The 53,817-nt window shown below is 65.6% G+C and carries 62 protein-coding genes and 1 tRNA gene (1 of these 63 only partly in view); 30 read left to right on the forward strand and 33 right to left on the reverse strand.

The window, feature by feature from the left end; translation table 11 throughout:
• Positions 1-203 precede the first annotated feature (203 nt).
• Positions 204-410: a hypothetical protein gene (locus ALTAJ2_RS11835; protein WP_007107940.1), complete on the reverse strand. Its 207-nt coding sequence runs from the start codon at positions 408-410 to the stop codon at positions 204-206.
• Between the two features lie 156 nt (positions 411-566).
• Positions 567-1,916 (reverse strand): tRNA pseudouridine(54/55) synthase Pus10, encoded by a 1,350-nt coding sequence (locus ALTAJ2_RS11840; protein WP_007107939.1) that lies wholly within the window; start codon positions 1,914-1,916, stop codon positions 567-569.
• A gap of 146 nt (positions 1,917-2,062) precedes the next feature.
• Here ALTAJ2_RS11840 and ALTAJ2_RS11845 point away from each other — a divergent pair, with 146 nt between their 5' ends.
• From ALTAJ2_RS11845 to ALTAJ2_RS19455, 4 genes are all read left to right on the forward strand, one after another.
• Positions 2,063-3,178: a S1C family serine protease gene (locus tag ALTAJ2_RS11845; RefSeq protein ID WP_007107938.1), complete on the forward strand. Its 1,116-nt coding sequence runs from the start codon at positions 2,063-2,065 to the stop codon at positions 3,176-3,178.
• A gap of 292 nt (positions 3,179-3,470) precedes the next feature.
• On the forward strand, positions 3,471-3,662 hold the full coding sequence (locus tag ALTAJ2_RS11855; RefSeq protein WP_007107936.1) for a DUF7511 domain-containing protein: 192 nt from the start codon (positions 3,471-3,473) through the stop codon (positions 3,660-3,662).
• Positions 3,663-3,669: 7 nt separating this feature from the next.
• Positions 3,670-3,858 (forward strand): hypothetical protein, encoded by a 189-nt coding sequence (locus ALTAJ2_RS11860; RefSeq protein WP_007107935.1) that lies wholly within the window; start codon positions 3,670-3,672, stop codon positions 3,856-3,858.
• A gap of 134 nt (positions 3,859-3,992) precedes the next feature.
• The gene (locus tag ALTAJ2_RS19455; RefSeq protein ID WP_160163674.1) at positions 3,993-4,151 is read left to right on the forward strand and encodes a hypothetical protein; all 159 of its coding nucleotides are present in this window, start codon (positions 3,993-3,995) and stop codon (positions 4,149-4,151) included.
• Positions 4,152-4,262: 111 nt separating this feature from the next.
• Here the strand turns inward: ALTAJ2_RS19455 and ALTAJ2_RS11865 are convergent, their stop codons facing one another.
• On the reverse strand, positions 4,263-4,448 hold the full coding sequence (locus ALTAJ2_RS11865; RefSeq protein ID WP_007107934.1) for an HVO_A0556 family zinc finger protein: 186 nt from the start codon (positions 4,446-4,448) through the stop codon (positions 4,263-4,265).
• Positions 4,449-4,557: 109 nt separating this feature from the next.
• Here ALTAJ2_RS11865 and ALTAJ2_RS11870 point away from each other — a divergent pair, with 109 nt between their 5' ends.
• A complete protein-coding gene (locus tag ALTAJ2_RS11870) occupies positions 4,558-5,109 on the forward strand; it encodes a metal-dependent hydrolase (protein ID WP_007107933.1) in 552 nt (183 codons plus the stop codon).
• Between the two features lie 31 nt (positions 5,110-5,140).
• Here the strand turns inward: ALTAJ2_RS11870 and ALTAJ2_RS11875 are convergent, their stop codons facing one another.
• Positions 5,141-5,458: a HalOD1 output domain-containing protein gene (locus ALTAJ2_RS11875; RefSeq protein ID WP_007107932.1), complete on the reverse strand. Its 318-nt coding sequence runs from the start codon at positions 5,456-5,458 to the stop codon at positions 5,141-5,143.
• A 127-nt stretch (positions 5,459-5,585) separates the two neighbouring features.
• Between ALTAJ2_RS11875 and trmY the strand changes: the two genes are divergently transcribed.
• From trmY to ALTAJ2_RS11895, 4 genes are all read left to right on the forward strand, one after another.
• The gene (trmY, locus tag ALTAJ2_RS11880) at positions 5,586-6,188 is read left to right on the forward strand and encodes a tRNA (pseudouridine(54)-N(1))-methyltransferase TrmY (RefSeq protein ID WP_007107931.1); all 603 of its coding nucleotides are present in this window, start codon (positions 5,586-5,588) and stop codon (positions 6,186-6,188) included.
• Positions 6,189-6,290: 102 nt separating this feature from the next.
• Positions 6,291-6,363, forward strand: a tRNA-Pro gene (locus tag ALTAJ2_RS11885).
• A gap of 335 nt (positions 6,364-6,698) precedes the next feature.
• A complete protein-coding gene (locus tag ALTAJ2_RS11890) occupies positions 6,699-7,946 on the forward strand; it encodes a hypothetical protein (RefSeq protein WP_007107930.1) in 1,248 nt (415 codons plus the stop codon).
• 56 nt (positions 7,947-8,002) lie between these two features.
• The gene (locus ALTAJ2_RS11895) at positions 8,003-8,449 is read left to right on the forward strand and encodes a hypothetical protein (protein ID WP_007107929.1); all 447 of its coding nucleotides are present in this window, start codon (positions 8,003-8,005) and stop codon (positions 8,447-8,449) included.
• A 154-nt stretch (positions 8,450-8,603) separates the two neighbouring features.
• On the opposite strand, the gene ALTAJ2_RS11900 is transcribed toward ALTAJ2_RS11895, so the two are convergent.
• From ALTAJ2_RS11900 to ALTAJ2_RS11910, 3 genes are all read right to left on the reverse strand, one after another.
• On the reverse strand, positions 8,604-8,828 hold the full coding sequence (locus ALTAJ2_RS11900) for a hypothetical protein (protein ID WP_007107928.1): 225 nt from the start codon (positions 8,826-8,828) through the stop codon (positions 8,604-8,606).
• Between the two features lie 140 nt (positions 8,829-8,968).
• Positions 8,969-11,083 (reverse strand): hypothetical protein, encoded by a 2,115-nt coding sequence (locus ALTAJ2_RS11905; RefSeq protein ID WP_007107927.1) that lies wholly within the window; start codon positions 11,081-11,083, stop codon positions 8,969-8,971.
• A gap of 460 nt (positions 11,084-11,543) precedes the next feature.
• The gene (locus ALTAJ2_RS11910; RefSeq protein WP_007107926.1) at positions 11,544-11,933 is read right to left on the reverse strand and encodes a PPOX class F420-dependent oxidoreductase; all 390 of its coding nucleotides are present in this window, start codon (positions 11,931-11,933) and stop codon (positions 11,544-11,546) included.
• Positions 11,934-12,112: 179 nt separating this feature from the next.
• Between ALTAJ2_RS11910 and ALTAJ2_RS11915 the strand changes: the two genes are divergently transcribed.
• From ALTAJ2_RS11915 to ALTAJ2_RS11925, 3 genes are all read left to right on the forward strand, one after another.
• Positions 12,113-12,418, forward strand: a complete 306-nt coding sequence (locus ALTAJ2_RS11915; protein WP_081603322.1) for a twin-arginine translocation signal domain-containing protein — start codon at positions 12,113-12,115, stop codon at positions 12,416-12,418.
• Between the two features lie 70 nt (positions 12,419-12,488).
• Positions 12,489-13,217 (forward strand): hypothetical protein, encoded by a 729-nt coding sequence (locus tag ALTAJ2_RS11920; RefSeq protein ID WP_049899718.1) that lies wholly within the window; start codon positions 12,489-12,491, stop codon positions 13,215-13,217.
• Positions 13,218-13,378: 161 nt separating this feature from the next.
• Entirely contained in the window at positions 13,379-13,633 is a 255-nt protein-coding gene (locus ALTAJ2_RS11925; RefSeq protein ID WP_007107924.1) for a DUF7511 domain-containing protein, read from the forward strand.
• Positions 13,634-13,712: 79 nt separating this feature from the next.
• On the opposite strand, the gene ALTAJ2_RS11930 is transcribed toward ALTAJ2_RS11925, so the two are convergent.
• Positions 13,713-13,988 carry a PadR family transcriptional regulator gene (locus tag ALTAJ2_RS11930; protein WP_006187123.1) on the reverse strand — a complete coding sequence of 92 codons (276 nt, stop codon included), beginning with the start codon at positions 13,986-13,988 and terminating at the stop codon, positions 13,713-13,715.
• Positions 13,989-14,185: 197 nt separating this feature from the next.
• Here ALTAJ2_RS11930 and ALTAJ2_RS11935 point away from each other — a divergent pair, with 197 nt between their 5' ends.
• Positions 14,186-14,749: an NUDIX hydrolase gene (locus ALTAJ2_RS11935; protein WP_007107923.1), complete on the forward strand. Its 564-nt coding sequence runs from the start codon at positions 14,186-14,188 to the stop codon at positions 14,747-14,749.
• Between the two features lie 62 nt (positions 14,750-14,811).
• Here ALTAJ2_RS11935 and ALTAJ2_RS11940 read toward each other — a convergent pair whose 3' ends face one another.
• Positions 14,812-16,176 (reverse strand): autotransporter outer membrane beta-barrel domain-containing protein, encoded by a 1,365-nt coding sequence (locus ALTAJ2_RS11940; protein WP_007107922.1) that lies wholly within the window; start codon positions 16,174-16,176, stop codon positions 14,812-14,814.
• A 414-nt stretch (positions 16,177-16,590) separates the two neighbouring features.
• Positions 16,591-16,782 (reverse strand): HVO_0649 family zinc finger protein, encoded by a 192-nt coding sequence (locus ALTAJ2_RS11945; protein WP_006187120.1) that lies wholly within the window; start codon positions 16,780-16,782, stop codon positions 16,591-16,593.
• 104 nt (positions 16,783-16,886) lie between these two features.
• Between ALTAJ2_RS11945 and ALTAJ2_RS11950 the strand changes: the two genes are divergently transcribed.
• The 4 genes from ALTAJ2_RS11950 (at position 16,887) to ALTAJ2_RS11965 (ending at position 22,100) form a co-directional block, all read left to right on the forward strand.
• The gene (locus tag ALTAJ2_RS11950; protein ID WP_007107921.1) at positions 16,887-18,776 is read left to right on the forward strand and encodes a bacterio-opsin activator domain-containing protein; all 1,890 of its coding nucleotides are present in this window, start codon (positions 16,887-16,889) and stop codon (positions 18,774-18,776) included.
• Between the two features lie 108 nt (positions 18,777-18,884).
• Positions 18,885-19,073 (forward strand): DUF1328 family protein, encoded by a 189-nt coding sequence (locus tag ALTAJ2_RS11955; protein WP_006187118.1) that lies wholly within the window; start codon positions 18,885-18,887, stop codon positions 19,071-19,073.
• Between the two features lie 258 nt (positions 19,074-19,331).
• Entirely contained in the window at positions 19,332-21,257 is a 1,926-nt protein-coding gene (locus ALTAJ2_RS11960) for an aldehyde ferredoxin oxidoreductase family protein (RefSeq protein WP_007107920.1), read from the forward strand.
• 246 nt (positions 21,258-21,503) lie between these two features.
• A complete protein-coding gene (locus ALTAJ2_RS11965) occupies positions 21,504-22,100 on the forward strand; it encodes a YIP1 family protein (RefSeq protein ID WP_007107919.1) in 597 nt (198 codons plus the stop codon).
• A 147-nt stretch (positions 22,101-22,247) separates the two neighbouring features.
• On the opposite strand, the gene ALTAJ2_RS11970 is transcribed toward ALTAJ2_RS11965, so the two are convergent.
• A complete protein-coding gene (locus ALTAJ2_RS11970; protein WP_006187115.1) occupies positions 22,248-22,634 on the reverse strand; it encodes a winged helix-turn-helix domain-containing protein in 387 nt (128 codons plus the stop codon).
• A 245-nt stretch (positions 22,635-22,879) separates the two neighbouring features.
• Here ALTAJ2_RS11970 and ALTAJ2_RS11975 point away from each other — a divergent pair, with 245 nt between their 5' ends.
• Positions 22,880-23,539 (forward strand): helix-turn-helix domain-containing protein, encoded by a 660-nt coding sequence (locus ALTAJ2_RS11975; protein WP_007107918.1) that lies wholly within the window; start codon positions 22,880-22,882, stop codon positions 23,537-23,539.
• A gap of 155 nt (positions 23,540-23,694) precedes the next feature.
• Positions 23,695-23,844 (forward strand): DUF7560 family zinc ribbon protein, encoded by a 150-nt coding sequence (locus ALTAJ2_RS11980; protein WP_007107917.1) that lies wholly within the window; start codon positions 23,695-23,697, stop codon positions 23,842-23,844.
• Positions 23,845-23,892: 48 nt separating this feature from the next.
• Here ALTAJ2_RS11980 and ALTAJ2_RS11985 read toward each other — a convergent pair whose 3' ends face one another.
• The 10 genes from ALTAJ2_RS11985 to ALTAJ2_RS12030 all read right to left on the reverse strand — a co-directional run bounded on the left by ALTAJ2_RS11985 (position 23,893) and on the right by ALTAJ2_RS12030 (position 28,878).
• Positions 23,893-24,345 carry a pyridoxamine 5'-phosphate oxidase family protein gene (locus ALTAJ2_RS11985; protein ID WP_007107916.1) on the reverse strand — a complete coding sequence of 151 codons (453 nt, stop codon included), beginning with the start codon at positions 24,343-24,345 and terminating at the stop codon, positions 23,893-23,895.
• Between the two features lie 109 nt (positions 24,346-24,454).
• Positions 24,455-24,856 (reverse strand): hypothetical protein, encoded by a 402-nt coding sequence (locus ALTAJ2_RS11990; RefSeq protein WP_007107915.1) that lies wholly within the window; start codon positions 24,854-24,856, stop codon positions 24,455-24,457.
• Entirely contained in the window at positions 24,857-25,117 is a 261-nt protein-coding gene (locus tag ALTAJ2_RS11995; RefSeq protein ID WP_007107914.1) for a hypothetical protein, read from the reverse strand.
• A 61-nt stretch (positions 25,118-25,178) separates the two neighbouring features.
• Complete coding sequence (locus ALTAJ2_RS12000) at positions 25,179-25,499, reverse strand: AzlD family protein (protein ID WP_081603321.1); 321 nt, start codon at positions 25,497-25,499, stop codon at positions 25,179-25,181.
• Positions 25,489-26,277: an AzlC family ABC transporter permease gene (locus ALTAJ2_RS12005; protein ID WP_193365034.1), complete on the reverse strand. Its 789-nt coding sequence runs from the start codon at positions 26,275-26,277 to the stop codon at positions 25,489-25,491. The genes ALTAJ2_RS12000 and ALTAJ2_RS12005 overlap by 11 nt, the downstream gene beginning before the upstream one ends.
• A 91-nt stretch (positions 26,278-26,368) precedes the next feature.
• On the reverse strand, positions 26,369-26,578 hold the full coding sequence (locus ALTAJ2_RS12010) for a hypothetical protein (protein ID WP_007107911.1): 210 nt from the start codon (positions 26,576-26,578) through the stop codon (positions 26,369-26,371).
• A gap of 68 nt (positions 26,579-26,646) precedes the next feature.
• The gene (locus ALTAJ2_RS12015) at positions 26,647-26,925 is read right to left on the reverse strand and encodes a ubiquitin-like small modifier protein 1 (RefSeq protein ID WP_007107910.1); all 279 of its coding nucleotides are present in this window, start codon (positions 26,923-26,925) and stop codon (positions 26,647-26,649) included.
• An 87-nt stretch (positions 26,926-27,012) separates the two neighbouring features.
• Positions 27,013-27,363, reverse strand: a complete 351-nt coding sequence (locus ALTAJ2_RS12020; protein WP_007107909.1) for a hypothetical protein — start codon at positions 27,361-27,363, stop codon at positions 27,013-27,015.
• 62 nt (positions 27,364-27,425) lie between these two features.
• Complete coding sequence (locus ALTAJ2_RS12025) at positions 27,426-27,812, reverse strand: hypothetical protein (RefSeq protein WP_007107908.1); 387 nt, start codon at positions 27,810-27,812, stop codon at positions 27,426-27,428.
• Positions 27,813-28,023: 211 nt separating this feature from the next.
• Positions 28,024-28,878: a GNAT family N-acetyltransferase gene (locus tag ALTAJ2_RS12030; protein ID WP_049899713.1), complete on the reverse strand. Its 855-nt coding sequence runs from the start codon at positions 28,876-28,878 to the stop codon at positions 28,024-28,026.
• Between the two features lie 1,304 nt (positions 28,879-30,182).
• On the opposite strand from ALTAJ2_RS12030, the gene ALTAJ2_RS12035 reads away from it, so the two are divergent.
• From ALTAJ2_RS12035 to ALTAJ2_RS12050, 3 genes are all read left to right on the forward strand, one after another.
• On the forward strand, positions 30,183-31,046 hold the full coding sequence (locus tag ALTAJ2_RS12035; protein ID WP_007107906.1) for a VOC family protein: 864 nt from the start codon (positions 30,183-30,185) through the stop codon (positions 31,044-31,046).
• Positions 31,047-31,572: 526 nt separating this feature from the next.
• Positions 31,573-32,037 carry a response regulator gene (locus tag ALTAJ2_RS12045; RefSeq protein ID WP_007107904.1) on the forward strand — a complete coding sequence of 155 codons (465 nt, stop codon included), beginning with the start codon at positions 31,573-31,575 and terminating at the stop codon, positions 32,035-32,037.
• Entirely contained in the window at positions 32,034-33,725 is a 1,692-nt protein-coding gene (locus tag ALTAJ2_RS12050; protein ID WP_007107903.1) for a bacterio-opsin activator domain-containing protein, read from the forward strand. The genes ALTAJ2_RS12045 and ALTAJ2_RS12050 overlap by 4 nt, the downstream gene beginning before the upstream one ends.
• A 12-nt stretch (positions 33,726-33,737) precedes the next feature.
• Here the strand turns inward: ALTAJ2_RS12050 and ALTAJ2_RS12055 are convergent, their stop codons facing one another.
• Positions 33,738-34,757: an LLM class flavin-dependent oxidoreductase gene (locus ALTAJ2_RS12055; protein WP_007107902.1), complete on the reverse strand. Its 1,020-nt coding sequence runs from the start codon at positions 34,755-34,757 to the stop codon at positions 33,738-33,740.
• Positions 34,758-34,902: 145 nt separating this feature from the next.
• Here ALTAJ2_RS12055 and dpsA point away from each other — a divergent pair, with 145 nt between their 5' ends.
• Positions 34,903-35,448, forward strand: a complete 546-nt coding sequence (dpsA, locus tag ALTAJ2_RS12060; RefSeq protein WP_007107901.1) for a DNA starvation/stationary phase protection protein DpsA — start codon at positions 34,903-34,905, stop codon at positions 35,446-35,448.
• Positions 35,449-35,487: 39 nt separating this feature from the next.
• On the opposite strand, the gene ALTAJ2_RS12065 is transcribed toward dpsA, so the two are convergent.
• From ALTAJ2_RS12065 to ALTAJ2_RS12070, 3 genes are all read right to left on the reverse strand, one after another.
• Positions 35,488-35,865 (reverse strand): metal-dependent transcriptional regulator, encoded by a 378-nt coding sequence (locus ALTAJ2_RS12065; protein WP_007107900.1) that lies wholly within the window; start codon positions 35,863-35,865, stop codon positions 35,488-35,490.
• On the reverse strand, positions 35,862-35,993 hold the full coding sequence (locus ALTAJ2_RS20290; protein WP_275039497.1) for a hypothetical protein: 132 nt from the start codon (positions 35,991-35,993) through the stop codon (positions 35,862-35,864). Before ALTAJ2_RS20290 ends, ALTAJ2_RS12065 begins: the two co-directional genes overlap by 4 nt.
• Before the next feature lie 258 nt (positions 35,994-36,251).
• Positions 36,252-37,202, reverse strand: coding sequence for a formyltetrahydrofolate deformylase (locus ALTAJ2_RS12070; protein ID WP_049899710.1), 951 nt, complete (start codon positions 37,200-37,202; stop codon positions 36,252-36,254).
• Between the two features lie 304 nt (positions 37,203-37,506).
• Between ALTAJ2_RS12070 and purS the strand changes: the two genes are divergently transcribed.
• The 3 genes from purS (at position 37,507) to ALTAJ2_RS12085 (ending at position 41,924) form a co-directional block, all read left to right on the forward strand.
• Complete coding sequence (purS, locus tag ALTAJ2_RS12075) at positions 37,507-37,758, forward strand: phosphoribosylformylglycinamidine synthase subunit PurS (protein ID WP_007107897.1); 252 nt, start codon at positions 37,507-37,509, stop codon at positions 37,756-37,758.
• 177 nt (positions 37,759-37,935) lie between these two features.
• Positions 37,936-38,613 carry a phosphoribosylformylglycinamidine synthase I gene (gene purQ / locus ALTAJ2_RS12080; RefSeq protein WP_007107896.1) on the forward strand — a complete coding sequence of 226 codons (678 nt, stop codon included), beginning with the start codon at positions 37,936-37,938 and terminating at the stop codon, positions 38,611-38,613.
• Between the two features lie 131 nt (positions 38,614-38,744).
• Positions 38,745-41,924, forward strand: a complete 3,180-nt coding sequence (locus ALTAJ2_RS12085) for a PAS domain S-box protein (protein ID WP_007107895.1) — start codon at positions 38,745-38,747, stop codon at positions 41,922-41,924.
• Positions 41,925-42,165: 241 nt separating this feature from the next.
• Here ALTAJ2_RS12085 and ALTAJ2_RS12090 read toward each other — a convergent pair whose 3' ends face one another.
• On the reverse strand, positions 42,166-43,266 hold the full coding sequence (locus tag ALTAJ2_RS12090; protein ID WP_007107894.1) for an archaeosine biosynthesis radical SAM protein RaSEA: 1,101 nt from the start codon (positions 43,264-43,266) through the stop codon (positions 42,166-42,168).
• Positions 43,267-43,485: 219 nt separating this feature from the next.
• On the opposite strand from ALTAJ2_RS12090, the gene tgtA reads away from it, so the two are divergent.
• Positions 43,486-44,961, forward strand: coding sequence for a tRNA guanosine(15) transglycosylase TgtA (tgtA, locus tag ALTAJ2_RS12095; protein ID WP_007107893.1), 1,476 nt, complete (start codon positions 43,486-43,488; stop codon positions 44,959-44,961).
• Between the two features lie 73 nt (positions 44,962-45,034).
• Here tgtA and ALTAJ2_RS12100 read toward each other — a convergent pair whose 3' ends face one another.
• Entirely contained in the window at positions 45,035-45,364 is a 330-nt protein-coding gene (locus ALTAJ2_RS12100) for a HalOD1 output domain-containing protein (protein ID WP_007107892.1), read from the reverse strand.
• A 152-nt stretch (positions 45,365-45,516) separates the two neighbouring features.
• Between ALTAJ2_RS12100 and ALTAJ2_RS12105 the strand changes: the two genes are divergently transcribed.
• Positions 45,517-45,873, forward strand: a complete 357-nt coding sequence (locus ALTAJ2_RS12105) for a TRAM domain-containing protein (RefSeq protein ID WP_007107891.1) — start codon at positions 45,517-45,519, stop codon at positions 45,871-45,873.
• Between the two features lie 197 nt (positions 45,874-46,070).
• On the opposite strand, the gene ALTAJ2_RS12110 is transcribed toward ALTAJ2_RS12105, so the two are convergent.
• The gene (locus ALTAJ2_RS12110) at positions 46,071-48,041 is read right to left on the reverse strand and encodes a hypothetical protein (protein WP_007107890.1); all 1,971 of its coding nucleotides are present in this window, start codon (positions 48,039-48,041) and stop codon (positions 46,071-46,073) included.
• A gap of 214 nt (positions 48,042-48,255) precedes the next feature.
• Here ALTAJ2_RS12110 and arcS point away from each other — a divergent pair, with 214 nt between their 5' ends.
• Together arcS and ALTAJ2_RS12120 are read left to right on the forward strand one after the other, a co-directional pair.
• Entirely contained in the window at positions 48,256-50,007 is a 1,752-nt protein-coding gene (gene arcS / locus ALTAJ2_RS12115) for an archaeosine synthase subunit alpha (protein ID WP_007107889.1), read from the forward strand.
• A gap of 319 nt (positions 50,008-50,326) precedes the next feature.
• Positions 50,327-50,923, forward strand: coding sequence for an HdeD family acid-resistance protein (locus ALTAJ2_RS12120; protein WP_049899709.1), 597 nt, complete (start codon positions 50,327-50,329; stop codon positions 50,921-50,923).
• Positions 50,924-51,223: 300 nt separating this feature from the next.
• Here ALTAJ2_RS12120 and ALTAJ2_RS19745 read toward each other — a convergent pair whose 3' ends face one another.
• From ALTAJ2_RS19745 to ALTAJ2_RS12135, 5 genes are all read right to left on the reverse strand, one after another.
• Entirely contained in the window at positions 51,224-51,394 is a 171-nt protein-coding gene (locus ALTAJ2_RS19745) for a DUF7576 family protein (protein WP_007107887.1), read from the reverse strand.
• Between the two features lie 235 nt (positions 51,395-51,629).
• A complete protein-coding gene (locus tag ALTAJ2_RS19460; protein ID WP_160163673.1) occupies positions 51,630-51,770 on the reverse strand; it encodes a hypothetical protein in 141 nt (46 codons plus the stop codon).
• 26 nt (positions 51,771-51,796) lie between these two features.
• A complete protein-coding gene (locus ALTAJ2_RS12125; protein ID WP_007107886.1) occupies positions 51,797-52,597 on the reverse strand; it encodes a hypothetical protein in 801 nt (266 codons plus the stop codon).
• Positions 52,598-52,951: 354 nt separating this feature from the next.
• Entirely contained in the window at positions 52,952-53,158 is a 207-nt protein-coding gene (locus ALTAJ2_RS12130; protein ID WP_007107885.1) for a hypothetical protein, read from the reverse strand.
• A gap of 135 nt (positions 53,159-53,293) precedes the next feature.
• Positions 53,294-53,817: the end of a phosphoribosylaminoimidazolesuccinocarboxamide synthase gene (locus ALTAJ2_RS12135; RefSeq protein ID WP_007107884.1), read on the reverse strand. The gene runs 541 nt beyond the window's last position; 524 of the gene's 1,065 nt are visible here — the last part of the coding sequence; its start codon lies off the right edge, out of view — the gene reads right to left on this strand; its stop codon occupies positions 53,294-53,296.

Consider the following 53,817-nt stretch of genomic DNA (forward strand, 5'->3'; position numbering starts at 1 on the left):
GCCCGATTGCTCGTGGAACGTCGTTCCACGCTGTTGACGCCCGCTGTATGCGGGGAGGAAGGCCCCATTGACAGGGCTACACGCGCTGAACAGCACGTCCTTGGTCACAACTGGACGGCGACCGTTGACGTTCCACGCGAAAGCGTACTTGAGAACCGAGGAAACGCGCAACCCGAATATCCACTTCGTGGATTCCCGCGTCGTTAGGCGCGGGAGGATGTCAACAACAACAGATCCTCGTCTTCCCCGTGCCAGACCGCCGGCGTGTCGATATTGTCCCCCTTCTCGGATGTGAAGAACTCCTCTTCGATGGTCTCGCTCCCTCGGTCGGCCCGAGATAGCGTCGAATAGAGGAACGGACTGCTCGCTGCACCGATACCGGTTACCGTCAGGAATCGTCTTCGGTTCATGTTGAATCCAATCCAATCATCTTACTACAAAAATAAAAAATAATATAATATCAGTTTGTACGGCTATATGACCGCCGTTATCGATCGGTATCGCTCCGTTTCAACGGCGTCCGGTCCGACTCCCGGCCGACGACCCCTGGTGCCGTCCGACCCTCGTCAGCGTTCGCTCGACTGGTCTCTGAAGTACGCGTCCTGTTCGAACGGCTCGTCCTCTCCCTCGACGCCGGTCACGTCCAGTGCGGTCACTTCGGCCTCGGTCTCGAGGAGCCCCGCGAGACTGGGCTCGGTCCGGCCGTTGTCGCTGCTGATGAGTTCCTTCACGTAGAGTCCCCCCTCGCCGTGGAGTCGCACCTCGGCCTCGGTCGGCGATCGCAGGTCGCCGTCGATCCCGTAGACGGTGCGTTCGCGTGTCAGCCCCGCGCGCCGGTGGTCGACCCGCTCGGGCGTGTACTGGTCGACGGTGGTGCCCTCGAGTTCGTCGAGCGCGGTTTCGAAAGCGGCCTCGTCGACGGCGTCCCCGAACTCGACGTCGGCCCGGTAGCGCTTGCTCGCGTCGTGTTCCTTGACCCGTTCGACCATCTCGTAGGTCGCCAGTCGGAGCCCTTCGACCTCGACTGCGCCCTCGGCGGCGTCGTTGATCTCGCGCTCGAGCGCTTCGGGGTCGGGATCGCGAAACCGGGGGCGTTTCACTTCGAGGACGAACGGCCGCCCGCCCTCGAGCATACGGGCGTCGACGTCCTCCCGGCCCGCGCCGTGGAACGTGCCCTCGTCGCCGTCCATGGCGTCGACGACGTGGGGACGGACGACCTGTTCGACGCTGGTATCGTACATGTAGCCCGAGCCGCCACAGTAGTCACAGGGTTCTTCGCCGTCGTCGCCGAGTTGGCTTCCGCTGCCGCCACACTCCCGGCAGGGCCACTCGGTCTGGGGAATGTCCCGCTCGAGTTTGCGGTAGCGGCCGTAGACGAACGCGGGGTTGATCTGGATGTCGACCGCGTGACCCGTGACGGTTTCCGACTCGAGGGCCTCGAGCGGATCGAACCCCTCGAGATCGACGACGGCGAGGACGTCGGGCCGGTCGAAGTCGACCTCGGTATCGGTCGTCGCGCCGACGCGCCGGCCGACTTCGCGGTTCATCTCGCGTTTCATCGACTCGCCGACGTCGGGCTCGAGGCCGGCGTCCTCCCGAAGCAGGCGGTCGTTCTCCTCGACCAGCGGCGGGACGCGGGTGCCGACCTGGTAGGTGGCGAACGCGGTCCCCTCGAGTGCCTCGACGATCGTCTCGGCGACGGCGTCGAACGTGCCGCAGTACCCCTCACAGACCCAGCAGTCCGCGGGGTCGGTGGACTCGAAGTCATCGTCGTCGGCGAGTGCGACCGTCGTCCGTAGCGCCCGGCCGCGCTCGGCGTTGGTCAGCCCGAAACTCCGCTCGGCGAAGGGCCGCCCCAGACAGGAGTCACAGACGGCTCCGGTCGCCAGCAACGCGCGGGCGTCTTCCGTGATCATGTCTCGAGCATCGGGGGGCCGCGGGTAACACGTTTTCCCTTCACCGGGAGCGCGAGGGACCGCCGCGTCGGCCGCGATTCACCGTCCGCGTGGACGCGCCGGCCGTGAGTCCGGACGTTCAAATGGGTCGGGTTCTATCCCCCGTCATGCAGGATTCCCGACTGGATCGGCGCTCCTTTCTCGCCGCCGCGAGCGCCGGGCTTGCCGGTGCCGTGGCCGGCTGTGCCGAACCACAGGCCGATAGTTCGATCGAAGGCGACTCCTCGTACAATCCCGACCACGATAACCTCGCGACTGGCTCGGCGTTCACCGACCTCTACGACGCTATCATCGAATCGGTCACGCAGGTCCGCGTCTTCGGAATCGAGAACCCGAATACCGGTGCTGAGGGGCGCGGGCAGGGTTCGGGCTTCCTCTACGACGAGACCCACGTCGTCACCAACGATCACGTCATCGGCAACGGCGAAGCGGCCGACATCCAGTACACCAACGGCGACTGGGCCGGCACCAGACTCGTCGGCCGCGACTACCACAGCGATCTGGCCGTCCTCGAGGTCGATCACGTTCCGAACGGAGTACCGCCGCTTTCCCTGAGCGAGCAACGTCCCGTCGTCGGCCAACAGGTCGCTGCTGTCGGCAACCCCTACGGGCTCGAGGGATCGCTGTCCGCGGGCGTCGTCAGTGGCGTCGACCGAACGCTCCGGTTCCCCGACCGGTCGTTCTCGTTCTCGAACGTCGTTCAGACCGACGCCGCGGTCAATCCCGGCAACAGCGGCGGGCCGCTGGTCGATCTCGAGGGGGAGGTTATCGGCGTGATTAACGCCGGCGGCGGCGACAATATCGGCTTCGCCGTCTCGGCACGGCTCGCGGAGCGCGTCGTCCCCGCGCTCATCGAGTCCGGATCGTACGACCATTCGTATCTGGGGACTGGACTCAGGACCGTCGATCGACTCGTCGCCGAGGCGAACGACCTCCCCGAGGCGACCGGCGCTCTCGTCACCGCTATCGTCGACGGCTCGGCCGCCGAGGGTATCCTCGAGCCGTCACGGCGAACCGTCGAGCGACGCGGCGAATCGATCCCCGTCGGGGGCGACGTCATCCTGGCCATGGACGGCGAGCCGATCCCCGACCGCCACGCGCTCTCGACGCACCTCGCACTCGAGACCAGCCCCGGCGATACGCTCTCGGTTCGGCTCCGGCGGGACGACGAGACGATCACCAGGACTCTCACGCTCGGCGCTCGGCCGTCGGTCTCGCGGTAGCGGGTACGCGGCTTTCGAACGGCGCTCGAGCCGGATGCGATCGTTCGAAACGTGTCGTTACGTCGTCTGGAGTGGCGTGGTACGTCGGCTGGGTTCCGTCGAGCGACCCGATTCGCGCCGTAGCGAACTCGTACACGTCAGCGCCCGTCGAGTTCTTCTCCGAGCGACCGAACCGGTCGAATCGAATCGGTTTCGAACGCTCCCGTCCGAATTCGCGCCGTTAGCATCTCGATAACAATAGTAGCGGCTCCGGTAGCACTCGTCGGCGCGAGTATCCGTTGCCCGAGATACCATGACCGATGCCGACTTCCACACGCTAGACGGCGAAGAACCGACTGCCGAGTTCGATCACGTCATCGTCGAGAACGACGACGCTCCCGACGAGTGTGCACTCTTCCCCCACGAGGCCAGCGAGGACGAACTGTCGACCGCCTGGATCGCGGCGTACGACGACTCGTTCGTCGCCCTCGAGTCGATGCGGTAGGCGGCCGATGCACCTGAGCCATACCGTCACGGCCGCGGCCTTCTGGCTCGGTACCTTCCTGCCCCTCGTCTACCTCCCCGTCATCGTCGCCGGGATCGACTCGCTGATCCGCCTCTCCCTGTTCGTCGGTCTCGTGTCGATCCACGCGCTCGCCCTCGTCGTCGGTCACGACTATTCGGGGTCGCGATCCCGGTAACCCCCCGGGCGCGGTTCCCTCGCTTCTCGACCCATCCCACGCCGAGACCACTCGAGTCGGCAGTCCGTCCCGATTCGGGACGGGTCACTGACGCGTAACAAAGGGCTAAATAGTGTGTACTGGTACCATCACACATGAAAACCCGGTGTCCCCTCTGCCACCGATCGGTTCCCGGCGACACACAGCACTGGTGTCGCTGCGGGAAAGCGATGGACCCGCGGTGTTACGACGCACACCGCGACTGGTGTGCGGTTCGTGGCGACGATCGCTGGATCGGCGCGCTCGAGCGGTAGCGTCGGTTCCGTGGCGACGATCGCTGGATCGGCGCGCTCGAGCGGTAGCGTCGGTTCCGTCCCGACGAGCGCCACGACGGGTCTCGCCGTCGGTCGACTGACCGCGGGACCTCAGTCGAGCGAGGGCGACCAGACCTGTACCCGCGGTGCTCCGCAGCTATCACAGACGATCGCCCTGTTGTCCTTGTACCGGCCCCGCTCGAGTTCGCCGTCGGAACAGTGGTGACAGGCGCGTCCCTCGAGTAGCGCGAGCAACTGTTGACGGCCGCCGGCGTCCGCGGACTCTGATTTCGCCATACAGTGACTGCACACCGGATATCGGGGAAACGGTTGGCCATGCCTATGCAGCGTCGGGATACGAGACGAGTCGAAGCGCCTATGTCGATCACCGGTGTACGGCCGCGGGATGTGGCCCTGGGGACACCTCGCCGTCGCCTACCTGTTGTACACCGTCGGTAGCCACCGTCGATTCGGGCGGCCACCGCGTGCCGTCCCAGCGATCGCTCTCGCCGTCGGCTCACAGACGCCGGACCTGATCGACAAACCGCTCGCGTGGAACTTCGGCATCCTGCCCGGCGGCCGGACCCTCGCACACTCGCTGTTCGTCGCCGCTCTCCTCGTTCCGGCCGTCCTCCTCGTTACGGATCGACTCGAGGGCCGCGCGGTCGGCGTCGCGTTCCTCGTCGGCTACTGCTCGCACCTCCTGGCGGACATTCCACCGGCGGTCCTCTCGGGGGAGTTCGCCCACGCCGCCTACTTCCTGTGGCCGGTCCTCGAACAGCCCCCCGAAGCGCCGGTCGCCGGCATCCTCGACGCCATCCTCCACTACTACGCGCTGGGACCCTACGAGTGGGTCCAGTTCGGCCTCTTCGCCGTCGCCGTCCTCGTCTGGTATCGCGACGGGTTGCCCGGTCTCCGACTGCTCGGCGGGCGACCCGGGCGACGATCGAGCGCGTAATGCTTCTCGTCCCGCGGTCGGTCGGCACGTCCTACTCGAGCGATCGCTCGAGACCTGGCGAGCCCCGATAGACCGAGATGGTCCCCTCGCTCGTGATAACGACCGTATGCTCGTCGATCGCGAACTCGAGAACGACGTCGCGCTCGGTCGCCGCGGCGTGTTCGAACAGGGCGACCATCGCCTCGGGCTCGACCTGATCGAAGAGCGTCGGCCGGTCGTCCATCGCCCGGTCGTCGACGGCGGCGATCGCGTCCACCACCGTCGGAATGATCGCCGCCGGCTCGTCGTACGTCACGCTGACTCGGGGGCCGCCATCCGCGAGCACCGTCTCGCCGTTCGAGCAGGTCATAAAATGTAACTTATTCTCACTCAAAGATATATATTATCGATTGTTTCACCGATCGCGACGCGGAACCGACCGGGTCCCAATCGAGGCGAACCGTGGCAGCTATTCCCCCCGTCGGCCTTGGATCCCTATGCGCCAGTTCGTACTCATCGGTCACGACGTCCCCACGGAGCCCGACTTCTCGCTGGACGACCTCGCGGGCGGAGCCGGTCGCCTCGACGCGCTCTGCCGGTCGATCACTGCCGCGTTCGTCACCTCCCACGGCATCCGCGAGGCCGTCCGCGTTCACCTGGTCGCACAGGACGAACTCACTATCACCTTCGACGGGAGCGACCTCCGGCGACTCAACCCCGACGAGCGCAGCACCGCCGCGCTGGTCCGGACGGCCCTCGAGCACCGCGACGAGGCCATCGGTGCGCTCCCCGCGGAGCCCAGTCCGGGGATCGAGGTCTACCGCCGCGGCTTCGAGGGCACGCTCGAGGAGATCGCCGCCGACGGCCCGGTCGTCCACCTACACGAGGACGGCGAGGCGGTCGTCGACGTGGGCGCGGCCGCGCTCGAGGACGGAGTGTTCGTGCTGTCGGACCATCACGACTTTACGGCCGAGGAGGCTGGGCTGCTCGAGGCGGTTGCCGATCGCCGGCTTCGACTGGGCCCCGAACTCCTGCACGCCGATCAGGCGATCACCGTCGCACACCACTTCCTGGATACGGACGGGTACGAGCGGTTTTGAGGTCGATTTCGGCGGGGCCGGATCGAGGGACCGGAGCCCCGTCGGGCGGTTCGAGGACCGATCCGGAAGCGTTAAACGATCGGACGCGTACACTCAGAATGCGGGCCGGTGGGGTAGCTTGGTATCCTTCGGCCTTCGGGTGGCCGTAACCGCGATTCGAATTCGCGCCGGCCCACTTTTCCCCACTTTCGTTCCACCAGCCCATGGTTTCCGGATATCGGACCCGCGTCCCCGTGGGCGACGCGAACGAGAACACACGAGACGAGCGACGCGACTCCCGCGTGCCCCGAGTTCACGCCGGCACGCGTTCGCTCCGCTGGCGACGACGATGTCGATCGGGACCCGGTCCGACCGTTCAGCCGCGGTCCGTGCGAGTCGTCCGGCTGCCCGCGAGACCGACGGCGGGTACTGCTCGCCGTCGCCGTCAGCGTGACGGTATCCTCTCGAAACCGAAAATTGTTATTTTAGTGAAAAGACTTAAATTCCAATTCGTGGGGCGTTGTTGATGCAATGTCGAAACACGAAACGACGCGTTCGAGCAGAGACCGACGGTCAGTTCTGAAGGGACTCGGCGCGGTCGGTGCGACTTCGATAGCGGCAGTCACGCTGTCGGGCACTTCCACGGCGTCGTCGTCCCAACGGGGTGAGTCCGCGGCGATCCCCGAAGGCCTCGCGCGAGCGGTTGCAACGGCGAGAGTCGAATACAAGAGCCGACACGAGCACTTCGAGGCGTTCGATCCGAACAGCCTCGCGCAACCGGAACTGTTCTACGCCGCCGTCGATCGCAACGGCGCACAGGAGTATCTCCCGGCCGCGTGGGTGTACCCGATCGAGACCGACGGGACGGAGGTCGGCCACATCGCAATCGGCGCACAGCCGTGGCTTCCGCCGGTGATCCGCTGTGGGACCGGAACGGCCCCACAGCACCGCGCGGCCGAGATGACCATCACCGGGGATAGTGCCGCGCGCTCGGACGCCGACGCGTCCCGATTCGTCTACAGGCATCCGATGACGTTCGGCCTCGAACTGCGGTCGGACAGTCACCGCCAACCGGTATTCGTCGATCTGTACAGTGGCGTCGCCACGACTGTCGATGACCTCTCACCCTACGAGCCCTCGAAAATGGAGACGACGCAGGCCGAGGCACAGTGGCAGGGTATTCGACGGTCCCGGCGACGGAACGAGACGCTCTCGTACAGCGCCTCCTCGAGCGGGAATATCAGCGGCGTCCCGAACTGGGACGGAGACGTGTGCAGCACCGACTGGATCGGTTGCTCGCCCGTCGCCGGGTCGATGGTCGTCGGATATCACGAAAACACCACGGGAATCGAGTGTGATCTCATGGATGAGTTGGCGGATGAGATGGGCACGGATGACGAAGGACGGACCAAACCGTGGAACATTCCTGCCGGCATCGAGAACTACGATTCGTCGTACAATGCGCACAACACGTACCACGGTCGACGGTCGGAGATAATGAGCGAGATCGACTCGGAGCGGCCGTGTATCGTGAGTTACTGGGGTGATAAATCGTCGACGGTTTCGGCGGAATCCGGGGACATCGACGTGCCGGACTGGGTTCCGGAGCTAGTCGGTCACTCGGAGACCGCCGTCGGGTACGAGCAAGACGACAATTCGTGGTGGGACCCGACCGAACCGCCGTTGCATGTGACGACATACGACACGTACGGTGAGGTCAACGAACTCACGTTCACGTCGTCGTCGCTGTCGTTTTTCATCACATCCATCGGGGCGTAACTGCTAGTCCACCGTCCCAAACAATAACCCCGGTTCGTGAACATCTCACGATCGACATGGACTCGTCAATCGTAACCACCACCACCGTTCGCCGTGCGGAAGTAGCGCTGGCGGTGCTCGTACTCGGGTCCGGGGTCGTCATTTTGGCTTCCGGCGGAGCTCCCAGCGTTCTGTCCCGGAGCGAAACGATACGGGACGCGCTGATCTGGTCCCTGTTCTTCCTCGTGCCGCTCGCCCTCGCGGGGACGACGCTGCTGGCGGTCGTGGCCGACACGATAGGCATCGGCTCCGTGGTGGCCGGCGCAGTCGCAGTTATAACTCTCGGTACCGTTCTGTTGGCCGTCTACACACTCCTCGCCCCATCCGAAGGCGGGGTCTATTTCGGCCATTTCTTCTCGTACGGCGCGGCCCTGGCGCTCTCCGTCGTGGTGTTGGTTCGGCCGATCATAGATCGACTGTCCGCGGGTGTGTGGCTCCGACCGGGACTGATTGACTTCTCATAAGCCTCGCCGATCACGGCCGCCGCGGACGCTCGGCTTCACTGGTCGTCCCGTGCGTCTTCCGCAATTGACGTCCCCGTTGTCACTGGCCGCGAACACATCACGTCTCGGTCGGTTCTCCCGTTGCCCCCGACGAGCGATCCGTTCGTCGATCCGATTACGCGTCCGGGTACTTTTCTTCGTTCGCTCCGGCGGCCTCGTCCTCGTCGTCGAAGACCTCGTTCTCCTCGACGACCCGATACGACGGGTCGTCGCACGAACAGGCGTTGTGGGGACTAACCGGCCGCACCGTCCCGTCCTGACACGCCCACACGGTAAAGAGTTCGCTGCAGGAATCACAGATACCGGCCGCCTTCGTCTTGTCTCCGTCCGATCGTGTCACGTCGATGGCCCCACTCGCACTACACTGTCAACGGTTCCCAGACTGAAAGCCTCTCGGGTCGGACGGACCGATGGCCGGCAGCGCTCCCGAGGCGATCCGTTCCTCGTCTCGAGCGCGGTCGTATCCGAGGGCGACTCCCGTCACTGACCGCCGGCGAGTTTCTCGGCCCGCCGCGCCTGCTCGGTGCGCCGACTGGCCTGCTCGAGTCGCTTCCCCGTCGCGTTCGAGAGCGAAGCTGGTACGTCCGTCCGTGCCTCGGCGAGTCGCTCCTCCGCCCGTTGGAGGCGTTCGAGGACGGTGTCGAGTTGCCTATCGGTGGTCCCACGTTCGTTGGCGCGCGCCCGCTCGGCGGCTCGTCGGGCGGCGTCGACGACGGCCGCGAGGGAGCGCTCGAGTCCGGTGACGGCGTTCGACGAGCCGTTGTCCTCGTACTCCGCCCCGTCATCGCCATCACCGTCGTCATCGTCGCCGATCGCCGCGATCTCGGCTCTCGTTTCTTCGGTGACTTCGGCGACGAACGCCGCGAGGGACGCTTTGCCGGTCTCCGGACGCTCGATGCGGACCGCCGATTCGGCGTCGGGGTCCGGATTGACCCGGTAGGCACCGATCGCGTCGTCCGCGTCCCGTACCTCAGTCGTGTAGGCCCCGCCACGGTCGACGTAGACGGCGTCGCGCCCGTCGACCGCCGACTCGTAGAGCCGTCCGGCGAAGTCGTCCTCGACGGCTACCCGCGAGAGATCGCTCGTCCCGCGTTCGTCGCCGACTTCCAACTTCGTCGCCCGATCGCGGGCCACCAGTGGAATCTCGCCGTCGACGCCCGCCGCCGTCGGAGCCCCGTCGTCCGAGACGGTGACGCGCTCGCTGTGCGGTGCCCGTCCCGCACCGTTGACGGTCAACCGGTGGTCGCCGGCGGGGATATCCCGTGCGATGACGATCCCATCGAACGTCGGGACCGCTTCGGGTTCGCTCTCGAGCAGGACGACCGCCTCGAGATCGGGCTCGGTCGTGGTCAGCCCCTCGTTCGCCGGCGCGTCGTCGCTCGCGATCACGTCGGTGACGCGGCTGACGACGGTGTTGATCGGTGCTGCCTCGCCGATCGCATCGTAGCGCTCGGCCAGCGCCGTTCGGTGGTTCGGGACGGAGATATCCGCCGCCGGGTTGTCGTACCGGGGCTGGCTCCACGGCGTCCCCGTCGCCGTGAGGTGGCCGGCGACGGCGTCCTCGACCGCTGCCGGGATGCGAAACTCGAAGCTCAGTTGCGGGCCGGTAAAGTCCGCGATGTGCTCGAGATCGCTACTCGGGACGAGGTCGTACTCGACGTCGGCATCGGCCGCGCCCGTCCGCTCGCGGTGGCGGAAGACGAGCCCCGTTTCCCGCGACGGGAGGTCCGTCGGCGGTGACGTCAACGAATCGAACGACCGCACTGTCAGTTCGTCGTCGATCAGCGACTCGCGCGTGACCGAGGGCAGTCGTTCGTGTTCGTATATCGGCTCGCCCTCGTACTCCGGGACGAGGTAGGGGAGCCGCGAGCCCTCGTCGCGGGGCAGACCGTACGCCAGCGGCACGTCGGCGAGGTCCTCGATTCCCTCGATGGCCGTGTTCGTGATGTCCGCGAGCAGGTCGCCGACGGCGACCCGCTGGAAGCGATCGGCCGCCTCGTTGACCGAGAGCGCGCTCGAGTGCGAGCCGAGTTCCGAGAGGATGCGCGGGACCATGTCGGGGTCCGGGTCCAGGTACTCGTTGTTCGGCACCGTCCGCGAATGGGAGCTGGCGACGTACAGTTGAGGCTCGTCGGTCTCCGTGTCGACGAAGACGTACAACACTTCCCAGTCGTGCCAGTGGAAGTTGGTCGTGAACTGGTCGAACGCCGAGTAACACCAGAACTGGACGACGGCCAGCGGCGACGACTCGTACTCGACGGCGTGATAGAAGACGGTCGGGTTCGGCGGACTCCCGTCGCCGTCGCGTTCGTGGTAGCCGTCGACGGCGTCGAAGCCGGTGACGACCGTCTCGCCGTCCCGTTCGCTGGTGTACGGCCGCGGATCGGTCGGAAACCACGATTCGCGGCTGTCGAAGTACAGCGTCGGCGCGAACCGCGTCGCAAGCGCCCGCGCCGTCTCGTCGTCGACCGGACTCGTTCGACCGTCGGCCTCCCGTTCGAACGCCGAACAGCCGGCGAGTGCAGTCCCACCGGCGGCGGCGAGCGCGCCCAGCACCGTTCGCCGATCGACGTCGGCCCCCGTTCCGTCGGTCACGCTCCATCACGATCCGTCGTCGAATCGACGCCTGCGACCCGCGCGATTGCACCTGCCTCGGACATACCACCCCATGAGTAACTCCGCTCAAGAATCCTTCCGTCCGCCTCCGAACCGAGCCGTGGACTGGTTCACTCGAGGGGACTCTCGATCAGCGCTCCCCCGTCGGACGGCACTGCTTCCGCGAACGTCGACTCGATCTCGAGTCCGGCCGCATCCAGCATGCCCCTGCCGTCGCCGGTCCCTGCGACGACGTTCGAACCGCCGCCGGATCGTGCTCGGCGATGTCGTAGCCGACCGAATTTCGTATCGCGCGTTTCGATTTATGAACGCGGAACTGACTGATAACGCGGTGTCGGAATGACGACCACAGATCGGACCGCTCGCTCGTCGCCCGCTCCCGGTCGGGGACTCTCGGGGGAGGCCGCTGTCGACTCACACTGCTCCCCCTCGAGACGCGTTATAGAACTCGATCCGGACGGATGCGTAGAATCACGCGCTCGGTTTGGATCGTCGGCTGATACTCGTCGACGCCCTGATAGCGACGGGCGAGTTCGTCGATGTGGTCGCGAGCGCCGTCGGTGGTGACGGTTTCTACTTCGCCGATCACCGAGAGGAAGCGATAGGGATCGTCCGGATCGGTCATGCTGACGCCGACGCCGGGGTTGTTCCGGACGTTGCGCTCCTTCTGCCGGCCCCGCTCGGTGTTGATCAGCAGTCGGTCGTCGGCCTCGTCGTAGTCGATCCATACCGGCGTGACGTGCGGGAGTCCCGCCGCCGTCAACGTCGCGACGTGGGCGAACGTCTGCTTCTCGAACAAATCGTGGCAATCGTCGGGTATCGAGGCCATATCCACCGTGTTCCTTTGCCGCCCCGTGGCTTGTGTTTGCTGCCGACGCCCACCGATCCTGACTGGTCTCGAGGTCACCGGGTCGATCGCCCGCAGACGGGAGTGGGGCGGCCGCGGCCGGCAGAGACCACGCAAGTGTCGGCTGACGGCTTATGGATCTCGACGCTGACTCCCTCCGTATGACTGACCGTCAGCCGTCGACTCGTCGAGGAGTGCTGAAACTAACGGGCGCAGCGGCCTCGACCGCGCTCATCGCCGGCTGTGGCGGACCGGGAGACGGCGAAGACGAAAACGAGACCGAGGAAGGCAACGAGACCAACGAGACTGGGATGAACGAAACCAATGAAACCGAGATGAACGAGTCTAACGAGACCGAGATGAACGAAACCAATGAGACTGGGATGAACGAGTCTAACGAGACCGAGATGAACGAAACCAACGAGACGGCGATGAACGAGACCAACGAAACCAACGAAAGCGAATAGCGTCCGCGCTCGGGTTCGTTCACCGAGGCGGGACGTAACCGTTACCGGTCCTCGCTGCCTTCCTCGAGTAATGACCGAGGGACTCGAGGCGGATGTCGAGAAGACGGATGCGATCGCCGAGCGGCGGGACGAACTGGCGGCCCGCGTTCGGACACACGCCGGCGAGATCGCGCGGGAACTCGCCGTCTTACAGGGCGGAGACTACGGCCAGGAGACGTTCACCACCGACGCCGGCAGTTGGACGCTCAAGTACGAGGCCGGCGACGTCCAGTACCTCCGCTTCGACCCGCAATCCGGCGCGGATATCTACGTCGTCTCGAGTAAACACCCGCCCGAACCCGAACCCCTCGAGCGGGCGATGGCCGACTACGGCGCGTTCGTCGAAGCCTACAACGAGTACGTGCGCTCGTTTGACGGGCTCCTGACGGACGTCGCCGACGAGTTCCCCGCCGTCGAATCGACGGCGGAGTTGGTCGCCGAACGGGATCGGATCGTCGACCGGGTTCGCGATGTCTGTGACGCGATGGCGAGCCAACTCCACCGGTACGACGGCACGTACGGGACCTATGCGACGACGATCTCGGGCACCCGCTGGGAACTGAAGTGGGAAGAAGACCGCGCGTCCTATCTGCGGGTCGGCGGCTCCGACGGCATCTACCTGCTCTCGCAGTACGGCCCGCCCGCGGCTCCGGACGTGCGCCGACTGGCCGATGACGTTCCCGCTTTCGTCGCCGCCTTCAACGATCACGTCGCCGCTCTCGAGGCGGATCTCGAGGGCGTCAGCTTCGCCGACGTCTAACCGCCACGGCGTGGTGGACTGCCATAGACGCCTGTGTCGCCATCACGTCGGTCGGCATCGGCTCCGACGATCGCGGCCGCGTTTCGAAGGGATACCGAGCGGACCCGATCGCTCTATACCGCAACTAGTAGCCGTTTTGTACCGTCTGGACCTATTGGACGGTGGCGACGACGGTCGCCTGGATTATCATGGATGGCCCGACCCACGCCGATGAGGGAACTGCCCACGAGTACGCGGCCGAAACCGACGAAACCGATCCCGCGGGGCCGATGCTGTTCGACGCGATCGTCGTCCGTTACCAGTCCGGAAACGATCGCTGTACGCTCGTCCCCCGAAACGGCTCCACCGACGAGAAGCTGAACGCCTGGCTCACTGCGGATCTGGAGACGGTCGTCGACCTCGACGACGCTCGCTGATGGCGATTGGGTCCGCCGGAGACCCTGACGCGAAGCGAGGCGCTGTGAGGTCTCGCCATCGAAAGAACACGGTCAGGAGCTACACGTCGACGTACTGATCGACCCACTCCTGACGGCGTTGCAACGCGCGTCTGCCTTTCGGCGTCAGCGCGTAGTAGTTCGTCCGCCGATCGAGTTCGCCTTTCTCGACGAGATCCGTCTCGACGAGCGTGTCGAGGTTCGGATACAGCCGGCCGTGCGTGACCGGCTGCTCGATGTAGCTATTGATGTCGTCGAGAATCTCCTGCCCCGACGGTCGGTCTTTCCCTGCGATCACGTACAACAAATCACGCTGGAAGCCAGTTAGCTGGTCCATGGATCACCCTCTGAATGACGACGGTCACGGCTCCGTGGCTTTGTTATAGAGCTGGTACGTCCCGCTCGCGACTCGGAACGCACCGCGTAGGATCCCGCTGGGCCCGCGGCTCGAGGGGAGCGTCGGATCGTCGTCGCTCCCGTCGAGTCCGCCCGCGTGACGCGGCGTTTTTGACGGGCACCGCCGTACTGGCGGGTATGCCAACCGATCCACTCGCCTGGGAGACGCGCGAGCGACGGGTAGCCTACTCCTGTCCGGGGTTCGATGTCGTTAACGAGTCCGTTCGGTATCCCGACGGCTCCGACGGCGAGTTCGACTACCTCTCGAAGCCGGCCAGCGTCTGCATCTTGCCGTTTACCCCCGACGGCGATGTCGTCTGCATCGACGAGTGGCGACAGGCCGTCTCACGGATCAGCCACGGCCTCCCCGTCGGCGGCACCGAACCGGATGACGAGGATCTCGAGGCGGCAGCGCGCCGGGAACTCGCCGAGGAGACCGGCCACGAGGCCGAGACGCTGGAGCCGCTCGTCACCGTCGAACCGGCCAACGGGATTGCGGACGCCGTCTTGCACGTCTTCGTCGCTCACGGCTGCCGGCCGACCGCCGAACAGCGACTCGACCACAACGAGAACATTCGCGTGCGGACGCGGTCGCTCGCCGACCTGACCGATGCGATGGCCGACGGCGAGATCCGTGACGGTCGGACGGTGCTTGCCCTCTCGTACTATCGACTCTTCGACGACGGAGACGGGACGACGTAGCGAACGGTGGCCGGCATTCGATATCGCCGGCGTCACTGGGCTGTGCGATCGATCCGGTTCGATCAGCCGAGTATGGTGATGTCGCTTTCGTTGCCCGTTTCGTTGCCCCCGTCGACGGTGTCGTTCGTGCTTTCGTTGCCCGTTTCGGTTACCGACGCGTTGTCGTCGCCTTGCTGCTCGAGTGCCGCTTGGAGCCCCTCAGTTTCACCGACCGAGACCGTACTCACGCTGCTGTTTTCGACCGTCATCGAACTCGCGGAGAGCGACGAAATCGTCTCGCCCTCGGTCATCTCGGTATCGTCTACAGCAGTTTCGGTCGTCTCGTTGTCAGTCGTCTCGTTGGCATCTTCGGACTCGTTATCGGCCGTCTCGTTGGCTATTTCGTCCGTCTGATTACCGTCCTCTGACTCGTTGTCGGCCGTCTCGTTGAATATCCCGTCCGTCTGGTTACCGTCCTCTGACTCGTTATCGGCCGTCCCGTCGAATATTCCGTCCGTCTGGTTACCGTCCTCTGACTCGTTGTCGTCCGTCTGGTTGAATATTCCGTCCAGTTGGTTACTCGCGTTTGATTCGTTGTCAGCCGTTTCGTTCACTTCTTGGGCCGTCTCCCCGTCGTCGACCTGTTCGAGCGTGCCGATGGTCATCGATTCGAACGTGACCTCATCGACATCGAACTCCTCGACGGTCAGCGACTCGATCATCTCGGTGCTTTCGTTCACCTCGTCGGTACTTTCGTTCTCGTCGGCGGTGCTTTCGTTCGTCTCGCTAGCGCCATCGCCGTCACCGCCGAACAGGCCGCTGATGAAATCGGAGATGCCCGAGAGGAACCCTCCGTTGCCGTCCTCGACGGTGAGGTCCTCGATCGTCAACTGATCGACGTTCATCGACTCGATCGTCATGTTCTGGACCGCCACGGTATCGGTGTCCTCGCCGAGCATCTGTTCGATGCCGGTCGCCGATTCGTTGTCGGTCGCGGCAGCGCTCTCGTTGTCGCCCTCGCTCTCGTTGGCACCGCCGATGTCACCGTCCGTCTCGAGGTCGCTGATCGAGACGTTCTCGAGTGCGAGCGACTCGAGGGAGACGTTCGAGATCGTGACGCCGGTGGTCGCAGACTGGTTACCGGCTGCGGAGTCGTTGGCCGCGGACTGGTTGCCCGCCGACTCGTTCAGTTCCTCGAGCTGCTCGCTGTCCTGGATGTCCAGTTGTTGGACACTGAGCTCTTCGATCGTGGCGTTTTCGACGGTTATGTTTTCGAGTTCGAGCGTACTGACCTGTACGTTCTCGAGCGTTGCGCTCGTGTCGCCCATGTCTCCGGCGTCGTTCGCGGCTGTGTCCGTGGTCGCTCCACCGACGAGGGCGGGACCCCCCGAGAGCAGAACCAGCAGCGCGACGAACGCGACGCCGATGTGCTGCGATCGTGAAACCATGCGCGCCGGGGTAGGATCGTCGCGGGGCTAAAACGGGCTGACTGTTACGGAATTACCGACGGGAAAATAGATGTTTCGGGCACGGGACCGAGCGGTTACGGCCGCTCCCGTCCATCCCCCGTCAGACTGGAACGTCCGCCGGAGCCGAGCGGACCCGACAGCCGGTATCGCGAGTCTCACGTCGCACGGCCGGCCGGGTCCGAGACGGGCGTCGATCGGTTCCGCAGCGATCCGTTACCGTCCCCTCGGAACGCAAAGTATCGATTTTCGTGACGAAACGGCACCGGCTGCCGAGTCCCGAACCCGTCCGGGCGGGACCGGACGCTCGTCGTTGCCGACCGGACCCCGGGACGGTCGGGGCTGTGGCCACGCGGGCGGTACCCATCGCGATCCGTGTCGGATTCGGCGGATCCGTTACCCGAGTCGGAGTTCTCGCGTCTCGACGGCGTCGCAGGTGGGACAGACGAACTGATAGCGGACCCGCCCACCCGAGGTGGTGACGCGCCACCCACCCTCCGTGTCGACGTATCCGCAGGCCGGACAGCGGAGTTCCGACTCGTCGAACTTCTCGCGGAGTCGCTCGAACGGTGACCGGTGCACTGACATATGTTATTGTACACCGTGGCACTATATAACATTGTTCCGTCGGGTTCCCGGCTCGACCGTCGACCGATCACAACGGTTCTTAGGCAGCCATCCGTAGGGAGCATATGGACGATGTCGACACGGAGCGCGGTGGCCCCGTCGACGACGCCGCAGCGGCGGCCCGCGCCCTCGAGCACGTGGTCGATCCGGTCGTCGCAGTTACCGAGGGAACGATCACGTACGCGAACGAGGCCGCTCGCGACGCGTTCGAACTCGGCGACGCCGACCGCGAAGCGGCGACCGCGCTCGGGACGCGCTGGACCCACCTCGCAACGGCGATCAACGAGACGACCGTCGGTACCGCCCGGCACGTCGACCTGGCGGACCACCGGGAGAGCGTCCGTATTCACCGCGGCACGAGCGGCGCGACGCTTACGTTCGAGCGCGAGGGGACGGGTACCGACGCCACTGCCGAGAGCACGGCTGACTCCCGCTCGGGCGCGAGCGATCGCCTGGTGAAAGACCGCGCGCTCGAGGAGGCCCCCGTCGGGATCACCATCTCCGATCCGGACCGCGAGGACAACCCGCTGGTGTACGTCAACGAGGCCTACGAGGAGATGACCGGTTACGAATTCGACGAGGTCGTCGGCCGGAACTGTCGGTTCCTCCAGGGCGAGGACTCCGACGAGGCGGCGATCGCCGAAATGGCGGCGGCCATCGACGAGGACCGGCCCGTCACCGTCGAACTCAAGAACTACCGCAAGGACGGCACCGAGTTCTGGAACGAGGTCACGATCGCCCCCGTTCGGGACGAGGACGGCCGCGTGACCAACTACGTCGGCTTCCAGAACGACATCACCGCGCGCAAGGAGGCCGAACTCGCGCTCGAGCGACAGACCGAGGAACTCCAGTACATTCTCGATCGCGTCCAGGGGCTCATTCAGGACGTCACCGCCGTCGTCGCGGGCTCGACCGACCGGTCGGAACTCGAGCGCGAGGTCTGTGCGCGGATCGCCGCGGAGGACGCCTACGACGGGGTCTGGATCGGCGAGCGCAACCCCGCGACCGGGACGGTCGAAGTCCGCTCGAGCGTCGGCGACGGACCCGACGGCGGGACCGTCGCGACCGATACCGGCCACCCCGCCGCCGAGGCGCTCGCGACGACCGAGCCGGCCGTCGATACCGTCGACGGACTGACGCGTGCCGCGTTTCCGCTGTCGTACAACGGGATCGAGTACGGCGTGGTGACGATACGGACGGAACGACCGATCGACGACCGCGAAACAGTGATCCTCTCCGCGCTCGCCCGCGCGGTCGCCAGCGGCGTCAACGCCCGCGAGACGAGCCGCGTGCTCGCGACCGACGCCGTCGTCGCCGTCGAACTCGAGGTGACCGATCGCGCCCTCGCGCCGGTCGCCCTCTCGGCGGCGGACTGTCGTCTCGAGTACAGCCGGTCGGTTCACCGAACGGACGACGAGACGGCATCGTTGTTTACCGTTACCGGCGCGAGCGCCGACGAGATCACCGCCGCCGCCGACGACCTGGCCGACGCCGACTGTCGCATCGTCGTCGAGCGCGACGAGGAGTGTCTCGTGGAGTTGACCGGCGGGGAGGACCTCGTCGGCTGGCTCTCCGAGCGCGGCGTCCGCACGAAGGCCATCGAAGCCGAGGCCGGCCGCGCACGCGTCACGCTCGAGATTCCGCGCTCGGCGAACGTCCGTTCGGTCGTCGAGGCCGTCGAGGACCGCTACGACGGCACCGACGTCCGCTCGTTCCAGCAGCGCGAGCCCGACGGCGAGACCCGCCAGGAGTTCGCCGCCCGTCTCGAGGAGGCGCTGACCGATCGTCAGTTCGGCGCGCTGCAGCGGGCGTATCTCGGCGGCTACTTCGAGTGGCCGCGGCCGACGACCGGCGAGGAACTGGCCCAGTCGATGGGCGTCTCCCGCCCGACCTTCCACGAACACCTGCGGACGGCCGAGGCGAAACTGTGTCGAGCCTTCTTCGGGGATGCGTAGCTGCCCGCAGTGACCGTCACGGCTCGAGACCTGTAGCCGCGCCGTCGCACCGAGAACGCCCACGGACGGTCGCCGAGGTTTATATAGCTCGTCGTGGGAGACGGTGCTATGTTCGCGTTCGCAACTCCGCTGCAGATGGGCGGCGGTGGGTTCCTGTACTGGGCGATCATCTTCTTCGTCCTCGCGATCGTCGCCGCCGCCGTCGGTGCCCGCGGCGTTGCCGGGATCTCGATGGAGATCGCACGGATCTTCGTGCTGATCTTTATCATCCTCGCGGTGGTCGCGCTGTTGTTGTAATCGCCCTGGCGCCGAGCGCAACCGGAACCTCGCCGGCGGACCACTCGCCCGCCCGTCGGTCGGCTCGTACGGGCGGCCATCGCCGGTTACGGTTCCGCAGTCCTTGCCGGCGCGGCCGATCGTCCGTCTCGAGCCGTCGTCGATTCCGTCGCGCGATAAGAACCGCGACACCGCTGCCGACTACGTAACCGGTTTCGATTACAGAGTGCTGAGAACGACTAACACGATGGCGGCCGTATACAAGAACGAACGGTTACTATGACAGAACTCGGCGGATTTCAGGACAGGGTCGCCCGCATCGATCTCTCGGACGGGGAGATCGCGTACGAGTCGATCGACGACGAGGACGCAGCGAAGTACATCGGTGCGCGGGGGCTCGGGGTAAAGTACGTCTTCGACCAGGGACCGGCGGTCGATCCGCTCGGCCCCGACAACCTGTTGGCCTTTATGAACGGACCGCTGTCGGGCACGCAGGTCACGATGAGCGGTCGGATCGCCGTCTGCACGAAGTCGCCGCTGACCGGGACCGTCACCGACAGTCACCACGGCGGCTGGTCGGGGGCGCGGCTCAAGTGGGCCGGCTTCGACGGGCTATGCTTCGAGGGCGAGGCCGACGAGCCGGTCTACGCCTACGTCGAGGACGGGACCGTCGAACTGCGGGACGCCTCCCACCTCTGGGGTGTGGGGGTCCACGAGACGCGGGACCGACTCGAGGAGGAACTCGAGGGGTCGTACGGCAAGAACCTCTCGCTGATGGCGATCGGACCCGCCGGCGAGAACGGCGTCAAGTACGCCTGCATCATGAACGAGGACGACCGGGCCTCGGGACGGGGCGGCACCGGCTGCGTGATGGGGTCGAAGAACCTCAAAGCGGTCGTCGTCAAATCGACCACGAAGATGCCCAAGCCGGCCGATCCGGAGACGTTCAAGGAGGGCCACCAGCAGGCGATGCAGGCCATCCAGGAGTCGGAGGTCACCGCGCCCAACGAGGGCGGCCTCTCGATGTACGGGACGAACGTCCTGATGAACATCGGCGAGGAGATGGACGGCCTCCCGACGAAGAACGGCCAGTATACCTCGACCGAAAGCATGCGCGACGCGGAGGGCGTCGACATCGACGCCGAACGCGTCTCCGGCGAGAACGTCCGCGAAAACATCCTCGTCGACGAGCCGACCTGTCACTCCTGTCCGGTCGCCTGCAAGAAGGAAGTCGAGGTGACCGCGATGCACAAAGGCGAGGAGATGAACGTCCGGACCGAGTCCTACGAGTACGAGTCGGCGTACGCGCTCGGCCCGAACTCCGGTCACACCGACCGCGACAAGATCGCGCTCATGCTCGAGCGCTGTAACGACATGGGCGTCGACACCATCGATGCGGGGAACATGATGGCGATGGCCATGGAAATGACCGACGAGGGGAAACTCGAGGGCGTCGGCGAGTTGGAGTGGGGCGACACCGAGACCATGATCGACATGATCGAGCGGATCGCCCGCCGCGAGGACGAGTTCGCGGACCTGTTGGCCGAGGGTCCCCGCCGGGTCGCCGACCGCAAGGACGCCCACGAGAACTCGCTGGCGGTCAAGGGCCAGACCATCGCCGCCTACGACCCGCGCTGTATGAAGGGGATGGGCATCGGTTACGCCACCTCGAACCGCGGGGCCTGCCACCTGCGGGGCTACACGCCCGCCGCCGAAATCCTCGGCGTCCCCGAGAAGGTCGATCCCTACGAGTACGAGGGGAAAGGCGAACTCACCGCCCAGTTCCAGGACCTCCACGCCATCAGCGACTCGTTCGACATCTGCAAGTTCAACGCCTTCGCCGAAGGCATCGAGGAGTACGTCCTGCAGTACAACGGTATGACCGGCCGCGACGTCACCGAGGACGAACTGCTCGAGGCCGGCGAGCGGATCTACAACTTAGAACGGTACTACAACAACCTGAACGGCTTCGACGGGAGCGACGACTCGCTGCCAGCGCGCTTCCTCGAGGACGGTATCCGCGGCCAGGGTGCCAGCGAGGGCGAGTACTGCGAACTCGACGAGATGAAAGACGAGTACTACGACCACCGCGGCTGGGTCGACGGCGTCGTTCCTGACGAGAAACTCGACGAACTCGGGATCGACCTCGGGCCGGGAACGGGCGTCAGCAGCGAGGGTGGTGCGGCCGCACCGAGCGACGACTGACTCGGGCCGGCGGCGTTCGGATTTCGGCGTCCGTCTCGATTGACGGATCACGGACTGATGACTGTCGATCGTACCGTTCGAAGCGACCGTTCGGGACGGGACTATCGGTCTAATATCCAATACATATCTGGGATCAGTTATTTCTATTAACCACACATACCTCATTGCATATGGTGGTTAGCGGATTGATAGTTGGTGAATGGGTGGTTCCGATACATTATTATAATCCGATTCATATCTGCTTGTATGAGTCTGCTGAAAGAATGGAAGGGAGTGAACGGCTACATGATCAAGGACCCGGGAACGTTCTTCTCGGCGTACAACGAAACCCACGGAATCGCCTACCCGATCGCGTTCATGCTGCTCTCGTATCTCGCCGTCATGCTTCCGTTTGGGGTGCTCGTTGCGGTATTGAACATCGCGTCACCGACCGAGGCGGCGATCGGCCTGGTGCTCTTTCTCGGACTCGGCATCGTGTACTGGATTCAGGGGCTCATCGAGGCGTTGCTCGCCCACGGGTGTGCGTACCTCTTCGGTGCACGTGGCGTCTCGAAAACGCTCGAAGCGTACGCGTTCCCGACCGTCGTTCGGTACTGTTTGTGGTGGGTTCCCCTGGTGAACCTCGCGCTCGGACTATACGGCCTCTACCTACAGATCAAAGCCCTGTCGGCGTTTCATGACATTTCGACCGGGAAGGCTGCGATCGCCGCGCTCTTCCTTCCGGTAATATTCATGGTTCTTGTTACCGTCGTTATCGCAGCTATCATCGCCGCGTTCGTCCTCGATTTGGGCACACAGCCCGGCCCACGGCCGGCTATGTCCCTGCTCGGGATCGTCGTGTAGACCCGTCGGTTGTCGCTCGAGTCTCGCCGAACGCGGCTGCTGACACGGAAACGGCGCTCGAATAGCGTCGATCGGTCTTCCCCGCTCTATCAGCGACGCTCGGACCGGACCAGTGCTGGCGACGGGAGTTCGCGGCGAGACGAAGAATCAGTCGTCGGCAACGGCGTAGGTCGATCCGATGTCGGCCTCGGCGTCGGGCTTGGTCAGTTCGATCGCGACGCTGCCGTCGTCGATCGAGACGAGCACGTCGTCGAAACTCTTGGAATACTCGGTCGCGTGCTTGCCGGAGGTGTTGATCCGCACCTTCTCGTCGACCAGATCGGCCTCGGTCAACATCTCGACTTTTCGGTATGCGGTCGACATCGGAATGTCACACTCCTCGGAAACCTCCGTCGCCGTCAGGGGCTTCTCGGTCGTCGCCTCAAGGATGGCTCGACAGGCGTCGTCGTCCAGTGCGGCGAGGACCGCCTTCGGATCGGTCGATTCGTCGGTTTGCCATCCGTGTTTCCGAGCGTCGGGGTTCGTAGCGGACATCTGTTGTACCTCCTAGTATCGACCCAACCCCCTCGTAATGACTCCCAATAAATACAGGGCACTTTATATAGGGTCGCGTGTTTTGGATCGCCGGCCCCGCGTGTTTCTTCGACGGAAGAGCGACCCCGACGGCTGGTCACGGCACCCGCGGCATGGCTCTCCGCTCGCGTACCGGTCGTCGTGATCGACCCGCTCGCAGGTCTCGGGCACAGGGTTTAGGGGGCCGGCCTTCCCAGCAGTGAGTAATGGGTTCGGGGATTCGTGCGGAAGTGAAGATCGACGACCCGTCCGACTGCGTCGTCGCACAGGCCTCGGCCGAGACGAGCGGACGGGTCAACTCCGTCTCGCGGAGCATCAACCCGTCCGCGCCCGACCGCGTGACCGAGGAGTTCATGCTCGAGGCCGACAGCTATCCCGACGAGTTCGACGTCGACGCGGCGCTGTCACCGATCTTCTCCTACGGCTCGAGCGCGGTCTACCGATACGAGCGCGACCTCGACCGCGGCTGCCCCTGCGAGTGTATCGAGACACACGACTGCCCGGTAGTCGACATCCGTACGCAGGGAGCGGCGCTGTACCTGACCTTCCACGCGCCGGATATGCACGCGCTCCAGGCCATCATCGGCGACCTGCGCGAGCGCTACGCGACCCTCGACGTCCAGCGACTGCTCCAGTCCCAGCAGGACCACGACGACCGAAACCTCGTCTTCGTCGACCGGAGCACGCTGACCGATCGCCAGACCGAAGTCCTCGAGACGGCCCACCGAATGGGCTACTTCGAGCACCCCAAGCGAGCCAACGCCGGCGAAGTCGCCGCCGAACTCGGAATCACCGGGACGACGTTCACCGAACACCTCGCGGCGGCCCAGACGAAGCTACTCGACGCGATTCTCGATCACGAATAGCGGCGAGCCACCGGGCTCGGACTCGGGACGGGGTGACTCGAGCCCTATGAACGTAACGGGACCTATCGGGAACCGGAATCGAACCGCAACCCTATATATACTGGACACACAGCTATACGGTATACAGTCGAAGTTTCACGCGGCTCACCCCTGACATGAGTAGATACGAGTTCACGTGCCCGGAGTGCGGGCAGGAAATCGAGGTCAACGAATCGATGCGTGAGGCCACGCTATCACACGGCTGCCCGGTCTGTGGAGCGTCGGTCACGCCGTCGGCGTTCGTCGCGGAGCAGCAGACGAACTGATCCCGCTCCCATCGCGATCGATTCCGTTCGCGTCTCGGTCTCCGCGTCTCACTCCTCGCGGTCGATTTCCGTCCGCCGTCCGTTGAGCGTTGCCGGGGTGAGTCGGTAGAGTTCGATGTCCAGCGCGTCCTTTCCGTCGGCCCAGATCTCGAACAGCGGCCGCTTTGCATCACCGTACTGGGCGATCTCGTCGGGCGTCAGCGCCGACGGCTCGATGCTCTGGAGGGCTCCGGTCGCGATGACGCTCCGGTAGGCCGAGCCGGCTTCGTCGTACACGACGAGGCGCGCGTCGGGTTCGGACTCGAGGAACTGGCGCTTCTCGCTCTCCGGCGTCGATACCATCCGCATGTAGAACGCTCGATCGTCGTCGTCATAACCGTACGAGATCGGAATCGCATAGGGTTCGTCCGTGCGTGCGAGCGACAACACCCCCGTCTCGTGACGACTGAGGAAGTCGTCGATCTCCGCGTCGGTCATCTCGGTTTCCTGGTCGATAGCCATCGTCTGGGTGGTTCCCCAAAGGTGAAACACGATCTTTATAGTTGTCATCGACCGCGAGGACCGCCGTTGCGGTGCCATCGCGCACCGCGTCGGGCCGTCGCCGTCTCGATCACTCGCGTTCGGGTCCGTGTCGGTCGCCGCGTGCCTCGGTCCCGCTCGTCCCGATTACGACCGGGTCCCGGATCTCGAGGGCCGTCTCGAACTCGCCTTCCCGGCCCGTTCGTCGGCCGATCCGCAGCACCTGTTCCTCGTGTGCACGGCGAATCGCCGACAGGTCGCGGTCGCTTCCCCCGACTTCCGCGCCGATCTCCGTCCAGTGACCTCGGTCGACGAGGAACACTTCCCGGTCGGCGGTCGCGTGGAGGCGTTCGTGCTCCCGACGGTACCGGCCGCGTTTCGGCGCGAGCACCGCCTGTGTGCGCTCGATTAGATCGGGCAACCGGGTCGGCGGGACGCTCGCCTTGGCGGCCGTGAGCACGAGTATCTGTCCCTCGATCGGCTGGCCCGCCATCTACCCACCCGCACGCATCGCCTTCTGCGCGAACCGCTCGACGAGCGACTCGAGGGTGTCCTCGTCGCCCTCGAAGACGATCGTCACCTCGGTCAGCGTCAGCGAGGGGCCGATGGCGACCGATTCGGAAGAGAACGTCGCCGTCCAGCCGTCGCCCGCGACGGTCTCCTCAGCGACACGTTCACCGCCCAGATTCGTGAGATAGCGAACGACGAGCCGTTCGGAGATGCCGCGAAAGGAGCGCTCGATACGGGTTCCCATACCGGTCGTTGGGCACCCGAACGGATAAATTCGCGTTCATCGGTACCGCCACGCAGTGGCGCTACGCGATCGCCCGGAACAGGACCACTGTCCCGACGCCGCTACACAACGACAGCAGGATACTCTCCGTCCGCCACATGACCAGCAAGACGACGCCCGCAGCGCCCCACTCCGCGGGGCCGCCGGCCGCCAGCTCCGGCCCGAGGATCGCGATCACGATCGCACCCGGCAACACGGACAGTCCCGCCTCGAGACGCTCGCTCACCTCGATTCGGCGCAGGAGCCAGAGCCCGCCGACTTTCGTCAGTGCCGTCACGAGCGCCATCGCGAGGACGACGCCGACGACCAGCGGATCGAGCGCGAGGGCACCCTCACCCATCATGGCGGATCACCTCGACGGCGGCGGCCGCGAAGCCGCCGAGCAGGATGTACCACTGGCCGGGGACCAGTGCTGCGGCGACGATGGCGGTTGCGAGCGCGACGAGCCACGGGACGAGCGTCGACCGCCCCTCCCAGAGTTCGGTGGCGAGCGCGACGAAGACCGCAGCGAGGACGAAGTCGATGCCGTAGCTGGCCGGATCGCCGATCACGCCGCCGGCGGCCGCCCCGATGATCGTCGACGTGACCCAGAAGACCCACATCGCGATGCCGGTACCCAACAGGAACGCGCCGCGGCCGCTGCCGGACTGGAGTTCGCGCATCGTCAACGCCCAGTTCTCGTCGGCCATCACCAGGAGGCTGCCGTAGCTCCGCAGCGGCGAGAGGCGGCCGAGCCAGGGACCCAGCGCCGCGCCCATCAGCGAGTAGCGCAGGTTGATCGCGAGCGTCGCGATGACGATCGCCGCGACCGGAATCGGCTCCGCCCAGAGTTCCACGGCGATAATCTGGGCGGCACCGGCGAGTACCGTGGCGCTCATCAGCGCCGACTCGGCGACACTCAGCCCGGCCCGACGAGCGAGCATTCCGAAGGCGATCCCGTATCCGCCGACGCCGAGCGCGACCGGGAGACAGGTCAGAAAGCCGGCCCGAATCCCCGATCGGTCGAACGTGATCGTCCCGGCGCCGTCGCTCGTCGAGGCCTCACCGACCGGCGCGTCGTCCGGGTGAGCGGCAGCGCCGCCGGAATCGTACTCCGCATCGTCCCCGTCGGTTTCCGTCACGTTCGTGTCGAGTTGAACGAGGCCTAAAGCGTTCTCGAAATCGACGCCGGACACCGCAGTGAGACCGACTCCTAGCCCGATCGGCCGCCAGTCACAGGCCGATGTAGAACAGTCCCAGCGCGACGAGTCCCAACGCGATGCCGTACGCCGGCCCGTTGACGACGGCGACGGCGACCGCCATCAACCCGAAGACGAGTCCCAGGAACAGACAGAACTGCTGGGTCAGCGTCCGGCGGTCGTTGCGCTCGAGGAGCCAGTCGAACCCCAACTCGGCTACCAGTTCGACGACCGTATCGAGCATGCCTGATACTAGTCCTGTGCTGATAAAAATAACCGGGGCCGTAAGCGGCGCGAGCCGTGCCCCCGGCGTTACCCCCCGGCAACCGGTGGAAACACCGACACGACGTCGCCCGCCTCGAGCGACGTGTCGACGCCCGTCATGTGGACCACGTTGCGACCGTTTTTCAACACGCTCAACTGCGGTCGGACCGCCCCGTCCTCGAGCAACTGCCCTTCGAGGCCGTCGTACTCGTTCTCGAGGGCAGCGAGGACGTCGCCGACGGTCGCGTCGTCGGCGACCGTGCGCGTTCGCTCCTTCTCCCCGACGGCGTCCCGAAACGTGGCGAAGAACCGGAGATCGATTTCCATACTCGATACTCGTGTCCGGACGACATAAGTTCGAGCGATGGAGCGGTCGAGTTCCGTGAGTCGAGCCGACGACCCGGCCGACTCGGTTCAGACCGCCGACGCCGTCGCCGACGACGTGTACGAGACGACGTCAACGTCGGCGTCGGTGAGCGCTGCGTCGATCGCGCTCGCGCCGCGCTCGACCGCGTCGTCGGCGTCGTCGGCCGCCACGGTTACCGTCACCGAAAACTCGAGTGCGATCGTGTACGGATCGAACGGACCCGTCGGGTGCTCGTAGACGTCCGTGTCCCCGATTTCCCAGTCGGCGATCGCTCCCTCGGCGGCGAGGGTCTCGAACGCGTCCGCGAGCGTCGCCGCCGCCTCGTCACTGGCAGTCGTCTCCGAGCCGCCGTGGAGCGTGACCAGCGTCGTTCCCGTCCGGGACACAGCGAATTCCATACCCCCGCTAGTCCGGCCCAGTAGTTCAACGCTTGGCTCGAGGACCGCTCGGCTGCGGACGCTTACAGGTCCTGCAATCGAATCCCGTCCTCGACCAGCCGCGCGTTCCGCTCCCGGTCGAGGTGCTCGCCCAGGTCGTCGTGGTCGTGGAGTTGTGCGATCACGTCGGCGTACAGCGTCCGCCACGCGATGGCGTAGATCGGCGACTGTCCCCACGCTCGCAGTTCCGGGACGAACGCGTCGTAGGTCTCGTACCGCTCCTCGAACCGATCGATCGCCTCGAGCAGTTTCCCGGCGGCCTCGCGTTCGTCGTCGGCTTCCTCGAGGATTCGATTGCACTGCGTCTCCCAGCCCGCGACCGCCTTTTGCATGTCCGCCGCCACGGTCTCGTCGTCGGCCGGCAGTCGGTCGAGTATCGGTTCCGGAACGCCGAGGGAAATATCCTCCATACGCTTCGGTATGGGCTGGTCTGGCAAGAAAATGTCCCGGTTCGCTCGGTCCGCTGGCGAGACAACACTCGGCAGTCGTATCAGCCACTGGACAGCTGTCGACCAGCAACCCGGACACCCTCGTGTCCCGCTCGCGCTGAAGACGATATGCGGTGGCCCACCTGTGGCGGGGCGGACGGTCGGGACACCCGATTCCCGTCGGCGTCTCTGGTCAGGGCCACGTCGCGAGCATGATCTCGTCGACGAACTCGCCGTCGAGACAGTACTGCCCCTCGTGTTCGCCCTCGCGGTCCCAGCCGTTCTCCTCGAGGAACTCGATCGCCGCCTCGTTGGTCGCAGGGACGTTCTGGTAGAGCTTCTGGTAGCCGGCATCCGCGGCCCACTCGAGGCCGTACGCGAGCAGTTCGGAGCCGATCCCCTGTCGCCGGACGGCGGGATCGACGCCGACGGTCACCTCCGCGGTGTGGCGAAGCGACGGGTGTTCCGGCGCGTCGACGTGCAACCACCCGACTACGTCGCCGTCGTCCGAGGCCGCCGAATCGTCCGCCGTCTCGCCTGTCGTCTCCTCGTCTGCCGGCCGCTCCCCGCGGACCGCGACGAAGAAGACCCGCGAGCGCTCCTCGTTGGCCCGGACGAGCGCGGACTCGCGCTCGAGTTCCGTCGCGACGTTCTCGGCGACGACGTACGTCCCGTCGTCGGCGACCGTCCGCATCGTCTCGACGACACCTTCTCGATCCTCCTCGCGGGCCGGCCGGATGGTGACGACGCCGTCCTCGCAGTCCACGTCGGTCGTCGTCGCCTCGAGCGCAAGCCGGTATTTCCCGTCGACTTCGGTCAGATAGCCGTCGGCTTGCAGCGCCTCGAGACACGATCGGAGTTCGTTCGGCTCCGGCGCGATCGTGTCGGTGTAGGTCCCCGACCGGGCGGGCTTCGAGTGTGCGCGGCCGTCGTCGATTTCGATCGAGCGGGCCAGTTCGGCCGCCGTGACGGCACCGTTACGCTCGACGTACTCGTAGACGCGCCGCTGGACGTCGGTCTCGAACGAGTCCGTCGGATACATGCTCATACGACTCCGCCACCGACTGCCGGTATTAGTATGCGATCCGTATCGAGCCCCGCTCACGACCCGCCACACCGAAGCGACCGATTGCTCGCCGATCTCGAACCGTTTCGAACCGCATTCGTGCCCGTCGCACCCGGACAATATCCGATTAGTTCGCTTCGTCGGTCCGTCGTGTGCTCGAGTTCGGCCGAGGATCATATCGCCCCATACAATTTATCACGCAGTACGGCGGGAGACGAGGGTCGCGCCCGTCCCGAACCGGGGTGGCCCCGGCTATCGAGACCACAAACGCGGTCAGTCGCTTCGATTCACTGTCCGGCGACAACGCTCGCCCTCGTCCCGTCACACTCGCGCCGACTATCGGGGCCGGACCGAGTCGGACCAGCACTCTCGACGAGCTGCCGAGACCGATCGACGAGGCCGATCTCGAGGGTCGAACCCCGGTTCTGTCGTGCCAGGCAGCCACCGATGATCGGCGGCTCGGATCGGCGATGCGGACCGGTGTGACACCCAGTACCGTTTTTTCGACGACGGCCGTCGGTTGCGCGTCGTCAACGAGCCTTCCGTCCACAGTCGCGTGGGCTGCTCCAGTTCCAGGCCCGTGGCGTGGCCGTATCTCCGCCACAAACTCCGGCAGTGAGCCGCCGGACTACAGCCTCCGTCGGTATTCCCGGGACGATCACCTGTCCGACGGTTCTGCGGGGCACGCCGAGCAGCGGCCGGGCCGCGATCTATTCGCCGCCGAGCGGATCGACACGGGTTCGATCCGACGGCGGCGGATCGGGTCGTCCGACGCCGGGAGCCGTCACGCGACACCGGCACCGAACTCGAGTCGAATCGGCCTATTCCCCGGGGTCGTTCCTCGGTCTCACGGCACGGGCCGCGTTTCGACAGTCCGGCTCGGTTTCCGATAGCGTTCGCCAGTCGTCTCGCTTCGCTATACGGCCGCAACGGTGGCCGGACCGTCGTCCCGGATGAAATAGGCTCGACCGACACCGATAAACTTCATATTGCGATATCGAATTGGAGGGGCCGTTTCGGAACTACCGGAACCGCCCCGGCGTCGTTTAACAGCACCGAGGCCGAGTCGCTGGACGACGACCGGCCGGACCCGGCTTTCCGCTTCGGGCCGACGGGCGTCGGCATGACTTCTATGCGGCGTACGAGCGTCGCGTTGAGGACGGACCTTCGCCTCGTCGACGAGTCCGACGCGGAAGTCGATGTGCAGTAACGACACACCAACTGGGCTCTCGAGGCGTTCGGCGTCCGAAAGAGCCACTTACGGAACTCGCTCCCGTAGGGTGCGTATGAGCCGACCGCCGTCGCTGCCGGACGACACTCGCCTCGGACGGACCGCACTCGCCGTCGCCGATCGGGCGGCGATGATCGAATTCTACCGCGACATCGTCGGGCTCCGCGTCCAGCACCGAGACGGGACGGGAGCAACGCTTGGCGTCGCCGAGACACCACTGCTCGTCCTGTACGAGGACCCCGACGCCGAACCACGCGGCGAGCGAGAAACCGGGCTCTATCACAACGCGTTCAGGGTCCCCTCGCGCGAGGCGCTGGGGAGCGCCGTAGCGCGGCTGCGCGACCGCTGGACGCTCACGGGAGCCTCCGACCACGGCATCAGCGAGGCGCTGTACTGTACCGATCCCGAGGGCAACGGCGTCGAGATCTACCGCGACCGGCCGCGGGATGCGTGGCCGCGGACCGAGGACGGCTCGATCCGGGCGACCGGCGATCCACTCGATGTCGCCGCCCTCGCTGCTGCGGCCGACGACACGACGGAGTCGGCCGGGTCACAACCAGTCCCCGACGGGACGACCCTCGGCCACGTCCATCTCGAGGTGTCGTCGCTCGAGGCCGCGCGAGCGTTCTACGCGGAGACGCTGGGGTTCGACGTCTCGATGGCCTTCGGATCGGGGGCGTGCTTTTTCGCGGCGGGCGGCTATCACCATCACGTCGGGGTGAACACGTGGAATCGGCGCTCGATACCGAACGGCGGACTGGGTCTCGAGTGGGTCGAACTCCTCGTGCCGGCCGCGGATGCCGTCGAGACGGTTCGGACGCGGCTGGTCGGCGACGGCGTGTCGGTCACTGCGGTCGACGACGGTATCGAATTCACCGACCCGGACGGGATCGCGATTCGACTGCGGGCAGTCGACTGACGCCGTCGCTTCCGTTCGGCTCGGGCGAGCGTGTCCGACGGGTAACGAGCCGATCGACGAACTGATCGAGCGAGCGATAGGTCGTCGATCGCGACCGTTATCGCGACGTGAGTGTTCGTTTCGATCGGATTCGGCGCTAGGTTTACACCGCCTGATCGCCTTTCGAATCGTACTATGGCCGCCACCGATCCTTCGTCGGCCCACTTCCGCTCTCGGAGCCGGTGTCAGGAGGCCGTCGATCGCAGGACCGACCTCGAGTGGCCCCGCAGGCGACGGCCCCCCACATATATCCGCAGTCGCGGAGAACGGTGGGGAAACATGGCTGCGTTCGGTACGCGATCGAGGGACCGAGATCGAGCCGAGTGGACACGATCGCGTCTGCCGGGTGATCGAGCGGCTCCACGGCCGCGTGGCGTCCGCCGGTACCGGAATCGCGCTCCGTCACGGATCGTCGAACTGCCCGCCGTCCCGGAGGCGACGACGCCCCTCGGAGCGACCGGCACGACCGACGCGGATTCCCAGAGCAATGAGTGACGCGGACAGCTTTCGGGCCGAGCCGGCACAGATCCTGCTGGTCGAGGACAACCCCGGCGACGTTCGTCTGACCAAGGAAGCGTTCAAGCAGGGCCGGATCGAAAACGACCTGCACGTCGTCTCCGACGGGACCGAGGCGTTGGACTTCCTCGGACGGCAGGGGCCGTACGCCGACGTACCGCGCCCGGACCTCATCCTTCTGGACCTCAATCTACCCGGGAAAGACGGCGAAGAGGTCCTGGAGGAACTCAAGGCGGACTCGGCGCTGCGATCGATTCCGGTAATCGTCTTGACGAGTTCGCGGGCGGAAGAAGACGTCGTCAAATCCTACGAACTCCATGCGAACGCCTATCTCACGAAGCCCGTCGATCCCGACGAATTCATCGAGACGGTCCGCGCCTTCGAGAAGTTCTGGTTCTCGGTCGTTCGGCTTCCGCCGGAGGGTGATTCGTCATGAGCGAGACGAACGCCCGGACCGAGACGGAACGGGACGGGGAGACCGCCGACACGCTTCGCGTCCTCCTCATCGAGGACAACCCCGGCGATGCCCGGCTGATCGAGGAGATGCTCCGGGATACCGAAGAGCTCGCCCAGCGAGTCAGTCCCATCGAATCGACCGGACAGACGCCGGAAATGTCGCGGGAAACGCGCCTCGAGGACGGCCTCGAGATGGTCGATACCGAGCCGACCGACATCGTCTTGCTCGATCTGAACCTGCCCGACAGCGAGGGGCTGGCGACTCTCGAACGGGTTCACGAGGAGACGGACGAGACGCCGATCATCGTTCTGACCGGCGTCCGCGACCAGCAGGTCGGCGTCGAGGCGATCCAACGCGGCGCACAGGACTTCCTCGTCAAAGACGAGGTGACGAGCGAACTGCTGGTTCGGACGATCCACCACGCGATCGAACGCGCCCGTCAGGAGCGCGAGCGCCGCCAGCAGCGCGAGCATCTCGAGGCGCTCAACCGGCTCAACCGGATCGGCCACGACATCACCCACGCGGTGATCACGACCGAGACGCGGGCGGAACTCGAACAGGAGGTTTGCGATCGGCTCGCCGAGTCCGACGCCTATCGCTTCGCCTGGATCGGGGGCGTCAATCCCGGGAGCGACCGCGTCGTCCCGAAGGCAGCGGCCGGCGTCGAGGACGGATACCTCGATGAAATAGACGTCTCCGTCGCCGAGGACGACGAGAGTGGACGCGGGCCGGCCGGAACGGCCATTCGGACCGGACAGGTGCAGGTCATGAACGACGCCCGGACGGATCCCGGGTTCGGACCGTGGCGAGAGCAGGCGCGTGCCCGTAACTACCGGTCGTCGGCGGCGATCCCGCTCATCCACGAAGACCTCGTCTACGGCGTGTTGAACGTGTACTCGTCGTCGCCACGAGCGTTCGAGGGTCTGGAGACCGGGGTTTTCGCCCGGATCGGCGACATCATCGCCCACGCGATCACGGCGATCGAACGCAGGGACGCACTGGTCAGCGACGCCGTGGTCGAACTCGAGTTCCGCGTCGAGGCGATGGCCGAACCGCTGGTCGAACTCTCGGCGACCGAGTCGTGTACGATCGCGTTCGAGCAGTTGGTCGGCGGCGACGATGCGCTGCTGGCCTACGGCTCGGCACACGGCATCTCACAGGAGGCGTTCAGCGACGCTATCGACGACACCGACGGGATCGACGACGTGCGGTTCCTCTCCGTCAGGCGCGACGACCTCGAGTTCGAACTGGTCGCGCCCGCGGCCGTCTCGCTGTTCGAGACGATCGCGACCCACGGCGGTCGCGTCGCCTCGGCGACGATCGCCGACGGGGAGTTTCGCTTCGTCGTCGAACTCCCGCGCGGCCGGGATACCCGACAGATGATCGAACTCATCAGGAACCAGCGCGACGACATCACCTACCTCGCCCAGCGGACCACCGAACGCAGCGAGCGCAGCGACTCCGGGTCGGCGTCGGTCCTCGAGGAGGACCTGACCGAGAAACAGCGGGCGGCGCTCGAGACGGCTTACTTCGCGGGCTACTTCGACTGGCCGCGGGGCAGCACCGGCGAGGAGATCGCCGATCGGCTCGGGATCGCACCGGCGACGTTCAACCAGCACCTCCGGACCGCCGAACGGAAGTTCTTCAATTCCGTCTTCGGCGAGTAGCGGGGGCCAGTTTCAGAGCCCGACACCGTCCGCCAGGAGTTCGTGCGAGCGCAACACGTCGTCGTGATCGGCGATGATGTTCTGTACGATCACGTCCTCGACCCCGACCCGGTCGGTCAGTTGCTCGAGCAGGTCGCGCACGGTTTCCGGACTCCCCGAGATCGAACGGGGCCAGTCGCCGTCGGGAAGCGGGTTCGGCGTCGGCTCCGGGACACCGCCGAGTTCGTTGATCGCGGCCTCGACGGACGGGGGCGAGCCGACGACGCCGCGTCGCAGCCGCTTGTACGATGCTTCGGCAGTCGCGCGCAGTCTGGCCGCTTCGTCGTCGGTGTCCGCACAGGCGACGTTCATCGCCAGCATTCCCTCGGGTTCGTCGGGCCCCGCGCCGAGCGGTGAGGGGTCGAAACGATCCCGGTAGGTTTCGAACGCGCGCTCGGCGAGGGACGGCCGGATGAACCCGGCGAAACAGTAGCGGAGGCCGAGCTGCCCGGCGATTTCGGCGCTCGAGGGGCTCGATCCCAGAACCCACGGTTCGGGGACGCTGTCGGCCGAGCGAGGGAGGGTCAAGTCGTCGTACGCGTGCTCGTCCGGAAACCCGTCGTGGAGGTGGGTGACGGTCGATTCGATTTTTTCGGCGTGGTCCGCGTCGGGGTCCCCGCTCTGGCGATCGGTTCCCAGCGCCCGGTCGGCGGCGGGGATGCCGGTCGCCCGGCCGAGTCCGAGGTCGATGCGGCCCGGAGCCAGCGCATCGAGGGACGCGAACGTTTCGGCCACCTTGAATGGCTGATAGTGATTGAGCAGAACCGTGCCGGACCCGACACGGATCTCGTCGGTGTCGGCTGCGAGACGCGCGATCAGGACTTCCGGGGTCGTACTCGCGATCGAGTCGGCCATGCCGTGGTGTTCGGCCATCCAGAACCGCGAGTAGCCGAGATCCTCGGCCAGTTGCGCGAGTTCGATGGTGTTCTCGTAGGCATCAGTCGCGGTACCACCTTCCGGGACCGGCGCGAGATCCACGATCGAGAGATCCATACCGGCCGTTCCGAATCGAGCGCGGAATAGCCGTTCGATCTCCCACGCGAGGCGAACATCGACGGCGAACCGATTTTAGGTCGCACGAAAAAATATTATTGAATTGAAAAGTTATATGTGTCCGAGACTCCATGGACTAGCTGTGATGAATACGCAGAAGACCGTCCAACAGGAAGCCGGTACCGTCGAGGAGAACGCGCTCAGGCTCGAGCCCGAGAAGGCAGAGCAGATCGTCGAGGCGCTGAACCGCGACCTCGCGGACGCGTACGTCCTCTACCACCAGCTCCACAAGCACCACTGGAACGTCGAAGGCGCGGAGTTCCTCGACGTTCACGTCTTCCTTCAGGAGGTCTACGAGGACGTCGAGGCGGCGGCCGACGACCTCGCCGAACGCCTCCAGGCGCTCGGCGGCGTCCCGCACGCGAACATGACGACCTTGGCGGAGAACGCCACCGTCGAGCCCGAGGACGAGGACGTTTACGACATCCGGACGTCGCTCGCGAACGACCTCGAGATGATGGGCGACATCATCGAGAGCTACCGCGAACACATCGAGCTCACGGCGGGACTGGGCGACCACGCCACCGCACAGATGCTCCGCGAGCAACTCGAGACCATCGAGGAACACACTCACCACATCGAGCACTACCTCGAGGACGACACGCTCGTCCTCGAGTCGGCGACGAACTAACGGCCGCGGTCTCTCTACTGCAGTTCTCGACGACGGTAATCAGGCGGAAACGTCGATGTCGTCGTCCTCGAGCAGCGTTTCGGCGACCCGTTCGGTGACGAGCGAGCTAACGCTGCCCGCGAGCGCCATCGCCTCCCGGTCGGGCTCCGCAAGATCGAGCACGTCGCGGAAGAACGTCGAGAGGACGAGGTAGGTTTCGTACAGGTCGGCGGCCGTCTCCCGTCCCTGCGCGGTGAGCGTCGCCCCTTCGTACGGCTCGTAGGTGAGATACCCCTGCGTCTCGAGTCGCTGGAGCGTTTCCGTCGCGACCGCCGGCGACCGATCGAGTTCGTCCGCGACGTGTCCCGGTGCGACCGGTTCCCCGCCGTCTCGAGCGGCGAGATAACAGACGAGCAAGTACTGAGACGCGTCCGTCATGCGCGCCAGATGGGATGATCGCGGCCGGATCGCTGGCGGTCCTCGCGGGACGCGTCGAGACGGGAGACGAGCGACGGAGCGACGGGCGACCGCGTCGGCTTGCGATCCCCTGGCAGATCGTCGTCCATGGATTTTAGGCTTGCCTAAAACAATAAAGTAGTTGCGGCTAGTCGGTTCCCCGACGACTCACGGCCATCGGAACCGCTACCCGTCGCTGTACACTTGCCCGTCCGAGGGCCGTCCGATCGGTGTGAAAATCGGGACAGTGGGTACGGCGGAGCGTGAGTCGGCGGCGAGACGGAATCGGCCGACAGTCACATCGAGCGGCCTCCGAGGTAATCACCGGCCGCCCGCCGATCGGGTCATAATGGCCCTCTCCGGCGGTATTACGAATCGTCGGCGACCGCGCTCCCGATCCCGTCGACCGGCCGGTCCGGCGTGACCTTGTCGATCTCGTCGGGGAGTCCGAGCTGGTACTGAGTGCCGTTCTCCCGGACCGACGTCCGACCGCGGTGGACCGAGACATCGCCGTTCAGGTGCAGTTGGACGGCCTCGAGCAGCGCGCTGGCCTCGAGCGGCTGGCCGCGGCGTTTCATCTCCGCGACGTCGGCGTCGCCGGGGACGTCGAACGCGCGCTGGGTGATGATCGGCCCCTGATCGAGGTCGGTCGTGACGTAGTGGGCCGTGACGCCCGCGACTCGAACGCCCTCCTCGACGGCCTGTCGATAGGCCTCCGCGCCGGGGAACGCCGGGAGCAGGGAGGGATGGACGTTGATGATGCGGTCCTCGTAGCGGAAGACGACGTTGGGGCTGAGGATGCGCATGTATCGCGCGAGGACGATCAGATCGACGTCGTACTCCCCGAGGAGTTCGAGCAGTTCGTCCTCGTTTTGCTGTCCGCCCTCGTCGCCGATATCGTGGAAGGGAACGTCGTAGTGTTCGGCCAGCGGTTGCAGGTCGTCGTGGTTGCCGATGACGACGCCGATATCCGCACCGAGTTCGTCGTTGGCCCAGGCCTCGAACAGGGCCTCGAGGCAGTGGCTCTCCTTCGTGACGAGGACGGCGATCTGCTGGGTCTCGCGGTCGGCGGGGAAGCGGACCTGGACGTCGAGTCCGAGGTCGTCGCCGAGGTCGCGGAGGTCCTCCCGAAGCGTTGCCTCGGTACAGACCATTTCGGAGGTGTCGACGGCGAGATACATCCGGAAAACGCCGTCACGGACCGCCTGATCGAGGTCCTCGATGTTGACTCCGCGCTCGAACAGGAGGCTGGTTACGTTCGCGACTAATCCGGTGTCGTCGTCCCCGATGACCGTAATTTCGGTTACGTCGGTCGTCAACGCTGCCACCTCCGCTCGAGCGAATTGCGATTCATCACGACGGATTGCAGTCTACGGGCGGCTAAAAGTCCTGCTTTCCGGAGAGGCGCGTGCGAATACCCCGCATTCGGTTCGTCCTCCGCCATGGCTGTCGGTGAGGTCACACGTCAGTCGCAATGAAAGTAGTGATCAGTTCAGGTCGGACGACCGTCCGTTCGGACCGACCAAGCCCTACTCGACGCTGCGTGGCCCACCAGTATCCACGAACGTGTATTACGGAGACAAGGCGAAAGCGTTTTTGAGCACGGTTACGGGGTAACAGGTAATGACCGCCTATACCGCGACGGTGACCGTTCGACTCAAACAGGGCGTACTGGACCCCGAGGCCGAGACCACGAAGCAAGCCCTCGAGCGATTGGGCTTCGAACTCGAGGCCCTGCGGTCGGCCGACCGCTTCGAGGTCGATCTCGAGGCCGACGGTGTGGCCGCCGCGCGCGAGCGCGCCGACGAGATGGCGGAACGACTGCTGGCGAACCCGACCATCCACGACTACGACGTGGAGGTCGCCGAACGGTAGATGACGGTTGCTACTATACCGATCGAAACCGTCGGTCGCAACACCGGGGGGTGTCGCCTGTGACGGTCTCGATCACGACGACCGAGCCCGCCGGCCGAAACACCAGGGGGTGTCGCCTGTGACGGTCTCGATCACGACGACCGAGCCCGCCGGCCGAAACACCAGGGGGTGTCGCCTGTGACGGTCTCGATCGTCCGCTTCGGCGGTTCGAACTGCGATCGTGACGCCGAGCGCGCGCTGGCACACCTCGGGATCGATGCCGAGATCGTCTGGCACGAGGACGGCCTCCCCGCGGACGTGACCGGCGTCGTTCTCCCCGGCGGCTTCTCCTACGGCGATTACCTCCGTGCGGGCGCGATGGCGGCCCGCTCGCCGATCATGACCGAGGTTCGCGAGGCCGCAGCCGACGGCGTTCCCGTCCTCGGCGTCTGTAACGGGGCTCAGGTCGGCTGTGAGTCCGGGCTCACCGAGGGTGCGTTCACGACCAACGAGAGCGCGCGCTTCCAGTGTGAACACGTCTCCCTGCGCGTCGAGCGCGCGGACACGCCCTGGACCGCCGCCTACGAGGAGGGCGAGATCATCGAGATTCCGATCGCGCATGGCGAGGGCCGCTACGAGATCACCGACGACCGATTGGCCGAACTGGAAGACGAGGGGCGCATCCTCTTCCGATACTGCGACGAGAACGGCGACCCGACCCCCAAGGCGAACCCGAACGGATCCAAGCACGCCGTCGCCGGCATCCTCGGCGACCGCGATTCCGTCGCGGTGTTGATGCCCCACCCCGAGCGCGCGACGCTGCCCGACGTCGGCCCGACCGACGGGCAGGGCATCCTGCGCGGCCTTGAACGGTAATTCAACCGTGTGAGGTCCCAGGAACGATTTTTCTCCGAATCTGTGAACGATAACAACGGCGACTCAGTTCGTGAACTGAGTGGAACAGTCATATGGGACGGGTTCGTTGAAGCCGACCGGAATACAGGGGAATGGGCACGACCACCGGACCACCCGCTCGAGTCGTCGTCGTCGGCGAAGACGCCGCGAACGTGGCACGCGCTCTCGAAGAGCACGGCATGTCGACCGAGTCGGTTCGGACGGCCGATGCGTGCCTCGAGCGATTCCCGACCGTCGACGGCGTCGTGATCGCGGCGAGCGCACGTTCGGACGCCGACCCCGTCGATTGCTGTCGGCTGATTCGAGACCGCTGGTCCGCGGTCCCGATCGCCGTCTTTCCCCGCGACGGAAGCGAACGGCTCGCGGGTGCAGTCGTCGCGGCGGGGGCGGACGGCTACGTCCCCCGTTCGGAGGGGGTCGAGACGCTCGTCGATCGGCTGGACGCGTTACTCGAGGATCCGGCACCCGATGCCCGCTCCGCGCTCGCGGACGCCCCCGCATCGTCGGCGGACGGCGACTCTGACCGACTCGAGTCGCTCATCGAACAGTCGCCGCTCGCGGTCATCGAGTGGACGCTCGAGTACGAAGTCCGCAACTGGAATCCGGCCGCGGCCGACCTGTTCGGGTACACAGCCGAGGAGGCGATCGGCGAATCCGCCGTCGACCTGATCGTTCCGGACTCCGACCGCGACACCGTCCTGGAGTTGCGAGAGCGGATCGCCGACAACGAACCCGATGGCGGGTCGTTCTGCCGGATCGACTCGAACGTCCGCAAGGACGGGACGGCGGTCACCTGCGAGTGGTTGAACACGCCGCTGGTCGACGACGATGGAGCGGTCAGCAGCGTGCTGTCGTTCGTCCGGGACGTGACCGCCGAGCGCAAGCGCACGAACGCGCTCGAGGCACTCCAGGAAACGACTCGAGAGCTACTGCGGGCCGAGTCGACCGACGAAATCGCCGACATCGTGATGGCGGCGGCGGAAGACGTGATCGATCGACCGCTCGGCGCGATCCGGTTCTACGACGATGATAGCGAGACCCTCGAACTCGCCGGGACGACGTCGTTGCTCGACGTCAATACTGACGAGATTCCGCCGATCGGGTCGGATGGCTCCACCCTCTGGGACGCCTACACCGACAGCGAACCGACCGTCGTCGAGAACGTCTCGTGCGACCGACTACCGTACGAGATCGAGATCGACGTTGGGAACTCACTCCTCCAGCCGCTCGGTGATCACGGCATGTTGTCGGTCGCCTCGATCGGGTCGAACGAACTCAGCGATGCCGAATTCCACCTGATCCACGTTCTCGCGACGACCGCCGAGGCCGCGCTCGACCGAGCGGCACGCGATCGCGAACTCGAGCGGACGAAGACGGTCGTCGAGACGGTCGGGGACTGCGTTTACCAACTCGACCGCGACGGCCGGTTCGTCGAGGTCAACGACGGGATGAAAGACAAGACCGGATACGAACGGGACGAACTCCTCGGCGAGCACGTCTCGCGGATACTCACCGACGAGAGCGCCGAACGCGGACGACGACGCGTCCGGGAACTCACGGTCGACGACGAACAGCGTACCGCGACGTGCGAAGTCACGCTGACCGGGGCCGACGGCGAACGAGTTCCCGCCGAAGTCAGTATGGCGCTGTTGCGATCCGACGGCGAGATCGAAGGCACCGTCGGTATTGCCCGCGACATCAGCGATCGCAAGCGAATGGAGCGAGAACTGGTCGATCGAAAGGCGAAAATCGAGGGCCTCCACACCGTCGCCTCTCGGCTCGAAGACTGTGAGAGCCGGGAGGCGATCTACGACGTGGCCGTCGAGGCGGCCGAAGACGTCCTCGGCTTCGATCGCTGTTTCGTCGACAGGATTTGTGGCGGGTCTATCGTGACGGAAGCCGCGTCGTCCGGTCTCGATATCGACCACGGGGAGCGACGCCCGTTCGACGAGGGGATCGCCGGGCGGACGTATCGGTCGCGACGACCCTCCCGCGTCGACGAGACCGAGTCGGACGACGGGATCACGGCCCGTATCGACAACTGCCGGTCGGTCCTGAGCGTTTCGATCGGCGATCACGGCGTGTTTCAGGCCGTTTCGTCCGAGCCCGACGCGTTTTCCGCGGCCGACGAGGAACTGACGGAACTGTTATTGTCACACGTTACGGATTCTCTCGACCGGATCGCGTTCGAGGAGCGACTTCGAGCCGAACGCGACCGGTTCGCGGCGTTGTTCGAAAACGTTCCCGACGCCGTCGTCAGCGTTAGCCAACTCGAGGACGGCCCGATCGTCGAGGACGTCAACCCGGCGTTCGAACGGATCTTCGGCTACGATGAGGCGGACCTCGCCGGAACGTCGCTCGACGAGGTCATCGTGCCGCCCGATCGGCGGGCCGAGTCCGATACCCTCAATCGCCGGGGCAACCGCGGTGAGATCGGCGAGGCGGAGGTCAAACGCCAAACCGCGGACGGCTTGCGCGATTTCCGGCTGCGGGTCGTCCCGATGGAGATGGACGGGTCGTCGGATCGCGGCTTCGGGCTCTATACCGATATCACCGCCCAGAAACAGCGGCAGAAACGCCTCGAGATACTCAATCGGGTCCTCCGCCACGACCTGCGCAACGGCATGAACATCATCAACGGCTGTGCGGAGATGCTCGTGGACGCGGTCGACGACGACGACAGCGAGTACGTCGAGACCATCCAGAACCGGACGAGCGAACTCATCGGACTCGCGGAGAAGACCCGGACCGTCGAACGCGTCCTCGACCGTGAGACGGTCGCGGCCGGCCCCGTCGATCTCACCGAGGCCGTCGAAAGGGCGGTCGCCCGCCTCGAGAACACCCATCCCGAGGTCGAGGTCACCTGCTCGCTGCCGGACGGGGCCTTCGCTCGCGCCGACAAGTACCTTCGGACGGCCGTCTTTCAGGTGCTCGAGAACGCCGTCGAACACAACGACCGAGCGCAACCGACCGTCGACGTGACGGTGTGTGACCGGCCGGACAAGGAGGAACTAACGTTGGCAATCGCCGACGACGGCCCCGGCATCCCCCCCGAAGAACGAGAACTACTCGAGGGCGACCGGGAAATCACGCAACTCCGCCACGCGAGCGGGCTCGGTCTCTGGCTCGTCAACTGGGTCGTTACCCAGGCCGGCGGTCGGCTCTCCTTCCGTGACAACGAACCGCGAGGGACCGTCGTGACGCTCTCGATTCCGCGCGCCGACGCGGAGTCGGTCCGGTCGGCGTCAGACGAACCGGCGACCGGCGATTAGTCCGTTTGTAGCCTCCCTCTCGTAGAAGATCTGGCTCCCGTCCAGGGGCACGACCCCGTATCCAGTACGGCGATCGCGGGCTCCGGAACGGCGACTACCGAGAAGCCGATGGCGACCGAGACGGCTGGCTCGAGATCGCTCCAGCACCCTGTTATCGATAGGCATGCCGTGAGGATCAGTGTCAGCTCGCAGTCCCGTCGGTCGCCCCGGTTCCCGCGTGATCGTCGGCGGACGAAGCGGCTTACCGGGTCAGCGGCTGGTTGAAGCTCCGCTCGCGCTCGATGACCGTTTCCCAGGTCAGTTCACACTCACAGGAGACCTGCTCGAAGACTGTCGGGTCCTGACGCAGGTCGAAGTCCTTGATCGCCTTCTGGACGAGGTCATCACACTCCTGACAGTTGTGCGGACCGCGGTCGGAGCCGTGCCCGACGGGGTCCGAGACGACGATGGCGTCGGTGTCAGCGGTTTCAGTCAAGACGTGGGCGACCGACCAGAGCCACGGCGGCCGGTAGCCGTCCTCGAAGTAGAGATCGTCGACCATCGTGTACCGCTGGACGTTACACGGATTCATCGAGACGGTGTGACAGCCCTCGACAGCGGCACAGCGCTCGATCGACGAGATCATGTCGTCGACGGCTTCGGCCTCCGTGAGGAAGGGGGGTTTCATCAGCAGGTAGGCCTTGATGCCGGCCTCCGCGTCGGCACCCGCATCTTCGTCGGCGGCCGCGGCTTCCGCACAGGCGGCCTCGAAGTCCGCGAAGTCGAAGTACTTGTTCACGCAGTCGTGGCGCACGCGGTCGGTCGCCGTCTCGAGGCCGATCGCGACGTCGGTGTCGAGACCGTGCTGGGTGAAGTCGGCGATCTTCTCGCGGTCGACGAAGTCGGGGAGCGACTCGACGACCATGCGGTCGCGGTCGGCGAAGGTGTCGGCGATCGCTCGGCGACTCTCGGCGCTGACCTCGCGCTCGTCGAGGAACGAGCCGGAGGTGTAGATCTTGATGAGTGCGGCGGGCTCGTCGGCGTTCTCGTCCTCGTGGGCGAGACAGACGTCGATCTGGTCCATCAGGGCCTCGTGGGAGACGGAGCCGCCGTCGACGCTTTCGGCGACGTAGCCACACATCGTACAGCCGCCGGCGCGGGCCCACCGACAGCCGCCGGTGTTCAGGATGATCGTCAAACTCGATTTGACGCCGTCGGGGGTGTTATCCTCGTCGAGCCAGACGCGGGTCGGCTCGTGGGGATCGTAGCTGGCCTCCTTGCGGGAACGGATCTCCCGCATCGCCTGATTGTGGGCGTCCATGCCCTTGCCCTGCTCGTAGACGTCGGGCGTGGGTTTACTCATTAGGGGACGAAAGCGGCCCGGAGCGTAAAGCGCCTTCGTCTCCCCCCGTGTGGGCGGTTCCGGAACTGCGGCCGTACTTTCACCCCGCCGTCTCGAGGGGTGCCGGCCCGTCAAGCGTCGTGATGGGGGCGGGCTACGGATAGAACGCGCGTCAGGGCGTCGACGATCGGGCGGACGAAAACCGTCACGTCTTACGTCCGACGGTCCAACGGGAGGGCAATGCGCGAGTCCTTCGAAGTCCGGGACACCGACGCCGGCGGCCGCATCGGGGAACTCACCGTTCCGCGTGCCGGCACGACCGTCGAAACCCCGGCCTTGCTCCCGGTTATCAATCCGAATCTGGATACGATCAGCCCTCGCCGACTCGCCGACGAGTTCGGCGCGGAAATCCTCATCACGAACTCCTATATCATCCACGGCGACGACGACCTCCGCGAACGCGCGCTCGAGGAGGGCCTCCACGACCTGCTCGATTTCCCGGGCGCGATCATGACCGACTCCGGCTCCTTCCAACTCTCGGAGTACGGCGAGATCGACGTCACGACGGAGGAGATCCTCGCCTTCCAGCGCGAGATCGGCTCCGATATCGCCACACCCGTCGACATCCCGACCCCGCCGGACGTCTCCCGTGAGCGCGCAGCGGCGGATCTCGAGACCACGCAGGACCGACTCGAGGTCGCCGAAGCCGCCGACACGGGCGAGATGCTCGTCAGCGCGCCCGTTCAGGGGTCGACCTATCCGGACCTCCGCGAGCGGGCCGGTCGCCACGCCGACGACACGGATCTCGATGTCTTCCCGATCGGCGCGGTCGTGCCGCTGATGAACGACTACCGGTACGACGATATGATCGACGTCGTCGCCGCGGCCAAGCGCGGCCTGGGGGCCGACGCACCCGTCCACCTCTTCGGTGCCGGCCACCCCATGATGTTCGCCCTCGCCGTCGCGATGGGCTGTGACCTGTTCGACTCGGCTGCCTACGCGTTGTACGCCCGCGACGACCGCTATCTCACGGTTCGTGGCACCCGTGCGCTCGACGACCTCGAGTACCTCCCCTGTTCCTGTGCCGTCTGTACCGCACACTCGCCGGACGAGCTTCGCGCCCTGCCCGACGCCGAGCGCGAATCCGAACTGGCCGCTCACAACCTCCACGTCACCTTCGCCGAGATCCGCCGGATCAAGCAGGCTATCCGGACGGGTGATCTGCTCGAACTCGTCGAACAGCGCGCCCGCTCCCATCCGACGATGCTCGACGGCTACCGCACACTGCTCGATCACGCCGCCCAACTCGAGCGGAGCGATCCCGTCTCGAAGGGTTCGTTCTTCTATACCTCCCACGAGAGCGCTCGTCGCCCCGAAGTCGTCCGACACCACCAGCGCCTCGAGCGGCTGTCCGTCCCGGACGACCTCCTTCTCACGGAGGGGAACGCGCCGCGGAGCGACGAGTTCGACGACTCCTGGCGCGTCGAACCGCCGTTCGGTCCCTTCCCGCGCGCGCTGTCGAAGAGCTACCCGCTCACCGCGGAAGTCCCCGCCCGAACCGATCGAGCCGCCCTCGAAGCCGCGGCCGACGGCGTCGCCAGCCTCGTCGTGACGAACCCGGAGACGACGTTCACCCTCGCCCACGAGGGATGGCCGGCGGCCGTCCTCGATCGCGTTCCCGACGCCGTCGCGCTGGTTGATCTCACCGCGAACTGATCGGGGCCGTCGTCTTCCGTGGAAAATCGGCCCTCGTCGCGCGGTCCGGCGGGTGCCACAGCGGAGCCGTCAGTTACGCGTCGGTCCGCGTCGCGCTCTCGGAGCCGATCGGGATCGACTCGACGACCGCCGAGCCGTCGACCGAGACCGAGACGCCGTCGGTACAGTCCACCGCGATCGCGTGGCCGTCGTAGGTAAACTCGAGTCGACCGCTGCGGGGACCGCTCCGGGCGGGCGCGAAAAGCGCGTCCAGCGCGTCCGGATCGATCCACTCGTAGAGCGGCGGCAGTCGGGTCGGGTCCGTCTCGCGATGTGTCGCGACCGCAGCAATGACGGCACTGCTCACCGACCCGTTGACCCCGTCAAATGACCCGCTGAATGAATCATTCACGACGTATCCCATCGCTCGAATGAGTAAAAGGCTATCGACCGTTCCGCCTCGAACCCGTCTCAGACGGTCGTTTCCCTCTCGTCGGCCGTCTCACGCTCGCGGGCCGTCGCCGGCATCTCGCCCGGATCGGAACATCGAAGACCCAGGCGCCGTCCGGTTGCGGTATGCTCGGCCCAGCAGTAGTCGGCGGTGGCGTCCTCGTTGCGCTCGTACTCGTCTCGTGGCTGTTCAAACGCGTTCGCGGGGGCTCCGCGGACGAACGGCGGTCCCGGTCCCGTCACAGGGATGCCCAGGAACGCGACCCGCCGGTCGATATCGGCGACGTCGAGGAAGTCGCGATCCGCGAATTCAGCGACCACCACTCCGGTGAGCGGCGGGCGGTCGGCAAGGTCGAAGGGTTCGTCGTCTTCGTCGAAGACGTCCCTGACGCTTGCGAGGTGACCGACGTGATCCGGATCAAGATCCTCTCGTTCAATCGCGGCCACACGTCGGCGACGGCGACCCACCTCGAGACCGTGTAGCTGACCCGTGGCGGTCGGTTTCCCTCGGCCGTCGTCATCAACGCACCGCGTTTCGATCGCCGGTCAGCACTCACGATTGCCCCGGACACCCGAAACGCGGGCGGGGAGGCTTATCGACTCGCCGCCGACTGTCGTCTCGATAGTGTCAAAAAACGAGTCGGAACGGAGTCGACTGCGCTCAGTCGGATTTCGGTGCGTTACTCGCGTCGTCGAAGGACGAGCGTCGTGAGCAGTCCGGCGACTGCAGCGAGGCCGACGCCGAGCCCGAAGCCGGGCACGCTATCGGAATCGTTCTCGCCTTCCGCTTGTTCGCTGTCCTCCGCGTTGAGACCGAGATAGCTGCGCATGCTGTCAGTGTCGGCTTCGGGGAACTCCGTGTCCCAGTCGCCCGCCTGATGGACGGTCGTCTCGGAATCGACCACGCCGAGGTGTTCGATGTCGGACTTGGTCGCCGAGGCGGTATCGACATCACCCATGTCGTCGACGTAGACGTACATGGACGTGGTGTTCCCGTCGGATTCGGTTGCGACGCCGCTAATCGAGACGGTGTCGCTGAACGTCTCGGTGACCTTGCTCATGTTGTCGAACTTCGCGCCCGCTTCGACTCGCACCGAGTCACCGGTGATGCTGCCGTCGATACGGGCGACCTGGAGGTCGGATTCGGAGAGCGCCGTGAGGAACTGGTCGCTCTGTGCGTTCGACGAGCCGGTGGGACCGCTCCGAGCGGACTCGGCCATCGCGTCGATCGCCTTCCCGGCGAGGTCCTTGCTCTCGACCTCGAACTGTCCGTCGACGGCGAGCTGGTCGCCGTCGGTTTCGGCCGTCAGATCGAACACGACGTCGTTCGGCGTCTTGATATCGTTCGCCTTGAGCTCGGCGATGTAGTCCTTCCAGTTTTCGGTTTCGCTCGTGAGTTCGGCGTCGAGCGTGAGTTCGTTACCGCTGGTTTGCTCGACCGACGCGTCCCACTGCATCTCCCACGTGAGATCCGCCTTCTGCTGTGCGTCGATCGCAGCGCGGGCGTTGTCGATGTCCTCCTGCGGAATCGTACCGTTCATGTCCGTCGATTCGGCCAGATCGAGCATCGCGATGGTGAGTTCGTCGTAGTTCGCGAGCGCGATCTCCCACTCGACATCGATCGTTCCGTCGCTCTGGCTCATCGTGAACTCGAAGGTCTCGATCTCGAGTTCGGTGATGTTGGCCGCGATCTTCTCGGCTTCCGATTGGCTCAGATCGGACGTGTCATCGTTCGCCAGGGACGTCGCGAGCTGTTCCTCGATCCCCGCGTCGATGCCGGTGTACTCGACCGTAACGTCGATCGTGAGCCGGTGGTTACCGGTGGAGCGCTCCTCGAACTCGTACTCGTTGATCTGGATGTCGCTCGTTCCGCCCATCTGCGTCGCGATCGCACCGTACTGCTCTTGGAGGGTCTGCTTGGCCGCCTTTCGAGTCTCCCACTGCTCGGCGCTGAAGTCGGGAACGCTCCGTTCCTGAGCCACGTCGATGGTGTATCCGTCGCTCGTGTCCTCGAGAGACACGTTCATGGACGTGTCGTCACCGGCGGACATCGACCCGGAGTCGACGGAGACGGAGCCTGCCGTCTCGAATGTGTCGGCGGTGGCAGTCACGTGTCCGCTGGTGGTGGCCTCGCCGGTGGTCGCGGCCTCGCTTTCGAACGTTCCGGTCGCGGTCGCGTCGATCTGGTTCCGTTCGTCGGAGATCTCACCGGAGACGTCGACGGAGAGGTCCGTGACCTCGTCCGGCTGCTGCATGACGAGGGAGCCGTTCCCGGCGAAACCCTGCTGGTCGAGGATCGCAGAGAAGTTCGCCGACTCGAACTCCTCGTTTTGCATCTCGTCATCGAGGTCGTCCGCGACCAGCATGTGGACCAGTCCCTCACTGGCGTCCATTCCCAGATCGACCTGGTTGACGTCCGATTCGTTGTCGTCGTAGCGGAGGACGGCGCTGCCGTCGTCGCGGAGGTACACCTCGTCGGCCGGATCGAGGTCCGATTCGGCCTGCGAGACCGTTTCGTACGATTCGACGGGTGATTCCGTCGCTTCGGCGGTCGTCGTCGAACCGCCGTAGATCGCCGGCAGTCCGATCGTCGCGATACCGACGGCTGCAACGAGAAGAACGACGAGGAACGCTCGCCCGCCGCTCTTCAATCGCCGTCTCGAGTCTGGTCTGCTGTCCGGTTCCATAGTCGTACTTCCAACTGCTCCCGTATAAAGATTAATTTTCCAAAACATCCCCCGATGGATTCGCTTTCGGAAATCGAGGAATACAGCCCTCAACAGTCACGATTCTGGAACGGTACTGGGATCGACTGTGATCACTCGCTATCGACAACCTCTTTCGCTCGCCACGGTCATATCGAGTATGACCGACTATTTCGAAGTACACGAGCGCGACGGGGCCGCGCGCGTGGGCGAACTTCGTCTCTCCTCGCCGCTGACGACGCCCGCACTCGTCGACGATGTCCTCGAGGACGCGGGCTCGCTCTGGAGCGGGGACCGCGAACGTCCCGCGGGCGACGACTCGCAACTCACCGTCCTCCCCCATCGGGCGTTCCCCGGCGGTACGCCCGCGGAGGTACAGGAATCGTTCGCCGTCGACGCTCCAGACGTCGACTACCCGAGCGTCGCGGTCGTCTCGAGCGAGACCGTCGCCCCCCAGGGGACGGACGCGTACGCCCTCTCGGACGTCCAGTCCGCGATGGGACACGGTGCGGCGCTCGTCGAGGCCGTCGTCGACGTCCGCGAGGCGATTCCAACCGACACCGCTCTGCTGTTCTCCGGGGTCGCGACACCGCGGAACGTCGCCCTGTTGGCCTACGCCGGCGTCGATCTGTTCGATGGCACCGCGGCCGCCGTGAAAGGGACCGAAGGTCGCTATCTCACGACCGACGAGGCGTACTTCCTCGAGGATCTCGACGAACTTCCCTGCTCGTGTCCGGCCTGCCAGCAACCTCGCGAGGAGTTTACGCGCGCCGATTGTGCCGAACACAACGTCTCCGCCCTCGAGTCCGAACTGGCGATCGTCCGCCGCCGGATTCGGGACGGGCGGCTCCGGGATTACGTCGAGGGACAGGCCCGCCACGACCAGTGGCTCACCGCCGCGATGCGCGAACTCGACGATCAGTGGGGGTATCTCGAGGAACGGACGCCGATTCTGCGGGACGCCCGGATCGACGCCGCGACCGCGGACACCATCCGTCGGGTGGAGATCCAGCGCTTCGCCGATCGGGTGACTACACGGTACCGGAATCGGTTCCGAAACCCGCTCGTACTCGTCCCCTGTTCGGCCGCCAAGCCGTACAGCGAGTCCCAGAGCCACCGCCAGTTCCACGACGCCATCCAGTGGCGTGCCCACCTCGTTTCGATGACCTCACCGATCGGCGTCGTCCCGCAGGAACTCGAGACGACCTATCCCGCCCAACACTACGATACCGTGGTCACGGGTCGCTGGTCCGAGGACGAAAAGCAGTTCGTAAGCGAGGTCCTGGGGCGGTACCTCGAGCGCAACGAGTATCCGGAAATCATCGCCCACGTCCCCGACGAGGGCTACCGCGACATCGTCGAGCGCGTCGAGGAGCGACTCGCCCTCGACGTTACCTACACGGTCGCCGACCATCCGACCGACGACGAATCGCTCGCGAACCTCTCGAGCGCCCTGTCCGGCGAACTGAAGTACTCCAAACGCGAGCGCGAGCACAACACCGTCCGCGCGATCGCGGACTACCTGCTCGGCGATGGGGCCGGCGACGACCTCTTCGCGAACATTCAGACGACCAGTCGCTATCCCAAGATCCAGGTCCGCGACCCCGACGATACGCAACTCGCGACGATGGTGCCTCAGTACGGGACGCTCTCGTTCACGCTTGCGGGCGCACGTCGCTGGCTCGAGAGCGATGCACCGACGAAGCGCGTCGAGATCGACGGCTTCGTTCCCCACGGCAGCGTGCTCGCCCCGGGCGTCGTCGACGCCGACGAGGACATCCGCGTCGGCGACGAAGTCGTCGTCGAGGGACCGAAGGCTTTCGCCGTCGGCCGCGCCGAGATGTTCGGCCGCGAAATGGCCGAGAGCACGCGCGGTATCGCCTGCGAGATCCGCCACGTCGAGGAGACGTAGCGCCTACTCCCCCGGACACTCCTTGAGCAGGTGCTCGCGGTACGTCGCCGTCGGAACGCGTTGGCCACAGAGCTCACACTCGCGCCGATCGCGGCGGCCCGGAATCGCCGAACTAGGCACACCTCCCCGTCGGCGCTCGAAATCACTCAGCGTTTCGAAAGCACATGCTGTCGGTCGGACGCGTTCGCCCCGAGCGAGCCACGTGGCTCGCTCGAGGCGCGGTATGGCCGATCGCTGACCCGTCGGGGATCGATACAGACTGTCAAATCGTATAGTAGTTATATATACTCACATGTCGTACACTGAATCGGAGATTCAAATGACCACATCAAACCACAGCAACGAATCGGACGGCTACTCCCTCGAGAACGACTGGCGTACGCTCGCGATCGCGGGTGGGATCGTCGGCCTGATCGGGTTGTTCGCGATGGCTGCACCGGTGATTACCGGCCTCTCGGTCTCGCTCTTGCTCGGCGTGCTTCTCGTCGCGGGCGGCGTCGTCCACGGCGTCCACGCGTTCGCCGCGCAGGGCTGGCGTCGGTCGAGTTGGCAGTTGGCGCTCGCGCTCGTCTCGGTACTCGCCGGACTGGCCGTGCTCGCGGCACCTGTCGTCGCGCTCGTCACCCTGACCTTGGTACTCGTGGCGTATCTGGCCGTCCACGGCGTCACCGAACTCGCGACGGCGATGCGGATGCCCCCGTCCACCGGACGGACCTCCGTTGCCGTCAGCGGCGGCATCGCGATCGTTCTGGCCGGATTCCTCTGGGTTGGCTTTCCGGCGACCGCAGCCTGGGCGATCGGCCTCTTGGTGGGCGCGAACCTCCTCGTGTCCGGTCTCTCGATGATGACCGTCGCCGTGGCTGCCCGACCGATCGACGACGTGTCCCCCGCCGCGACCAAACCTCGCGGTGCGTGAGTTCTTTTTTGCCCCGTCGTTCGAACCATCCGTCTTCCGTCGGTAGCCGTCACCGTCCCCGATACTGCTCGGCGTCGTCAACTACGCCGGTCGACGGGAGACCCTGTTGCCGCCCCGGAGGGGCGCGTCGATCGTCGTTTCACGTCGCTACTTCGGCTGTCGGAGTCACCGATCCGCGGCGCACGCGAGTGACTGTTCGGATCGGGAGCACGGCCGTTCGGGACGGTCGACTTGGGACTCGAGAACGGGTCACGGACGGTCGGCGACGATACTACCGACGGCGCGGTGTGTGAGAGCCGATCAGGCGGCGTTCGACGACACCCACTGCTCGCGGCAGTCGTCGCTACAGAAGTGGCGGTGGACGGCCGTCCCCTCTTCGACCGTCGTCACGACGCGCTGTTCGGAAGACGACCCCACGGGGCTCCCGCACTGTCGACACTCGGGCGAATCCTCGTCCGTCGAATCAGTCATCGGATGACAGGTCGTCCGAGACCCACTTGAACGAATTCATTGCGGCGGATTCGGCCACGGCTACCCGAACCGGTTCGGGCAGCCGAGTATGCGGCGTCACGTGGCGTCACATGGTGGCGCGCGCCGTGGCGCGGTTCGCCGCAGCGGCGAACCGCGCGACGAACTTGCGCGAGGGATGAGTGAGCGCCGCGAGGCGCGAACGAATCGGCTGGGGAGGGCGTGGTAACTCGTGTTGCTACGACCGCGGCGACGCCGTCTCCCGTCGTTTCGATCCGCTCGCGACGACGATCGGTCCCGTCTTGTACCGCTCCACGTTCCTCGAGACGGCGGGCATCTCCCCGATCGACTCGTGCTCGTCGCGTCCACGTCGGAGCACCCCGTTCCGATACGAAGCGAATCGGTCTAGATCGTTCGCCCGTCGTACGCCGCGAGCAACTCCTGTAGATACGCCCTGATTGCCGTTGCCCGATCGACCGTCTCGCAGGGCACCGCCGTCGGCGGCCGATACAGTTTGGTCATGATCCACGAGAGGAATTTCCCGACGACATCGTCCGATAGCTCCCCCGGTTCCCAGGCGAGGGCGAGCACCGTTCCGTCGTCGATTCTCGTCGCCCGCTCGAGGGTCGTCAGTCCGTAACAACTCGCTTGCCGCCCATCGAGCGCCTCGACGCAGAGCGAACCGCCCCGTATCTTCCATCGGCGGTCCTCGGCGACCCACTCGAAGCGGGTTTCCGTCGGAACCACACACGCATCGTGGCCCTCCAGTCCGACGATTTCGCCCGGGTGAATGTCGGCGCCGACCAGCGTCGCATCGATCTCGGCAGCCGCGTGATGCGGGATCGCCTCGAGCACGGGCGTTCCGTCGGCGTGGAGGGTGAGTCGATACACGAAGTGGGCTCCGGCGACGCCGTCCGTGAGCGCGACCAGATCGAACAACGCTTCCCGGTCCCGTTCGGTCGTCGTCGAAACGCGCCACGCAGTGGCCTCGTCCCGATCCCTCTCGGGAACCCGTTCGAACCGATCGCGAACGGCGGTCCACGTCCGCCGACAGTCGGTCCCGTCCGGTTCGATCCGCTGCTCGTCTTCGCGAAGCCAGACGATCGCAGCCGTCGTGTCGGCGACAATCCGATCGAGCAGAGCCCGGAACTCCGCGGCGAAGCCCTCACACTCGAGGCGGTGCGTTCGATGTCGCTCGGAGGGCATACGCCGACGTAGCGTGGCGACCGCAATGAACGTTATCGGCCGCGTAACTCGTAACGCCGGCTAACGCTATGGAGACGCGCTGAACGGCCGGGAACACCCCGTCCGGTCGAGAATACGTGACCAGCCGGTACTGCCGGTACCGACGCGATAGTTGGAACCGGCTGCGCGAGCCCCCTCTGAGCCCGCCGACCGAGACGTCGTCGCTCGAGGGACGGGTTCCCGACCGGTCGCGTACCGGAACGGGACGGACGCCGTAACTGCCGCTTCGGCGGTCGCTCGGCGGGGCAAGTGGAAACCGGTCCGTTGCGTCGTTTTCGACCCGGATGAACGGGGATGCGGACGGGGACGGTAGGGTCAGTCGTCGCTCGACTCACTGTGGGACGCGGCGGCTGCCGTCACGTCCTGCTGGCCGATCCACGTCGACGAGAACAGCGGCGCGACGGCAAACAGGACGACCACGAGCACGAACAGCGACAGCATGACGCTCGCAGCGGCTGCGATCCCGGACGTGAGGTTGAACAGGACGATTCCCGCTGTGACTCCGCTGGTGGCGAGGCTCATTTGCGGTCGGTCGAACGTAGCGAGGCCCCCAATATGAGGGTTACCTTGTTCGATCGGGGTTGTGAAACGATATCAGGCAACGGATCACTGTCCGGGTCGACCCCGCTCGTTCCGGTCTCCGGCCCGGTGGGGTCGCTACAGCCGCTGGACCGCGCCGATCGCGCTCGAGAGCGGCGGCGCATCGAACAGGTCCCGGCCGGTGTAGGCATTGGCCCCGGCACAGTACAGTTCGCTGGCGGTCTCGAGGACCGACTCCGACAGCGGCTCTGGTTCTTTATCACAAAGAGACTTCCAGTCGGCGACGTTCGCTTGTTTCGCTTCGGCCTTCGCAGCGTTGACGGCCCGGACCCAGTCGGGCTGAGTACGCTTGTGGTACTGGCGCAGCACCTCCTTCGAGAGCTGCGTTCCCTCGTAGCTGAAGCGGTTCTCGTCGAAGGTACCGACGACGTCGGCGACCCGGAGTTCGCCACGATAGTAACAACACTCGATCTTGCCGTCCTGGTGGATCAGCCCGGCCGAATCCGCCTGCTCGGTCACGACCCGGTTGACCTCGCGGGCCAGCGACTCGAGGTCTTCGATCGCCGCCTTCCCGGCGATCGAATCGGCCTCCTCGCGGGTGAGGTAGCGGTCGCCCTTCTCGTATTTCGTGGAGAACTCGA

This window comes from Natrinema altunense (assembly GCF_000731985.1).
Taxonomy (GTDB): Archaea; Halobacteriota; Halobacteria; order Halobacteriales; family Natrialbaceae; genus Natrinema; species Natrinema altunense.

Coding starts and splice junctions, on each gene's coding strand:
- ALTAJ2_RS11835 (WP_007107940.1), bottom strand. CDS start 410: ATGAACCGAAGACGATTCCTGACGGTAACCGGTATCGGTGCAGCGAGC.
- ALTAJ2_RS11840 (WP_007107939.1), bottom strand. CDS start 1,916: ATGATCACGGAAGACGCCCGCGCGTTGCTGGCGACCGGAGCCGTCTGT.
- ALTAJ2_RS11845 (WP_007107938.1), top strand. CDS start 2,063: ATGCAGGATTCCCGACTGGATCGGCGCTCCTTTCTCGCCGCCGCGAGC.
- ALTAJ2_RS11855 (WP_007107936.1), top strand. CDS start 3,471: ATGACCGATGCCGACTTCCACACGCTAGACGGCGAAGAACCGACTGCC.
- ALTAJ2_RS11860 (WP_007107935.1), top strand. CDS start 3,670: ATGCACCTGAGCCATACCGTCACGGCCGCGGCCTTCTGGCTCGGTACC.
- ALTAJ2_RS19455 (WP_160163674.1), top strand. CDS start 3,993: ATGAAAACCCGGTGTCCCCTCTGCCACCGATCGGTTCCCGGCGACACA.
- ALTAJ2_RS11865 (WP_007107934.1), bottom strand. CDS start 4,448: ATGGCGAAATCAGAGTCCGCGGACGCCGGCGGCCGTCAACAGTTGCTC.
- ALTAJ2_RS11870 (WP_007107933.1), top strand. CDS start 4,558: ATGTGGCCCTGGGGACACCTCGCCGTCGCCTACCTGTTGTACACCGTC.
- ALTAJ2_RS11875 (WP_007107932.1), bottom strand. CDS start 5,458: ATGACCTGCTCGAACGGCGAGACGGTGCTCGCGGATGGCGGCCCCCGA.
- trmY (WP_007107931.1), top strand. CDS start 5,586: ATGCGCCAGTTCGTACTCATCGGTCACGACGTCCCCACGGAGCCCGAC.
- ALTAJ2_RS11890 (WP_007107930.1), top strand. CDS start 6,699: ATGTCGAAACACGAAACGACGCGTTCGAGCAGAGACCGACGGTCAGTT.
- ALTAJ2_RS11895 (WP_007107929.1), top strand. CDS start 8,003: ATGGACTCGTCAATCGTAACCACCACCACCGTTCGCCGTGCGGAAGTA.
- ALTAJ2_RS11910 (WP_007107926.1), bottom strand. CDS start 11,933: ATGGCCTCGATACCCGACGATTGCCACGATTTGTTCGAGAAGCAGACG.
- ALTAJ2_RS11915 (WP_081603322.1), top strand. CDS start 12,113: ATGACTGACCGTCAGCCGTCGACTCGTCGAGGAGTGCTGAAACTAACG.
- ALTAJ2_RS11920 (WP_049899718.1), top strand. CDS start 12,489: ATGACCGAGGGACTCGAGGCGGATGTCGAGAAGACGGATGCGATCGCC.
- ALTAJ2_RS11930 (WP_006187123.1), bottom strand. CDS start 13,988: ATGGACCAGCTAACTGGCTTCCAGCGTGATTTGTTGTACGTGATCGCA.
- ALTAJ2_RS11935 (WP_007107923.1), top strand. CDS start 14,186: ATGCCAACCGATCCACTCGCCTGGGAGACGCGCGAGCGACGGGTAGCC.
- ALTAJ2_RS11940 (WP_007107922.1), bottom strand. CDS start 16,176: ATGGTTTCACGATCGCAGCACATCGGCGTCGCGTTCGTCGCGCTGCTG.
- ALTAJ2_RS11945 (WP_006187120.1), bottom strand. CDS start 16,782: ATGTCAGTGCACCGGTCACCGTTCGAGCGACTCCGCGAGAAGTTCGAC.
- ALTAJ2_RS11950 (WP_007107921.1), top strand. CDS start 16,887: ATGGACGATGTCGACACGGAGCGCGGTGGCCCCGTCGACGACGCCGCA.
- ALTAJ2_RS11955 (WP_006187118.1), top strand. CDS start 18,885: ATGTTCGCGTTCGCAACTCCGCTGCAGATGGGCGGCGGTGGGTTCCTG.
- ALTAJ2_RS11960 (WP_007107920.1), top strand. CDS start 19,332: ATGACAGAACTCGGCGGATTTCAGGACAGGGTCGCCCGCATCGATCTC.
- ALTAJ2_RS11965 (WP_007107919.1), top strand. CDS start 21,504: ATGAGTCTGCTGAAAGAATGGAAGGGAGTGAACGGCTACATGATCAAG.
- ALTAJ2_RS11970 (WP_006187115.1), bottom strand. CDS start 22,634: ATGTCCGCTACGAACCCCGACGCTCGGAAACACGGATGGCAAACCGAC.
- ALTAJ2_RS11975 (WP_007107918.1), top strand. CDS start 22,880: ATGGGTTCGGGGATTCGTGCGGAAGTGAAGATCGACGACCCGTCCGAC.
- ALTAJ2_RS11980 (WP_007107917.1), top strand. CDS start 23,695: ATGAGTAGATACGAGTTCACGTGCCCGGAGTGCGGGCAGGAAATCGAG.
- ALTAJ2_RS11985 (WP_007107916.1), bottom strand. CDS start 24,345: ATGGCTATCGACCAGGAAACCGAGATGACCGACGCGGAGATCGACGAC.
- ALTAJ2_RS11990 (WP_007107915.1), bottom strand. CDS start 24,856: ATGGCGGGCCAGCCGATCGAGGGACAGATACTCGTGCTCACGGCCGCC.
- ALTAJ2_RS11995 (WP_007107914.1), bottom strand. CDS start 25,117: ATGGGAACCCGTATCGAGCGCTCCTTTCGCGGCATCTCCGAACGGCTC.
- ALTAJ2_RS12000 (WP_081603321.1), bottom strand. CDS start 25,499: ATGATGGGTGAGGGTGCCCTCGCGCTCGATCCGCTGGTCGTCGGCGTC.
- ALTAJ2_RS12010 (WP_007107911.1), bottom strand. CDS start 26,578: ATGCTCGATACGGTCGTCGAACTGGTAGCCGAGTTGGGGTTCGACTGG.
- ALTAJ2_RS12015 (WP_007107910.1), bottom strand. CDS start 26,925: ATGGAAATCGATCTCCGGTTCTTCGCCACGTTTCGGGACGCCGTCGGG.
- ALTAJ2_RS12020 (WP_007107909.1), bottom strand. CDS start 27,363: ATGGAATTCGCTGTGTCCCGGACGGGAACGACGCTGGTCACGCTCCAC.
- ALTAJ2_RS12025 (WP_007107908.1), bottom strand. CDS start 27,812: ATGGAGGATATTTCCCTCGGCGTTCCGGAACCGATACTCGACCGACTG.
- ALTAJ2_RS12030 (WP_049899713.1), bottom strand. CDS start 28,878: ATGAGCATGTATCCGACGGACTCGTTCGAGACCGACGTCCAGCGGCGC.
- ALTAJ2_RS12035 (WP_007107906.1), top strand. CDS start 30,183: ATGAGCCGACCGCCGTCGCTGCCGGACGACACTCGCCTCGGACGGACC.
- ALTAJ2_RS12045 (WP_007107904.1), top strand. CDS start 31,573: ATGAGTGACGCGGACAGCTTTCGGGCCGAGCCGGCACAGATCCTGCTG.
- ALTAJ2_RS12050 (WP_007107903.1), top strand. CDS start 32,034: ATGAGCGAGACGAACGCCCGGACCGAGACGGAACGGGACGGGGAGACC.
- ALTAJ2_RS12055 (WP_007107902.1), bottom strand. CDS start 34,757: ATGGATCTCTCGATCGTGGATCTCGCGCCGGTCCCGGAAGGTGGTACC.
- dpsA (WP_007107901.1), top strand. CDS start 34,903: ATGAATACGCAGAAGACCGTCCAACAGGAAGCCGGTACCGTCGAGGAG.
- ALTAJ2_RS12065 (WP_007107900.1), bottom strand. CDS start 35,865: ATGACGGACGCGTCTCAGTACTTGCTCGTCTGTTATCTCGCCGCTCGA.
- ALTAJ2_RS20290 (WP_275039497.1), bottom strand. CDS start 35,993: ATGGACGACGATCTGCCAGGGGATCGCAAGCCGACGCGGTCGCCCGTC.
- purS (WP_007107897.1), top strand. CDS start 37,507: ATGACCGCCTATACCGCGACGGTGACCGTTCGACTCAAACAGGGCGTA.
- ALTAJ2_RS12085 (WP_007107895.1), top strand. CDS start 38,745: ATGGGCACGACCACCGGACCACCCGCTCGAGTCGTCGTCGTCGGCGAA.
- ALTAJ2_RS12090 (WP_007107894.1), bottom strand. CDS start 43,266: ATGAGTAAACCCACGCCCGACGTCTACGAGCAGGGCAAGGGCATGGAC.
- tgtA (WP_007107893.1), top strand. CDS start 43,486: ATGCGCGAGTCCTTCGAAGTCCGGGACACCGACGCCGGCGGCCGCATC.
- ALTAJ2_RS12100 (WP_007107892.1), bottom strand. CDS start 45,364: ATGGGATACGTCGTGAATGATTCATTCAGCGGGTCATTTGACGGGGTC.
- ALTAJ2_RS12105 (WP_007107891.1), top strand. CDS start 45,517: ATGCTCGGCCCAGCAGTAGTCGGCGGTGGCGTCCTCGTTGCGCTCGTA.
- arcS (WP_007107889.1), top strand. CDS start 48,256: ATGACCGACTATTTCGAAGTACACGAGCGCGACGGGGCCGCGCGCGTG.
- ALTAJ2_RS12120 (WP_049899709.1), top strand. CDS start 50,327: ATGACCACATCAAACCACAGCAACGAATCGGACGGCTACTCCCTCGAG.
- ALTAJ2_RS19745 (WP_007107887.1), bottom strand. CDS start 51,394: ATGACTGATTCGACGGACGAGGATTCGCCCGAGTGTCGACAGTGCGGG.
- ALTAJ2_RS12125 (WP_007107886.1), bottom strand. CDS start 52,597: ATGCCCTCCGAGCGACATCGAACGCACCGCCTCGAGTGTGAGGGCTTC.
- ALTAJ2_RS12130 (WP_007107885.1), bottom strand. CDS start 53,158: ATGAGCCTCGCCACCAGCGGAGTCACAGCGGGAATCGTCCTGTTCAAC.